We start from the raw sequence: 57,671 nt of genomic DNA on the forward strand, positions 1-57,671 counted from the left end.
CAACGCTTCGCCACCGTCGAACCCGTGTTTGGGAACTTGCGCGGCAACAAACGCCTGCACCGCTTCACCTTGCGCAGCAAAGCCAAAGTGGACGGGCAATGGAAACTGTTTTGCCTGATGCACAACCTCGAAAAGCTGGCACATTACGGGTATGTCGCATGAAGGGGGAAATGATGCTGCCAAACACGCAAAAATGCACCGTATTGAGCGTATCAGGTGGCATTCAGGGCGTTATGGGGAAGCAGGAAGTCGGCAACGCTGAAAAAAACGCCCGGTCGTTTGGGATGTTCAAAAAAATGACTGCCCGATCTGGATGGGATGATCAGATTCGGGTTTTTCTACACCCTCGTTAAACCGGATTTGCCCTTGATCCCACCTGCCGCTGAAATGCACCTGCGGCGAATGCTGGCAGACAGTCATTTGCACCCCCTGCTGCATGGCTGGCTGGAACGTGTCGCAGCCAAAAGTTTGCGCGTACCAACAACCTTCATTCCTGCCCTGATGGAGCAAGCCCAACAAAGCCGCGCCATTCGCCCGGCCATCAGCGCGGTGATCGGGCAACGTGGGCACTGGCTTTGCAACCAGCATCCCGACTGGCAACGCCTGCTGACACTGACGCTAGAAACTGCCGACCACGACGTCAGTATTTGGGAAGAAGGTAACCCCGCACAACGTGCCGAATACCTGCGCCAATTGCGCCCCCATCAGCCAGCGGAAGCCCGTGAGCTATTGCAAGCGGTGTGGAAACAGGAAGCTGCGCCAGTAAGGCAAGAATTGCTACAAGCACTGCAAACCAATCTCGGCATGGCAGATGAAGCATGGCTAGAAACCTGTCTCGATGACCGCAGCAAAGGCGTGCGCCAATTAGCCGCCGAATTACTGGGCGCATTACCGGATTCCGCCTTCAGCCAGCGAATGCAAACCCGGCTCGTCCATTGGCTGGCAATACAAACCAAAACCGGCTTGCTCAATAAACTGGGGGGCAAAAAAACCTTGCAGGTCAATCTGCCGGAAACATGGGACAAAAGCTGGTTACGCGACGGCATTGAAGAAAAACCACCGCAAGGCAAAGGTGCGAAGGCATGGTGGCTGGAACAGGCATTGTCTTACGTTCCGCCCGTTGCATGGACGCAACGCTGGCAACTTACCCCTCACGACCTGCTGATACTGGCACAAGGTAACGAATGGAAAGATGCATTATTGGCAGGCTGGCAGCAGGCACTGGCACGTTATCCCGATACGGCATGGGCAGAAATCTGGCTAACCCATAATGATGCAAGCGATTCATCCCTCTGGCAACGGCTGGAACCCGCGCAAGCCGAACGCATCGCACTCACCTTGTTAGCCCAACACAACACAGTAACCATGCTGAATATACTGACCTACTTGCCGCACCCGTGGGATCAGGCATTTTCGCGTCAGGTACTGGCGATACTGCCACAATACACACAGCATCATGCTTATATCATGGACAACATATTACGCCACAGTACCACCCACCTAGACCCTGCCTGTGTCGATGAATTTGTCTCTACCCTACGGGAACCCTTACAAGCCGAAGACCACCCGCTGCATCGCCTTCTGAACCAAACCCTGTTCACCCTGCGCTTTCGAGCCGACATGCTCGCCGCGCTGGAAAATGCTTAACACCAAGGATAAAAACATGAGCGACAACACCCTCAAAGCCGTTCTGCGCCAACATGCTGAAAACGAATTTGCCCATGAACTCGCCGCCCTGCGCGAAGCCGATACCCATGCCCGCCCACCCAATTGGGTGTTGTCACCGTGGGCGGTGCGTACTTATTTGCTTGGCGGCAAACTCGATGGCGGCATTGAGATCAGCCCCAAATACATCGGCAATGCCCGTTTGATGGAAATTGCGATTTCCACGTTGGCGACTGACCGGGCGCTGCTGTTGTACGGCCTGCCGGGAACCGCCAAATCGTGGGTATCGGAACACCTCGCCGCTGCCATTTCCGGGCGTTCCACCCTGATCGTGCAAGGCACGGCAGGTACGGGCGAAGAAACCATGCGTTACAACTGGAACTACGCACAACTGATCGCCAAAGGCCCCTCGCATGACGCGCTGATTGCCAGCCCCATCATGCACGCGATGCAGCACGGCCTGATTGCACGGGTGGAAGAACTGACCCGTATTCCGGCGGATGTGCAGGATACGTTGATCACCATCCTCTCGGAAAAAATGCTGCCGATCCCCGAACTCAATACCGAATGCCAAGCGCAAAAAGGCTTCAACCTGATTGCCACCGCCAACAACCGCGACAAGGGCGTGAACGAGCTATCGAGTGCGCTGAAACGCCGTTTCAATACCGTGATTTTACCGATCCCCGACACGCTGGATGAGGAAGCCGCCATCGTCGACCGCCGCGTTGCCAGCCTTGGGCGAGCGCTGGAATTGCCTGCGGAAAAACCCGCACTGGCTGAAATCCGCCGCATTGTGACCATATTCCGCGAATTGCGCAGTGGCGTAACCGCTGATGGTAAAACCAAGCTCAAAATACCCACCGGCACACTGAGTACCGCCGAAGCGATTTCTGTCGTTGGCAGCGGCATGGCGCTAGCTGCCCACTTTGGTGACGGCAGCCTGACCGCGCGGGATATAGCTTCCGGCATCATCGGCGCGGTCATCAAAGACCCGGTGCAAGACAGCGTGGTGTGGAAGGAATACCTCGAAACAGTGGTGAAAGAGCGTTCGGACTGGAAAGATTTGTACCGGGCTTGCCGCGAAGCATTGTGAGGTAAAACCCATGCCACATCACGTTTTCGGCATCCGCCACCACGGCCCCGGCTCCGCTCGCAGCCTTGTGCAGGCATTAAGCGCCTTGCAGCCGGACTGCATTCTGATCGAAGGCCCGCCCGAAGCCGACAGCATTCTGCCGCTGGCGGCGCACGAGCAAATGCAGCCGCCGGTTGCCCTGCTGCTGTACGCACCGGATGAGCCGCAACGCGCCGTGTACTACCCTTTCGCCGACTATTCCCCGGAATGGCAGGCAATCCGCTACGCATTGGCACAGCAGATTCCCGTGCGCTTTATGGATTTGCCCGTGGGGAACAGCTTCGCCCGCGACAAAGCCGCCGAGTCTGTTGAAGCCGCCGATGAGCCAAACGCTTCCGCCGTTATTCGTCGTGACCCGCTGGCCTTGCTGGCAGAGGCGGCAGGTTACGCCGACAGCGAGCGTTGGTGGGAACACATGGTCGAGGAACGCCAGGATTCCAGCCAACTGTTCCAAGCCATCCTTGAGGCAATGACTGCCCTGCGCAATGAAGTCGATACCGATTGCCCGCGTGACACTGCCGAATACGAGCGCGAACAACTGCGCGAAGCCCACATGCGTAAAACCATCCGTCAGGCCAACAAAGACGGATTCCAGACCATTGCCGTGGTGTGTGGCGCATGGCACGCCCCCGTACTGCAAACCTTACCCTCTGCCAAAGCCGATGACGCCTTGCTCAAAGGCTTACCCAAGCTCAAAACAACGGCGACTTGGGTTCCGTGGACGCACGAACGCCTCAGTTCAGCCAGCGGCTACGGTGCGGGCGTGGATGCCCCCGGTTGGTACGCACATCTCTGGAAATGCAGTGAAGCGGGCGTATGCCATTCGCCCCTACAAACCCGCTGGTTGACGCGGGTAGCGCACACTTTCCGCGCTCAAGGACTCGACATTTCTTCCGCCCACATTATTGAAACCGTGCGTTTGGCGGAAACCGTCGCCGCGATGCGCAACCGCCCGCGCCCCGGTCTGGCAGAACTGAACGAAGCGGTGCAAAGCGTCATGCTCTTCGGCGATGCTACCCCCATGCAACTGCTGCACCGCAAGTTACTGGTCGGCGAAGCCTTGGGTAGCGTACCCGATGAAACCCCGCAAACCCCGCTGCAACAGGATTTGACACAGGAACAAAAACGCCTGCGCCTCAAACCTTCTGCCAGTGACGCCGACTTGCTGCTCGACCTGCGTAAATCCACCGATCTCGAACGCAGTTACTTGCTACGTCGCCTCCAGCTTCTCGGCATCGACTGGGGTAAAGGTGGCAAGCGCGCCAACGGCAAAGGTACCTTCAAGGAAAGCTGGCGCACCTTGTGGCAACCCGAATTCGCCATCCGCCTGATCGAAGCCGGATTCTGGGGCAATACCCTTGCGGAAGCGGCCACCCACAAGCTGATCAAACAGGCACAAGACACGCATTCGCTGGAACAGCTCGCCAGCATGGCGCATGAATCCCTCTACGCCAACCTGCCCAACGCGGTGGATGTCCTGATGCAACGCCTGCAAGCCGAAGCCGCGATCAGCAGCGACATCGTACACCTGATGCAAGCCTTGCCAGAGCTGGCTCGCCTGTTACGTTACGGCGATGTACGCAAAACCTCGGTCGAACAGGTCAGCCACGTTGTCACCGGCATGGTGACGCGCATCTGCATTGGCCTGCCCAATGCGTGCAGTGCGCTCAATGAAGAAGCTGCCGAAGCCATGTTCAAACACATCCAATCAGTGCAGGAAGCGGTTAACTTGCTGGATGACGACAGCTTCAGCCAGCAATGGACACAAACCTTGCAAGCCCTACTCGACCAACACGGCTTGCACACCTTGCTGGCTGGGCGTTGTTGCCGTCTACTGCTGCAATCCGGTGCGGTGGCGGAAGATGAAAGCGCACGCCGTTTCGGGTTGGCACTGTCGACCGCCAATGACCCCGCGCAAGCCGCCGCTTGGATCGACGGCTTCCTGCGTGACAGTGGGCAATTGCTCATCTACGACGAAACCTTGTGGAACCTGATTGACCGCTGGATCAGCACGTTGGGCGATGAGACTTTCCAGCAATTGCTGCCGGTATTACGCCGCACCTTTGCCACTTTTACCGCACCGGAACGTCGGCAAATGGGCGAACGGGTCAAACAAGGGCAAGCGGCCTTGCCTGTCACAAGCGCAACCAATGACATGGATGCAAGCCGCGCCGAGGCAGCCTTGCCATTGGTCGCGATGATTCTGGGACTGGAGGTAATACATGCAAGCTGAAACCCGCCAAAAACGCTGGCGCTTAATTCTCGGTGGTGGCGAAGCCGACGGCATCGGCTGCACCCTCAGCAGCATGGAGCAAGGCATGGATCAGTGCCTCGCCGCCGTCTACGGTGATGGTGCAAACACGGGCGGACGCTGTGGCAGTTTGGGTGCTTCCGCCCCCAACGTCACCCGCTGGCTGGGCGACATCCGCCAGTATTTCCCCGCCACGGTGGTGCGCGTCATCCAGCAGGATGCCATCGAACGCCTCGGTTTGCGCCAGTTGCTGCTGGAGCCGGAAGTCTTGCAGGCGGTTGAAGCCGACATCCATCTGGTCGCCACCCTGATTTCACTCAAAAACGTGATCCCCGGCAAAACCAAGGACACCGCCCGCCAAGTCGTCGCCAAAGTGGTAGAGGAATTACTAAGCCGTCTGCAACAGCCGATGCAGCAAGCCGTCAAGGGCGCACTCAACCGCGCCGTGCGTAACCGCCGCCCACGTTTGCAGGAAATCGACTGGAACCGCACCATCCGCGCCAATATCAAAAACTACCTGCCGGAATACAACACCATCGTGCCGGACAAGCTGATCGGCTACGGGCGCAAGCGTTCAGCCCTCAAGGAAGTGGTGCTGTGTATCGACCAAAGCGGTTCGATGGCTCCGTCGGTGGTGTATTCGAGTATTTTCGCAGCGGTAATGGCATCCATGCCCGCACTGAGTACCAAAATGGTGGTATTCGATACGGCTATCGTCGATTTGACCGATGAATTGCATGATGATCCGGTGGATTTGCTGTTCGGCTTGCAACTCGGCGGCGGCACCGACATCAACCGTGCGGTGGGTTACTGTCAGGGCTTGATTTCACGCCCGGACGATACCGTATTCATCCTGATCAGCGACTTGTACGAAGGCGGGAATGCCAAGGAAATGCTCAAACGGGTGGCAACACTGGTGGCGTCTGGCGTACAGGTGATTTCCCTGCTGGCGTTGAGTGACGAAGGTGCACCGTTCTACGATCATGACATGGCGGCGAAATTTGCGGCGTTGGGGATTCCGACCTTTGCCTGCACGCCTGACCAGTTCCCGGCACTGATGGCCAATGCGCTGGGCAAGCAGGATTTAGGGGTATGGGCAGCGAAGGAAGGAATTGTGACACAACAAGGGCAACGCTAAGGTTGCCCTCTACATCTGGCTGGAACCAGCTTACGCGACGCCTGCTTTCGGCTTATTAGGGCGACGGCGACGCGGCTTGCTGGCAGCACCTTCGGCTTTTTTCACCGGCGGCAAGCCAGCCGCTTTGCGGACATCACTCTTCTGCGAGCTGCTACGGCGATTCGCAGGACGATGCTGGGCAGGGCGCGGACGATCAGCTTCCGCATCCTTGGCAATCTCGGCGGCGGTCAATTGACGGGTCGGCGCAACACTGATGGTCGGCAATGTTTCACGCGGTAATTGCTGCTTGATGAGTTTTTCGATGCCTTTCAGGAAACCGTATTCTTCCGGTTCAACCAAGGAAATCGCTTCACCCGTTGCACCTGCACGCCCGGTACGCCCAATGCGGTGTACGTAGTCTTCCGAGACATTCGGCAGCTCGAAGTTGATAACGTGCGGCAACTGTTCAATGTCCAGACCACGTGCAGCGATGTCGGTTGCCACCAATACACGGATATTGCCTTGCTTGAAATCGGCCAGTGCTTTGGTTCGCGCCCCTTGGCTTTTGTTGCCGTGGATAGCGGCGGCGGTAACACCATCACGCTCAAGCTTTTCAGCCAAACGGTTCGCGCCGTGCTTGGTACGCGAGAAGACCAGCACCTGTTCCCACTGATTCTCACGAATCAAATGACTCAATAAGGACGTTTTACGGGCTTTATCAATCAGGTAAACCGACTGTGTAACCGTCTTGGCTGCTGCATTGCGCGGGCTGACCGAGATTTGTACCGGGTTATTCAACAAGCCCTTGGTCAGTGCCACGATGTCATCGGAAAACGTGGCAGAGAACAGCAGGGTTTGACGACGCTTCGGCAGTAAAGCCAGAATCTTGCGGATGTCGCGGATGAAGCCCATGTCCAACATGCGGTCAGCTTCGTCCAGCACCAGCATTTCCACTTGGGAAAACCTCACGGCATTCTGGTCGTACAAGTCCAGCAAACGCCCCGGTGTTGCCACCAGTACATCCAGCCCACGGCGCAAGGCCATCATTTGCGGGTTGGCACTCACGCCACCAAACACCACGGTAGAGCTGATCGGCAGATGCTTGCCGTAGTCACGCACGCTTTCGCCAACCTGTGCCGCGAGTTCGCGGGTTGGGGTCAGCACGAGGGCGCGGATATGATTGGATTTAGGCTGGTTGCCGTTAGCCGAAAGCAAGTGCAGCATCGGTAAGGTGAAACCAGCAGTTTTGCCCGTACCGGTTTGGGCAGCGGCCATAATGTCGCGCCCGGAGAGCACCGCAGGGATACCTTGTGCTTGAATGGGAGTTGGGGTGTCATAACCCTGTTCGCTGATGGCACGCAACAGCGGCTCGGACAAGCCGAGTTCAGAAAATAGCATTGTTTAATTAACCTCGTTCCTCAGCCAACCATTGGCTGTAGGGATATTGGGTAAGACGGACGTTGTAATAGCGTTTCAAATGTGAAACTTCCCTACCTGCCCAAGTGGGCATGGGAATTACGTCGTCCGGCGCATCGAGTTCGACTTCCGCGACAATTAAGCCTGCGTTGTCACCGTGGAATTCATCGATTTCCCACAGTTTGCCGCCAAACTCGACGAAATGGCGGGTCTTTTCAATCAGCGGGCGGGTGCACAGCTGATCCAGTAATTCCGTCGCATCAGCCAACGGAATGTCGTATTCGTATTCAGGGCGTTGTACGCCAAGCGTCATGCCCTTGATATTGAGCGTTGCGGTGTCATCGGCAATGCGTACCCGCACTGAAGCGTGTTTGCTACTGCTCAAATAGCCTTGCCGGAAAGTCTCTGAACGGCTGATCAAAGCCCGCCATGCATCCGACACCAATAAAAATTTACGTTCGATTTCAGTTGCCATTAGAACTTCACTAAGGCAGAACCCCAAGTAAAGCCGCCGCCGAAGGCTTCCAGCAAGACGATTTCACCGCGTTTAATGCGTCCGTCACGCACGGCAGTATCCAAAGCCAGTGGCACGGAAGCAGATGAAGTATTGCCGTGTGACTCGACCGTCACTACCACGTGATCCATCGGCATATCCAGTTTTTTCGCGGTGGCTTGAATAATGCGGATATTGGCTTGATGTGGTACTAACCAGTCCACATCGGCTTTGGTCATACCGTTAGCTTCAAGGGTTTCATCCACAATGCGCCCTAAGGTATTGACGGCTACTTTAAATACTTCGTTGCCGCGCATTTGCAATTGCGGGCCATCGCGTTGCAGTACGTCTAAATCCCGCGAAATACCACCATTCACATTCAATAATTGGTCGTAAGCGCCATCGGCGTGAACGTGCGTAGACAGGATGCCCGGTTCTTCACTCGCCTCGATAACGATAGCACCTGCGCCATCGCCAAACAAAATGCATGTACCGCGATCTTCCCAGTTCATGATCTTCGACATGGCTTCTGCACCCACCACAAGAGCGCATTTGCTCGTGCCAGTGCGCACAAACTTGTCAGCAATACTCAAGGCAAAGACAAAGCCAGCACAGGCCGCATTGACATCAAACGCCGCCGCACCGTTGCGAATGCCGAGCTTGCTTTGCAGCAAACAAGCGGTACTCGGAAACACTAAGTCGGGGGTGGATGTGCCGACAATAATCAGGTCAACATCTTCAGGACGTTTACCCGCCATTTCCAAGGCACGGCGAGCGGCGTGTTCTGCTAAATCAGAGGCACTTTCCGTTTCTACAACATGACGCTCACGGATACCAGTACGCTCAAAAATCCACTCATCAGTGGTATCGACCATTTTTTCGAGGTCTTTATTGGTCAGGATTTTTTCCGGCAAGTAACTGCCAGTACCCGTAATACGCGAATACATCATGCTTTCTGCCTCTGTGCGAGCAACTGTTCTAACTGCTTGTGAATACGCTGCGGGACTTTTTCGATAACTTCGGTGCGGGCAATACCAATGGCGTTGGCAAAAGCCACACTATCAGCACCACCGTGACTCTTGACCACGATACCCTGCAATCCCAACAAACTTGCCCCATTATAACCTCTGGGATCAAATTTGCTGCGAAATGATTTGAGCACGGGCATCGAAATAAGACCCGCCAATTTGGTGAACAAGTTAGCTTTAAAACCTTGCTTGAGATGAGCAGAAATCATTTTCGCCAAACCTTCGCTGGTTTTGAGGGCAACATTACCGACAAAACCATCACACACCACCACATCGACATTGCCGTGGTAGATGTCATCCCCTTCCACATAGCCGATGTAATTCAATGGGCTACCTTGCAACAAGGCATTAGCTGCTTTGACTTGCTCGTTACCTTTGATGGCCTCTTGCCCGATATTAAGCAAGCCGACTCGGGGGTTAGGGTTGTTGTCGATGGCTTTGGTAAGTTCTGAACCCATCAAGGCAAATTGGTAGAGGTGCTCTGCTTCCGAGTCGACATTCGCCCCTAAATCCAGCATATGGGTATGACCTTTCATCGACGGCAGGATGCTGCAAATCGCCGGACGATCGATACCGGGCAAGGTTTTCAAGACAAAACGCCCCGTTGCCATGAGTGCACCAGTATTACCTGCACTGACAGCTGCATCAGCTTCACCAGCTTTTACCAAATTAATGGCGACGCGCATTGAGGAATCTTTTTTATTTTTTAGGGCAGTAGCCGGTGCTTCATCCATCTGCACCACTTGAGAAGCGTGGTGTATGGTGAGATTGTCCATCGAAATGGTATTGTGCTGACTCAACGCTGCCTTGATTTGAGTTTCATCACCCACCAAAATCAGCGCGATGTCATTGTATTGTTTCAGGGCTTCCAATGCGGCTGGAACCACCACCGATAACCCATGATCTCCGCCCATCGCATCCAGCGCGATGCGATACCGTTCAGCCATGCTATCCCCTCTCCTGAAAAAAAATCGCGGGTCAAGCCCGCGATTTTGTACGATTTCTACAACTTGCCACTTAGGCTTCGTCGTCCACTTCAACCGCTGTTTTGATGATCTGACGACCACGGTAGAAACCGTCTTTAGTCATGTGGTGACGCAGGTGAGTTTCACCAGACGTTGCATCAACTGACAAGGTAGGGTTCTTCAGTGCATCGTGTGAGCGACGCATACCGCGTTTTGAACGAGTCATTCGAGCTTGACCGACTGCCATCGTCTGTTACTCCGTTTTTTTCCAATCTTTTAAAACTGCAAAGGGATTTTTTTTGGCATTTGCCGCAACATCATCCACTTGCTCACTTTCTGTGACAGGCTCATCCGACGGCAAAGCTTCAATCAGCTTGCGTAACGGTTCACACTGCTCGTGCTTTGCCACTAAGGGCAAGGCCAGAAGAATTTCATCTTCAACGAAATCCTGTATAAACAGCCGTTCATCCTCGATCAGCCAAGCTTCTAAGCCTTCCTGTTCGGGACGTTCATCCGACTCAAACGTTGTCAGTGCTACTTGTAGGGGCGCATCAAGGGCAATGGTTACCGGCTGCATACAGCGTTGGCATTCCAACACGATATTACCACGGATATGACCCTTGATCATGGGACGTTTCCCAACACTGCGGGTAAAGTCCAATGTCACCTCGACATCTTCTGTGCCATCCAAGGCAATCTCTGCCAAACGCGGCAATTTTTGCAACGGCATAACACCGGCTAAGCATCTTTCTTGCTCAACCAGTTTAAAAGGATTAACGTCTACGGGTAGTCTATTCAACATAAGCGCGGGATTATATGAATCCAGCCTATGATGTGTAAAGAAATTTCTGTTTTTTTATTGGGATACTCTTCAACGATGACGATAACGCGAACCTTAGTCCTTGGCTCCACTTCCCCTTACCGGCGCGAATTAATGCAGCGCCTGCATACCCCCTTCGAGACCGCCGCCCCGGATATTGATGAAACCCGGCTGCCAGACGAAAGCGCCCGTAACATGGTATTGCGCCTTTCCTTGCAAAAAGCCCAAGCGGTAGCCGCGCAACACCCTGATGCCCTGATCATTGGCTCTGACCAATGCGCGGTCTTGCACGAGCAAATCATCGGCAAGCCCGGCAGCCATGAAAATGCCGTCAAACAATTACAGAATGCTTCGGGGGAAACCGTCGCATTCCTCACCGGCTTGTGCCTGTATGACAGCCGTGATGGCAGTTACCAACTGGATGTCGTGCCGTTTTCAGTGGATTTTCGCGAATTGACGGGTGCTGAAATTGACGCTTACTTACGCAAAGATCAGCCGTATAACTGTGCAGGCAGTTTCCGCTCGGAAAGTTTGGGGATTACCTTATTCAAGCGCATGTACGGCGACGACCCCAGCGCATTGATGGGGCTGCCGCTGATTCGTCTGAGCGAAATGCTCAAACAGGCAGGTATCAACTTATTGGCGGCTTAACTCTTCCCGCAGTTGCGCCAAGACCGGGGCGGTTGACGGGCGAACACCACGCCAGATAAAAAATGCTTCGGCGGCTTGTTCCACCAGCATCCCCAAACCATCCAGCGATTGGGCAGCGCCTTGCGCCCTGCCCCATGCCACGAATGCGGTGGGTTTCGCGCTGTACATCATGTCGTAAGTACACCCATCCGCAGCCAAACAGCCAGCAGGCAGTGGCGGCAACTCACCCTGCAAGCTGGCGGCCGTGCCATTAATAATCAGGTCAAACTGACCGTCAATATCCGCAAAACCACCACCGGACACCTTGCCGAACTCAGCGAAATCCTGTGCCAGTTCCAGCGCTTTGCTGGCAGTGCGGTTGGCGATGAACAGGCTGGCAGGCTGTGCTTCCAACAAAGGCTGCAAAACACCACGCACCGCGCCACCTGCGCCCAACAGCAGGATACGTTTGCCTTGCAGGGCAATACCGTGGTTCTGCTGAAGGTCACGCACAATCCCGATGCCATCCGTGTTATAGCCAACCATCGTACCATCTTCACTAAATGCCAGCGTGTTGACGGCTTTGGCGCGGGCTGCGTAGTCGGAAAGCTCATCCGCCAGTTCCCACGCTTCCTGCTTATAGGGCACGGTGACGTTGCAGCCTTTGCCCCCTGCCACGAGGAACATCATCACATCCTGCGCGAATTCTTCCGGCTCGGAACAGATCGCGCCGTATTCAACCGCACCGCCGGTTTGCTCACCAAACAGGGTGTGGATACGTGGGGATTTGCTGTGGGCAATGGGGTTGCCGAAGACCGCGTAGTTATCAACCATGTTTCAACCACTCAGCAACCTGCTTAGCGTAATACGTCAAAATACCATCCGCCCCCGCCCGCTTCATGCCCAACAAGGCTTCCAGCACACAAGCCTTTTCGTTGATCCAGCCATTCATGCCTGCCGCTTTCAGCATCGCGTATTCGCCGCTGACGTGGTAGACGTAAGTCGGGGCTTTGAACTCTTCTTTAATGCGGCGCACGATGTCGAGATACGGCATTCCCGGCTTGATCATCACCATATCCGCGCCTTCCTGCAAGTCGAGGGCGACTTCCCACAAGGCTTCGTCGGAATTGGCAGGATCCATCTGGTAGCTGTATTTATTGCCACCCTTCAAGTTGGCCGCCGAACCCACCGCATCGCGAAATGGCCCATAAAAACTGGAGGCATACTTCGCGGAATAAGCCAGAATGCGCGTATTCAAATGCCCGTGCTGTTCCAGCACATCGCGGATTTCACCGATACGCCCGTCCATCATGTCGGAAGGTGCGACCACATCCGCGCCCGCTTCTGCGTGAGACAGCGCTTGCTTGGTCAACGCCGACACGGTTTCATCGTTGAGGATATAGCCGTTCTCATCCATCAAACCATCTTGCCCGTGGGAGGTGAACGGGTCGAGCGCCACATCCGTAATCACGCCCAGTGCTGGCACGGCGGCCTTGACCGCCCTTACCGCACGTTGCGCCAACCCATCCGGGTTCCACGCTTCCTCGGCTTTATCGGTTTTGGCTTCCTGCGGCGTGACCGGGAAAATCGCTATCGCCGGAATACCCAGATCAAAAGCTTCCCGCGCTTCTTTTACCAACAGATCAATACTGATGCGCTCCACACCCGGCATCGAGGCAATCGCTTCACGCTGATTCTCGCCTTCCATCACAAAGACCGGCCAAATCAGATCATTCGCGGTCAGTACATTTTCGCGCATCAAACGGCGGGAAAAATCATCACGGCGCATCCTGCGCATACGGGTATAAGGGAACATTCCGGGGTAAATTGCCATTACAAGCCCTGTAGGTGGGTGAAAGATCGCTTATTTTGCCCGTTTGTCGGGGGAATGCCAACTATTCGGCATGATCACCACTGGGTGCTTCCGCTATACTTGGCCTGTATTCCCGAAAGGTACGGCAAAAATGAAAAAACTCCCCATTGGCATCAGCACCCTCAGCAGCATCCTCAACGATGATTGCGTCTACGTGGACAAAACCGCGCTGATTCACCAACTGGTCAACAGCGGCACGTATTACTTTCTCTCCCGCCCGCGCCGCTTCGGTAAATCCTTGCTGGTCGACACCCTCAAAGAACTGTTCGAGGGCAATGAACCACTGTTTCAAGGATTAGCGATTCACCCGTTATGGGACTGGACGAAAAAACACCCCGTCATCCACATCACCTTCAACGACGGCGTACATACCGACCGGGCGCAACTGGACACATTCATAGTAGGGCAACTCAAAAAGAATGCCGAACGGCTAGGGATCAAACTACCAGAAGGACTGATTTCACAACAATTTGTGCAGTTGATTGAAGACAGTGTACAAGCCTACTCACAGCCCGCCGTGGTACTGATCGACGAATACGACAAGCCCATCCTCGACCAAATCAATAACCCTGCCCGTGCCGCCGAACTGCGGGATAGCTTGAAAAACCTCTATTCGGTGCTGAAAGGGCGCGACAAGCTACTGAACTTCGTGCTGCTAACGGGCGTGTCCAAATTCTCCCAAGTCTCTCTCTTCAGCGGACTAAACAACCTCAACGATATTACGCTGGATGCCCGTTACAGCGCCCTGTGCGGCTACACCCAACGCGAACTGGAACATAACTTCCGTGAACACCTAGCCGGGGCAGATATGCCGCGAGTACGTGAGTGGTATAACGGTTACAACTGGTTAGGTGAATCGGTCTACAACCCGTTCGACATCCTGCTATTCATTGACAAAGGCCAGCAATTCCGCAGTTATTGGTTTGAAACAGCCACGCCCAGTTTCCTGCTGAAACTGTTAAAAAGCGGACGCTATTACCTGCCAGAACTGGAACGTTTCAAGGTACATGAAACCCAACTAGGCAGTTTTGACGTGGATAAGATGACAGCCGAGGTATTGCTGTTTCAAACAGGCTACTTAACCATCCACAAAACGCTTCAGATGGGCAACCAACTTGGCTTTGAATTGGGCTATCCTAACATTGAAGTAAAGCTCAGCCTCAACACGCATTTACTGAGCGAACTCACTCCTACATCCAGTCATGCCGCCCAAGTAGGCTTCAAAATCTACCAAGCCTTAGCAGATGGCGAACTGGAAGCCTTACACCACATTTTGAACGCCTTTTTCGCCAGCATTCCTTATCAGTGGTATACCAATAATGCGCTTGACCAATACGAAGGCTATTACGCCAGCGTGTTCTACAGTCACATGGTCGCGTGCGGAGCACAAACCATCGCCGAAGACAGCACGCATTTCGGGCGCATCGACCTAACCGTAATAGTGGAAAACAAAGTATTTATTTTCGAGTTCAAAGTGCTGAATAGCGAACAGAGCGACGGAAGTGCAATGGCACAAATCAAAGCCAAACACTACGCCGACAAATACCGTGACGGGCGCGAGTTATACTTGGTAGGCATCGAATTCAGCAAACAAACCCGCAATATCGTCGGGTTTGAATGGGAGAAAATCTAACTCACACCGACGATTCACCGTATGCCGCTGCATCCACCAGCACACAAGCATCGGCACGTACCGCCACCGCAATCGGCAAGTGCTCACCGTTACGCCATTGCGCCATTGCCTCAGCCTTGCCCTGCCCCGTTACCAGCACCAATTGCTGCCGACAGTTTTGCAAAGCCTCCACCGTCAAACTTACCCGATCAGGCGGCGGCTTCGGCGCATTGTGTACCGCAGTCGTTAAGCCAGCAGCAACCGCGAACCCCGGAAACAAACTCGCGGTATGCCCGTCTTCACCCATGCCCAACATCACCATATCAAACGGCAACTTGTCGTGGATGGTCTGCGCATAAGCCGCCGCCGCTGCTTCCGCCCCCAATTCTGCTGGAATCGGGAAACGGTGCGGGGTAGGCAAGCTCATCTGCGAATTGCGTTCCAGATGATCAACCGGCAAGCAACGCTCATCGCCCCAGAAAATTTCCCACTTATCCCAATCCTGCGCGGTTGCCGCCAGCAAAGTATACGCCCGCTGCGGCGTGCCGCCCCCCGCCATCACCAACCGGAACACACCACGCTCGTGAATCGCCGCCTGCGCCGCTGCTGCAATTTCAGCACACGCTTGTTGTGCCACTGCTTCCGCATCCACCAATACTTGAGTATCCACCGATAACATTATTTGCTTCCTTTACCATTGCACGACAGCGACTGCCGCCATGCTCTATCCGAATCACCAAAAATCTTTTCTGCCGCTTTGGGCCCCCAGCCACCTGCCGGGTATTGTAGCGGCAGTTGCTCGTCTTCCGCCCAACGTTGCATCACCGGGTCAACCACTGTCCACGCCGCCTTTACTTCATCGTAGCGCAGGAATAGCGAACGGTCGCCCTTGATCACATCCAGCAACAATTCCTCGTAGGCTTCCGCCTTGCGCTCACCCGGCGTACTGACCGAGGCATCCATCACGATCTGGCGGGTATGCATTTCCAGCCCCGGCACTTTCGCGGAAATTTCCATGCGCACCGCGTCTTCCGGCTGGATACCAATCAGCAACCAATTGGGATGCGGCTGATAAATGCCGCTGCCCTGAAACAGTTGCATCGGCGGCTGCTTGAAACGCACCGCCACCATGGAACGGCGTTCCTGCAAACGCTTGCCGGTACGCAGGTAAAACGGCACATCCTTCCAGCGCCAGTTGTCGATGTAGAGCTTCATGGCCGCGTAGGATTCGGTATGACTCCCCGCCGCGACGCCCTCTTCCTGCAAATAACCGGGAACAGCGACACCTTTAACCTCACCTGCCGCGTATTGCCCGCGTATCGCATGAGTCGCAAGTTGCTCCAAATTCACCGGGCGGATGGATTGCAGCACCTTAACCTTTTCATTGCGCAAGGCTTCAGCCTCCATCGACACCGGCGGTTCCATTGCCAGCAAGGCCATGACTTGCAGCAAATGGCTCTGGATCATGTCGCGTACCGCGCCACCGCTATTGTCGTAATAGCTGGCACGCCCATCCACCCCCACCGTTTCGGCATGGGTAATCTGGATGTGGTCGATGTGGTAACGGTTCCACAAGGGTTCGAGGATCAGGTTGGCGAAACGCAGCACCAGCAAGTTTTGCACGGCCTCTTTGCCGACGTAATGGTCGATACGGTAAATCTGCTCTTCCTTGAGCTGGTCGCTGAGGCTGTGCTGCAATTCGCGGGCGGATTCCAAATCGTGACCGAAAGGCTTTTCGATCACCATGCGTCGCCAGCCGTGGGATTCTTCCAGCAATTGCGCTGCTGCCAAGCCTTCCGTGACCGTCACGTACAACTCCGGGCTGACTGACAAATAGAAAATCACGTTATTGGCACATTCGCCGTCGTTGCCGATCCATTCACCCAGCGACTGATAGAACGCCGCTTCTTTCAAGCTACCCGACAAATAATCCAGACGCTGAATGAAGCTGTCGAGTGAGGCATCTTCCGCGATGCCACTCTCAACAAACTGCTTGCGCACCTCTATCTGCCAGGTTTCCTGCGTAAACGGGGTGCGCCCACAGCCGAGGATTTCCACATCCTCCGCCATGTGCCCCATGCAATGCAGTTGGTACAGCGCTGGCAACAGCTTGTTTGCCGCCAGATTGCCGGTTGCGCCGAAAATGACGTAGGCGTGGGAAATACCACCACAACTCATGACATTTGCTCCTCGGAACCATCGCCGTTCCAATGTGTATGGAAAGCCAGCGCCGGGTCACGGTCAGTACGCTGATAGGTATGCGCCCCGAAATAGTCGCGTTGCGCCTGCAAAATATTGGCGGAACCCGCTGCACAGCGATAACCGTCATAGAAAGATAATGCAGCAGACAATGCCGGAGCAGGCACACCCTGCATCACCGCCAGCGCCACGGTTTTACGCCAACCCGCTTCCGCGCGTTTCAGCTCTCCGACAAAAAATGGGTCTTGCAGCAAGCTTTGCGGCACAGGCTCACGCGCAAAACTGGCCTTGATGTCACCCAGGAAACGGCTGCGGATAATGCACCCGGCACGCCACAACAAAGCAATATCACCGTAGGCCAGATTCCAGCCGTATTCTTGCGCGGCAGTTTGCATCAGCATGAAACCTTGTGCGTAAGACACCAGCTTGGCAGCGTAAAGCGCATCGTGGATAGCCTCCAGATACGCCTGATGCTGCTCGGCGGGAACAGGTTCCGCCAAGCCACCCAGTAATTTAGCGGCGACGACGCGCTCATCCTTACGCGCAGAGAGCATCCGCGCATGGACAGCTTCCGTCACCAAAGTAAGCGGAACGGCATGTTCCAGCGCATCTTGTGCCGTCCACAGACCCGTGCCTTTTTGCCCGGCGCGGTCGAGGATTTTGGTCACCAACGCACTACCGTCAACATCTTTGTGGCGCAAAATTTCGCTGGTAATTTCGATCAGGTAGGATTCGAGCTTGCCCTTGTTCCATGCCGCGAACGTGTCCGCCATTGCGTCGAAATCCATCCCCAGTGCGTGTTGCATCAGGTGGCAGGCTTCCGCGATCAGTTGCATATCGCCGTATTCGATGCCGTTGTGCACCATCTTGACGTAGTGACCGGAACCACCTTCGCCCAGCCATTGGCAGCAGGCTTCGCCATCCACTTGCGCGGCGGCTTTCTGGAAAATGTTGCGAATCTCAGGCCAAGCCTCAACAGCACCGCCGGGCATCATCGAAGGGCCGTGACGTGCACCCTCTTCTCCGCCAGAAATGCCCATACCAACGAAAAGGATGCCTTCTTTTTCAGTGAGTTCTTTCCAGCGGCGGTTCGTGTCTTTGTAGTTGGAATTGCCGCCGTCGATAATGATGTCATTGGGGTTAAGCAGCGGCAGCAGTTGCTCGATCACTGCATCCACCCCGTGGCCTGCGGTAATCATCAGCAGTACAATACGCGGGCTATCGAGCTGGTTGACGAATTCGGACAGCGTTTCAGCGGAACGAATGGTGCGACCTTGCGCATGTTCCTGCATGAATTGTTCGGTGAGGGAATAGGTGCGATTGTAAACGCTCAGGGAATAGCCTTTGTCGTTCAGGTTCAGCGCCAGGTTGGAACCCATGACGCCAAGGCCAATCAAGCCGAGATTGCTAGTGGTGGTGTCCATATTTACCTCTTTTTTAATGTATTGTGATGTATTGAATCATCCTTAATGGCGCGACTTCAGCGCCAAACTCAGCAATTTCGCAGTAATATCGACCACGGGAATAACCCGTTCATACGGCATCCGCTTCGGGCCAATCACGCCGAGCACGCCTAACTGTTCGCCATCCACCTCATAGGGTGCAGTCACGAGGCTGCATTCGTCAAATACCGCCTGCCCGGATTCGCGCCCGATGAAGATTTTAACCCCATCGGCCTGCAAACACTTGTCCAGCAAACCCAGAATATCGCGCTTGCGGGTAAAAGCAGCAAACAACTCGCGCAGCTTGGTAATATCCGACAGGTCGTCGTAGCCCATCAAGTTGGTTTCGCCCGCAATCACGCAATCTTCATCCTGCTTATCCTCGCCCAGATCAGCGACGGTTTTTTCACCCAAGGCAATCGCGGAAAGCATCATCAGGTTCATGTCTTCGCGGTGCTGACGCATTTCTTCCAATAAGGCTGCACGGGCTTGCTGCAAATCCTTGCCGATCAGACGTTCGTTGAGGAAATTGGCGGCTTGCTGCAACTCTGAGGAGCTGACATCGGTATCGAGTTGGATAATGCGGTTTTGCACTTCATTGCGGTTCATCACCAGAATCGCCAGCACCTGACGACTGGACAGGCTCAGGAACTCAATCTGGCGGATGGAGGAAGGGTTGCGCCGGGGCAAACTCACCACCCCCGTCAACTGGGTAATACCCGATAACAGGCTGGATGCGGACTGGATCAAGGCTGCCGGGTCACGCTCGGCTTTCAACTGGCCTTGCAGAATATGGAAAGCTTGCTCTTCCAGCGGCCGGATATTGACCAGCGCATCCACAAACAGGCGATACCCCTGCGAGGTGGGAATCCGCCCTGCTGACGTATGCGGGGCGCGGATATAGCCCATCTCTTCGAGATCAGCCATGACATTGCGGATGGTGGCAGCGCTCAAATCCAACCCACTGCTACGGGCAAGGTTGCGGGAACCGACGGGCTGCCCGTCTTGGATATAGCTTTCCACCAACACTTTGAGGATGTGGCGGGCGCGTTCGTTCAATTCTGGATGCGGTGTCGTTATCATGACTACAGTTATAGGGGCAAAGTGGGGCAGATACAAGCCTGTTTAACTTGCAATTTATGCGCAGCTTTGCCAGCCTTGCAGCTTTAATCAGACAAGCAATGGTTATGACCCCCTTTTCCCACATCGGCCTGTTTACCAAACCCAACGATACTCGCGTCGATAAAACGCTGCATCAGTTGCACGAATTCCTGATCCAGCGCGGCTTGCACGTACATTGTGACCGCAACGCTGGTATTATTCTGGGCTTACCGACCATGCCTACTGACGTGCTGGCGCAGCACATTGACCTTGCCATCGTGGTCGGCGGTGATGGTACATTGTTAGGTGCCGGACGCTTACTCGCGGATCATGAAGTGCCCATTATCGGCATCAACTTGGGGCGTTTGGGCTTTTTGGTGGATATTTCCCCCGATGAAGCACTCACGCAACTGGAGGAAATCCTCAACGGGCAGTACAAGGAAGAACCCCGTTTTGTACTTCACGCCGATGTCATTCGCGAAGATGCCATCATTGGCAGCGGCGACGCACTCAATGATGTGGTTCTGCATGTGCGCAATGAAGTCCGCATGATCGAATTCACCACACGGGTAGATGGGCATTTCGTCAACACCCAGAGAGCCGATGGTTTGGTCATTACCACACCGACAGGCTCGACCGCTTACGCACTGTCCAGCGGTGGGCCGATCATGCACCCCTCCCTGCAAGCCATTGCACTCGTGCCTATTTGCCCGCACACGCTCAGTGATCGCCCCTTGGTGATCAACAACCAAAGTCTAATCGAAGTTCATCTGTGTGAAGACCGTGATATTCCCGCTCGCTTATCCTTTGATGGGCAGAACAATATCGAGCTGGAATCGGGCGACTTGTTACGCATCCATACCCGCCCGGAAAAAGTGCGTTTGTTGCACCCACAAAGCTACGATTACTTCCATATTCTGCGTGAAAAACTGCACTGGGGAGTACAGCTATAAACCATGCTGACACACATTCACATCCGCGATTTTGCGATTATTGATGCCCTCGAACTGGAATTGCACCCCGGTATGACCGCTTTAACGGGCGAAACGGGCGCGGGCAAATCCATCCTACTCGATGCGATTGGCCTGGTGCTGGGCGACAAAGCCGACAGCAGCACGGTACGCCACGGCGCTGACAAAGCCGAAATCACCCTGAGCGTCGACATTACCCAAACGCCCTCCGCCCGTGTGTGGCTGGATGCGCAAGGCATGGAAGGGGCAGATGATACCTGTATCCTACGGCGCATTATTTCCGCGCAAGGCAAATCGCGGGCGTGGATCAATGGCTCCCCCGCCAACCTCACCCAATTGCGCGAACTTGGCGAACAACTGGTCGATATTCACGGGCAGCACGAACACCAGTCATTGATGAAAAAAGATGCCCAGCGCGACATGCTGGACGCTTTCGCCGACAATGATGCCTTGCTGGCTAGTACTCGTGAAGCGTGGAAACACTGGAAAAAGCTACACGAGCGCATCACCCTGCTCAGCAGCCAAAACCAGCAGCATCAGGAACGCATCGACCTGTTACGTTTTCAGGCGCAAGAACTGGAAACCCTCGCCCTGCAAGCCAACGAACCGGCACAGCTTGACGAAGAGCTTAACCGCCTCGCCAATGCCGAACAGCTTCGTGCTACCGCTGCTCAAGGCTATGACGAACTTTATGACAGCGAACCCTCGCTGCATTCCGCGCTGGGGCGTTTGATCCATGACATTGCCCTGCAAGCGCGAGTGGATGCGCAACTGGAACCGCCGCTCGAATTGCTCACCAGCGCCCAAATCCAGATACAGGAAGCCGCTGCGCAATTACGTGATTACGCGGAAGGTCTCGACATTGACCCGGCACGCCTGCAATGGGTGGAAAACCGCATCGCCGACATCCGCAACCTTGCCCGCAAATACCGCACTGACCCGTTAGAGCTTCCCGCACGCCTTAGCAACATTCAAGCTGAACTTGAGCAACTTGGCGGCGGCGATTACGACCTCGATGCATTGGAGCAGCAGTTACAAACAGCCGCAAACACCTACCGCCAGCACGCCACAGCCCTCAGTCAAGCACGCCAACACGCAGCACAACAGCTTTCTGCTGGTGTCACCCAAGCGATGCAACAACTGGGGATGCAAGGGGGGCAGTTTGCGATTCAAGTTGCATCCGATGCTAACAGCCACTTTCAAGCGCTGGGCATGGATAGCATCAACTTTACCGTCAGTGCCAACCCCGGCCAGCCGTTGAAACCACTGATGAAAGTAGCGTCCGGCGGCGAACTGTCACGTATTAGCCTAGCGATCCAAATGATGGCAGCGCAAAGAATCACCTTACCCGCGCTGATTTTCGACGAAGTAGATACGGGCATTGGCGGCGGCATCGCCGAAGTGGTCGGCAAACAGCTTCGCGCCCTTGGCACTAACCGCCAAGTGCTCTGCGTGACGCATTTGCCACAGGTAGCTTCCCAAGCGCACCAACATTACAAAGTGACCAAGCTCAAAGGCAAGGAATACACCAGCACCGGCATCGACCACCTAACACGCCCCGAGCGCGTGGAAGAAATCGCACGGATGATAGGCGGGGTAGAAATCACCCAGGCAACACGGGCACTGGCGGAAGAAATGCTGAGGTGATTGATGAAATTATTGATAAGGTTGAATATTCATGAAGTACTTTTTCTCTTTACCTGTCTTGCTGTTGTGCCTGAACGCCCATGCTGACAGCTGGACAGGCGTCGATAAAAGCAAACACTTTGCCGTTTCTGGCATACTCGGCGGAGCCGCCTATGCCTACACCCATAACCGCACGCAAGCCTTTGGGCTGGCTTTGCTTCCCGGCATTCTCAAAGAAGTAGCTGACAGTCAAAGCGATAATAAGACTTTCAACGAAAAAGATTTGGTATGGGATGCGTTAGGTGCAGCCGTCGGTGTGCAAGCAGGGCATTGGATCATTGACCCTGAGCGCATCACCTACTCTGCCCATTTTTAAAAAGCCATATCACCACATTCATAACTGGTTCCTGAGCATCAATTCCCCCGGATGCGGGTTCAGGTAATGCTGACGATCAATATACGGTTGTGGATGCCGCCGAAAATGGTGTTTGAGCAAGGTGATCGGCACAATCAAGGGCACATAACCATTGCGGTACTGATGGATGGTTTCCAGCATTTCCTGCCGGTCTTCGGCATCAATATCATTTTTCAGATGCCCCATCATATGCATCAACACGTTGGCATGTTGCCCGCGTGACACCCGTTTTTCCAGCGTTGCCATCAGTAACGTGAGATAAGCCTTTACCAGTGCCGGAAAGTCTGCCGACGCCCCCGCTTGCGCCACCATTTGCCCCAGTTCACGCGCCATATCCTGATCGTGTGCCATCAGGATGTATTTATGATCAGCCTGAAATCCCACTAGGTCAGCAGGCGTGAGGCCAGCGGCTTGCAACTGCTGCCAACGGTGGTACACAAACACCCGCTGAATGAAGTTTTCCCGCAACACCGGGTCACACAAGCGGCCTTCTTCCTCAAGCGGTAACAAGGGGAATGCCTCCCGCAAGCCACGCGCAAAAATACCCACCCCATCACGATCGGGCGGCACATTGCGCTTTTCAAACGGGTAAACCTTGACGCGCTCCATCCCGCAACTGGGGGAATTCTTTTTCAGGATATAGCCACACACGTCTGATAACTGCGGTATAGCACTTCCTAGATAGCTCTCTAACACATCCGTATGGTCAATGCTGGAGTCTTGCACATTGACTGCCCGCAATGTTCCATCCTTGCGCACCAAGCGTATGGTTGGGCGCGGAATGCCCAAGCCTGCACCAGCTTCCGGGCACAGCGGCACGAAATCAAAGTACAACCCCAGCGTGCCAGTAATGTAACCATCCCGCTTGTGGCCACCGTCAAAACGGACTTGCTGCCCCAGCAAACAAGCGCTAATACCAATTTTTATTTTGTTGTACGGCTGCATTAGGGTAAGTTCGCTTCAATCAATTTCACCAGCTTGTCACTTTGCGGGGTTACAAAGCTCGAAAAGCTACCGATCAACTCGCCCTTAGGATTGAAAACGTACTTGTGGAAATTCCACGCCGGGTATTCACCCGCCATGTCGCCCACGGTTTTATAAATCGGTGAAGCTTTATCCTTGAGTACTTCAGTTTTCTCGAACATGGGGAATTTCACCCCGTAGGTCAGCTCGCAGAAGTCCTTGATTTCCTTTTCTGTGCCGGGGTCTTGGCCTGCAAAGTCGTTGGAGGGGAAACCCAGCACCACTAAACCACGATCCTTGTAATCGCTGTACAGCTTTTCCAGCCCTTCAAACTGCGGGGTGAAACCACATTTGCTGGCCGTGTTCACCATGATGACTACCTTGCCCTTGTATTCCTTGCACAGATTAACCTCCTTGTCAGACCCTAACGCCCGTAAAGTAAAATTCAACGCTGCCGGACAACCATTGTCAGTAGCAGGCCCCGCCACAGGTTCAGCCATCACGTTGGAAGCGGCAAAAAAGCTCAATGCCAGCCCGAAAAATTGCTTAATCATGAGGTTTACGATCCTTTGGTGTAGTTAATGCAAGTATTGTCTCACTTTTGTAGCGCTTTGGGTAAATAGCTACAGGCAAATAAGGGGAAAACAACTTCACGAATAATATTCGCCCTCGGCAAAGCAGCTTTGTATAATCGCCGCTTTGTTATCTGATGTGACCAGCCTGATGGAAAACCGTGAATTTCTCGCCGAATGGCATTCGCAATGGGGCGTTTTGCTTGCCTGGCCCCACCCCGATACCGACTGGGCAGACAATATGGACGCCGCCGAAACCTGTTACGCTGAAATCGTCAGCGCCATCAGCCAGCGCGAAAACGTCTTACTGCTCTGCCACGATGCACAACATCAGGCACACATCGAAAGCGTATTGAGCACCAAACACCCAGTGTCGGTGCATATCCATTTCGTGCAAATGCCCTATAACGACACCTGGGCGCGGGATTTTGGCTTTATTACCGTCAGGCGCGATGGCAAGCCTTTGCTGTTGGATTTCACCTTCAACGCTTGGGGCGGGAAATTCGGCGCGGAACTGGATAACGCCGTCAACACACAACTGGCACAACACCCGCTACTCGCAGGCAATACGCTGGAAACCCGCACGCTGGTTATGGAAGGCGGCAGCCTCGAAACCGATGGGCAAGGCACGTTATTGACCACCGAAATCTGCCTGCTCAACCCCAACCGCAACCCGACACTTGAGCGTGCCACGATTGAAACCGAGTTGCGTACAGCGTTGGGTGTGGAACGCATCCTTTGGCTAGCACAGGGGCATCTGGAAGGCGACGACACCGATGCACACATCGACACGCTGGCACGTTTCGCCGACCCGCACAGCATTGTGTACATGAGCTGCAACGACGACACCGACTCGCATTACAAAGCACTCCAAGCCATGGAAGCGGAACTTAAAGCCTTGCGTCAGAGCAATGGCGAACCCTACCGCTTGCTCCCGATTCCGCTACCTGCTGCCATTTGCGAGGACGGGCGACGCTTGCCCGCCAGTTACGTGAATTTTCTGATCATTAACGGTGCGGTACTGCTGCCGGTGTATGCCGATGAATGTTTTGACCCGGTGGCGATTGAGCAAATGCAAGCCGCGTTCCCACGCCATGACATTATCCCGATTGATTGCCGCGCCTTGATTGCCCAGAACGGCAGTCTCCATTGCGTTACCATGCAAATTCCCTACGAGGTTGTCACCGTATGAGCCGTCACTTGAAAGTTGCTGTTGTCCAGCATAGCAATACAGCGGATTACGCCGCTAATCTCGCCCTCAGCATCGCCGGTATTCGCCGTGCCGCCGCCCAAGGCGCACAACTGGTGATGTTGCAGGAACTGCATACCGGCCTGTATTTTTGCCAGATCGAAGACACCGATTTCTTTGACCTTGCCGAAACCATCCCCGGTGCCAGCACTGATACCTTGGGCAAACTCGCCGCCGAACTAGGTATCGTGATTGTTTGTTCCCTGTTTGAAAAACGCGCTACCGGGCTGTATCACAATACTGCTGTGGTACTGGATACTGATGGCAGTATCGCCGGTAAATACCGCAAAATGCACATCCCCGACGACCCAGGCTATTACGAAAAGTTTTACTTCACCCCCGGCGACCTCGGTTTCACCCCGATCAAAACTAGCTTAGCAACCCTCGGCGTGCTGGTGTGTTGGGATCAGTGGTATCCCGAAGCGGCACGGCTGATGGCGTTGGCAGGTGCTGAATTACTGCTATACCCCACCGCGATTGGCTGGAACCCGCAGGATACGCCGGAAGAACAAGCCCGCCAGCGTGAAGCGTGGATCACCATCCAACGTTCCCACGCGGTTGCCAATAACATTCCGGTATTGAGCGCTAACCGCATCGGTTTTGAAGGCGACCCCAGCGAGCAAACCGCCGGAAGCCAGTTTTGGGGTTCCAGCATGATCGTGGGCTGGCAAGGCGAATTACTCGCACAAGCCGATACCAGCAGCAGCACCGAACTGGTCGTGGAACTGGATTTGGATCGCACCGAACAAGTACGGCGCTGGTGGCCTTACCTGCGCGACCGCCGTATTGATGCCTATGAAGATTTGGTAAAACGCTACCGCGATTAGGCATTTATCAAATTTCTTTGATAAAAAATAAGTTTTCTCTTGAAAATGTGAACCTGCTCACAGTATAGATACACTAATGCGCACAATAATAAGATCTATGATATTTGAGCAGATTCCAACAATAAATCAAGAGGGAAATACTTATGTTGCGTCAAACACAGAGAGCGGGCTTATTACTCATCATCCTTTCGCTGATGGCTAACCCTGTTAATGCCCAATGGAAACACCAGCCAATGGCCTATGCAGGTAGCTCATTTAAAGGGCAGTCGGATATTCAGAACCTTGAAAAAGGATTGCCCGCACCTTACGCACAAATACAGTACCTACTCGGTCATAGGCTCTACGGCTACTTACTAAAAAATGATGAATTTATCGTACTTCAAGATTTGGTCATCACCCATCTAGAAAAGCATTACCCTGTCTATTCTACGAAATGAAGAGGACGTGCATGAACACGCCCTCCTCATACCTGCTTTAGACTGAGGCTATCCGCCCCAACGCATTTTCGAGATTTGCCATGCTGGTGGCGAAAGAAATGCGGATGTGACCTTCCAGACCAAACGCAGAGCCAGGTACCACGGCCACTCCGGTTTTGTCCAGCAGGTAGCTAGCAAGCGCTGCGTCATTTTCCAGACCCAGACGCTTGATCATGCCTTCCACATTCGGGAAGCTGTAGAACGTACCATCGGCGGGCAAACATTCCACACCCTCCATCGCGTTGAAGGCATCCAGCACAAAGGCATGGCGCTGTTCAAATGCACTCACCATCGTCTGGATAAAGCTTTGATCGCCATCCAACGCTATGGCTGCTGCGTATTGCGAGATAGACGTTGGGTTGGAAGTGCTTTGCGACTGAATGATATTCATCGCCTGAATCAGCTTTTCTGGGCCGCCCGCGTAACCAATCCGCCACCCTGTCATGGAGTAGGCTTTGGAAACACCGTTCAATACAATGGTGCGCTCATACAAATCCGGGCAAGCATCCAGAATATTGACGAACTTGCGCCCCTCAAACAAGACGTGCTCGTACATGTCATCGGTGGCAATCAAGACCTGCGGGTAGCGGCGCAAGACTTCACCCAATGCAACCAACTCTTCCAGTGTGTAAGCCACACCGGTCGGGTTGGACGGGCTATTGATGACAAACAAACGGGTTTTTGAGGTAATCGCCGCTTCCAGCTTGGCAGGAGACAATTTGAAATGCTCCGCTTGGCCAGCGGCCACAATCACGGGTACGCCATCTGCCAGCAGCACCATGTCTGGGTAAGATACCCAGTAGGGTGCGGGAATAATCACTTCATCGCCTGCATCCAGCAATGCTTGACACAGGTTATAAAAACTCTGTTTGCCACCACATGACACCAGAATCTGTTTCGGCGTGAAATCCAAGCCGTTGTCACGCTTAAACTTACGGATGATGGCCTGTTTGAGTGCCGGTGTGCCGTCTACTGCCGTGTAGCGGGTTTCACCTTTTTGGATAGCTTCGATACCGGCCTGTTTAATGTAATCAGGGGTATCAAAATCGGGTTCACCCGCGCCTAAACCAATGATGTCGCGGCCTGATGCTTTAAGTTGAGCTGCCAATGCCGTGATGGCAAGCGTAGGCGAAGGCTTGACGCGCCCAACGCGCTGTGAAAGTTGTATATTCACTGAAACCAACCGTGTTTTTACGTATTATCCATAAACCCGGCAAGCCTTCTTGGTTGCCGTACCTGTGCACCTTTTTTAGGGTGAGTAATGTTACTGCATTATAAACGTGCCAGCAATTCAGGATCTGGATAACCATCCACAGGCAAACCCAGTTTTTGCTGCACTTGCCGGACTGCTTGACGGGTTTCTTCACCAATAATCCCATCAACCTTGGAAATACCTAAACCCTGCACTTGTAGCTTACTCTGTAATTGCTTGGTTTGTTCCACTGACAGCACAGGTACTGGCGCATTACCTTTGCGCATTGCACCAGCACCCGCTAGGCGGGTAGCAAAATAGGCAGCGGTGGCGGAGTAGACGGTGGAGTCATTCCATTGCAGGAACACATCAAAATTTGGATAGGTGAGGAATGCAGGGCCATTTCTGCCCATCGGCAACAATAAGGCCGCCGAGCCATTGCCACTGAGCGGGCTACCGTCGGCATCGCGAACACCTTGGCTTGCCCATTCTTCCACTGCTAATTTGTTGCCGGGGCGAGCCTGTGACCAGTCCATCTTCGCGGGCACTTTGACTTCTTGCAGCCACGGTTCGCCTGAACGCCAACCACTGGATTTCAGCATGTTCGCACCGGAAGCCAACGCATCAGCACTGGAATGGATTAATTCACGATGTCCATTTCCGTCAAAATCCACCGCGTAACGGTCGTAACTGGAGGCCATAAATTGTAACTGCCCGATTTCACCTGCCCATGCTCCCCGCATTTTGGCAGGTTTCAAGTCACCTTTTTGTACCAATTGCAGCGCCCCCAGCAGTTCCGGGCGGAATTGTTCCGGGCGGCGGCAGTCATGTGCCAACGTCACCAAGGAACGTAGTGTTGAAAAGTCGCCGGTTACAGCACCAAAGTCGGTTTCCAGCCCCCACAATGCGGTTAGGACAGGTGCTGGCACACCGTAGCTTTCCTCAATTCGCTTGAAGAGAGCAGCCTGATTTTTTAATTTTGCTTTGCCGAGTGCCAGCCGATTACCACTGACTTTCTTATTGGCAAAACTCATGAAGTCTTGTGCGAATACTTGCTGGGAACGGTCACGTTTAATCACGGCTGGATCAGGCGTCAAGCCAGCTAGGGTGCTATCCCACACATTCGGTTTGATACCAGCAGCAATAGCCTCGGTTTTGAGCTCTTGTAACCAGTCACTAAAATTGGGAGACGTACACTCCGCTTGCGCGAGTGAACCAGAGAGCAGGCTTACACCTAAAAAAACCACTTTCAGATAATGCATAATGCTGTTTATTTCCCGTTAAATCTGATTAGGCCAAATATTATAACGTTTTTACGCTAATTGTATTAAACAAGTACTGGAAGGACTCCGCAGAGTTGTGTAAGATTGCACCCCTACCCGCTCCCTCCCTGCCCGGATGGCGAAATTGGTAGACGCAAGGGACTTAAAATCCCTCGGTGGCGACACCGTGCCGGTTCGATTCCGGCTCCGGGCACCAATAAAATCAATAGCTTATCCTTACGACCCGTCCTTAGAATCCTGGATTTTAGGAAAAAGAATCGGGGGTTTAGGAAAATGATGGTGGCTAACGCACCTAAAACGACGCCGCCATGCAGGCTCAGACTTCCCATATCAACGCTGTAACCGACCTTACTGATGATCATCATTTCATCAAAATAGACGCTGTTCTATACCGTCACTGAAGAAATCAGGCAGCCATCATGATTAAATATCAAACACATCATCATTACTCTGTTTAAGCACGCTAGCCGCTCAGATCGCGCTTGTTCATCTACACAGAATGACTGGCTGATTTCTTGCCCCCTTATTGACTCTTGCCAACAAACTCCTAGACTGGACAATAAGTCTGACTTTCCAACTTTCAAACGTTTAGGTGATACCCATGACTTATGTTCAGGTGAAACACAAATATCAGGTGACAATTCCCGCCGCCCTGCGTAAACGCCTTAACCTGCACGAAGGCGATATGTTGGAAGTACGGGAACAGGATGGCTTGCTAGTGTTAGTTCCTCAAACGGTGAGTCAACGCCCGGCGGTGCAACCCCGCAGCCCCTTGTTGGCAATGATTGGGGCGAACAAGGGTAGCAACCTGTACCAATCCGCACAGGATGCCGATAATTTTATCCGCAAGTTGAGGGATGAATGGAACTGAGCAGCATCGGCAAGGGCATTTTTTATCTGGATGCCAATGCGTTTATTTACGCGCTGGAAGCACACCCCGAATTTGTCGGGCAGGTGACAGCGTTGTTTGAAGTGATTGCAGCGACAGGCAGTACCAGTGTCACCAGTGAGCTGACTTTAGCAGAGTGTTTGGTCAAACCGTTCGAGAAGCAGGATGTCGGGTCACAGATGCAATATGAACGGCACATCAGCCCGTCTGAGGCTTTGCTGGTCATTCCGGTTTCACGCCAAATCCTCAAAGATGCGGCGCAACTGCGGGCGTTTTTCAAAAACAAGTGCCGGATACCATCCATCTGATCACTGCACTCAGCAACGGCTGCACCCATTTCGTTACCAATGACGAGCGCATCAAATTCCCGCCACACATCACACCGATTATTATCAGCAAGCTAATCCCTTAAAGAAGCCGTTCGAGCCTTGCCTGCACGGTATCGCGTATGGCGTCTTGACCAGACACCCTGTTTATCCGCTCCCTGATCAGATTGGCATCCACAATACCGCTACGAATGGCTGTCGCCACAAAGTCCATGTCTTTTTCCCGCCCAGCATAAAGTTTGCTGACCATCAGATCATGTGGCTCCAGAAACAAGCCGACAACATTATTGGTATTCGTGTTAGCAATCCTGATCAGACGGCTTTCCCAGCCTTCGGGGAGTATGGCTGTGGTCTTGTCAACACCGTCAGCGTAGTACCCAAATGTTTCGTCGAAGGGAGACAATTCACCCAACACACCGTCAATCAGGTCGGCACGCTCAGGGTACTGGACGGGGATCAAATCTGCTTCGCGTGATTGCAAAAGGGCATCTGGGGCTTCTGGGTAGCTACCAAGGATCGACTGGCTACCAATGACAATGATTTCATTGCTCTGTGTGATTGCACCCGCTGCTCTGATCAAGTGTTCGATTTCATAACGTTTCATGGGTGTTCTTGAATTCGCGTAGGATTTCCCAGCGTTCGTGGGCAGAAAGGCATCCAGCAAAAGGAGAATTCGAGCGTGCCAGCACTGCGCTTTCGTCGTGGGAATCCAGAATGTTGATGATGTCTGTCACTGGTAAAGAAAGCTTTTGCTCCCAATCGGTGTAAGCCTGCCAATTACCATTGTTGGCGCGGTAACGCTGCAAATTGGCGCGGGCGATCCCCACCACCTGCTCTGGGTCAGCTTGCAATTTTTCGATGACCCGCTGATGAAGCTGGTAAATGCGTTGTTCGATAAGGGTTTGCTTGTTCATTTGGCACAGAACGACAGGCTGAAAACATCAAAATACAGCGAAGGACAACAACTTGCAAGCCTCCATATTCCGAAGCATCCTCTCAGCCCCAACCTCAAGACGATACTCTTCTAAATCAGGCTACCGCTTAAACAATAGAGCTTTGCATAACGTGAAACAAGAGTATCGTCTTGAGGTCAACAAAAAATTCATAGGAATTTTTTATTGACCCCGCTATATTGAAGACCCTACATTGCAGGCGAAAACACCTGTTGGTTCTTCAACACGCCAAAGCAAATATGCACCAGCTTACGCATGGCAGCCGTCATTGCTGCCCGTTGATGCTTCTTTTGATCCAGTAGTTTTTTGTAGAATTTCTGGATAACCGGGTTATGGGTAATCGCTGCCACCACGGGCATGAACAGTTTGCCCCGCAGTTTGGGGTCGCCCCGGCGTGAAAGGCGTGGGCGCTTGCGGACTGTAGTCCCAGAGGTATGTTCCACGGGTATCAGACCCACAAAAGCCGCCACTTCGGAGGCTTTATGGAAGTCCCGACTGCGAATAAGTGCGATCATCCGTTGGGCGCTGAGCGAGCCGATACCGGGGATCGTTTCCAGCAGTTTCTGGTCGTTTTTAAGCCCAGGGTAACGCCCGATATGGTCGTCGATCTGCTGCCGGAGTTGCTTGATAGACTCTTCCAGATAGGCAATAGAGGCTTCTAGGGATTTCTTGACAGTGACTGAATACTGCGTCTGCATCTGCAAGGTGTCCAGCCGGTTCTTTTCTTGCTGCAAGCTATCCTGCAACGTATCAAGACGCCCTAACAGGGCGTGTAAGTGACGGATTTCCAAAGGGGCGGGTTGCCAAACCCGTGGATTCCTCTCCCACCCGTAACGCGCCAGCATCACGCTATCCTTGCAGTCGTTTTTCGACAAGCTGCCAAGGCTTGCCGCAAAGTCATTCATCTGTTTCGGGTTTACTAGGCAAACCTGACAGCCGTGCTCATGCAAGTACAACGCAACACCTTCGTGATAGACATTGGTTGGCTCCAGCGTAATCCGCAACTTCCCAGCCGTCACACCCGTATTTTTCAGCAGCCAATCCAGCAGTTCCTCATGCCCTTTGGGGGTGTTCGGCAGGCTCTTGGGTTTCACTTGCAAGGGCTGCAACTGGCGCAACCAAGCAATTTGCAGCTTGTCTTTCGCCACATCTATGCCGATGGATACAACAGTGTCTGTCATGGGACTACTCCTTGTGGTTGACGCTATCCTGATCAAAAAGCGGTTTGCTCATGCAATCTTATTGTGCAATCTTTCAGCGGCTTCCCTTGTAGAATACAGCCTCAACCCGTGCTATTTTTAGCGATGGGTGGACTCAAGTATCGTCCAGCCTGATCTCCTGAAAAATGGAAGGTCGGTTCCTCTTCTCACAGGCTCGAAGCCTCGGATTAAGACCAACTCTGACCTTCCGACTGCGCAACTTCTTCCGCTCTTTAACAGTTTAGCTTATCGGAAATTCTATGCTTTAAAGATACAAGGCGTTAAGACAGAATCTTAGTATGTTTTTACTTGATCCTCCCCAGTTTGAATGGCAGCCTGATTTAGAAGGCGTTAAAACGTTTCATAATTCCGATCTGCAAAAACACTGCCAGTTTGAATGGCAGCCTGATTTAGAAGGCGTTAAAACGGTATGAACTGAGCTATACCCTCGGCAGTAGATGTTTGAATAGCAGCCTGTTTGAGAAGGCGTTAAAACGTGGGGGTTTTGAGCGGAGGCGATCACAAGCACAATCGCGTTATCAGTTCAAGTTTTTGCCACCACACCGTGTTAAGTGCGAACGCTCAAACGTGCTTGACGGTTAGCCCTTGGCTATCATGCTGCGGTTATCCTGAACCCGGAATACAGCCGCAACGTGACCATCACTGACATTAACGCCCCATCCACCATCGCCGGGTTTCATGGGTAAGGTCATGTTGTCCCGCCTGTCTGGGTTGTTTCGTAGCCATCCACCACCGGCTGAACAACCCGCCATCCCAGCCTTGCCCGCTGGCATTTGGCCTGTGCTCCCTGCCGCGCAATTACTGCAACCCCATGCCCAACGGCTGGCACGCATCCGCGCTTTAGCGGCTGTTTCCGACGACTACTGGCACAATCTCTACCAACCCCTACTCGACAACTTCGCCGCCTTCGTCCAGCAAACCCCGGCTTCCGAAGCCCACCACCATTGCTGCCAAGGCGGGATGCTCACCCACAGCCTGCAAGTGATGAAACTGGCGCTGGAATCCCGCAAGGGCAAAATGCTGCCCCCCGGTGCGGCTGCCGAAGACGTAAACCAACAACAACACGCCTGGACGTATGCCATCGCCAGCGCCGCCTTGCTGCACGACGTGGGCAAGCCATGCAGTGACCAAAAGCTGCGCCTATACAACGCCGCAGGCCAAGACTGCCTCACCTACTGGCAACCCCTCCACGGTGCATTACAGTCTGGCTATTACCGTGTCGAATTTGTGCGTGAGCGCCAATACCGTACCCACGAACTGCTACCGCCACTTTTGGCACGCCAACTGACCCCAGCGGCGGCACTGTCATGGCTGCAACAGGATTTCCCCGGCGTGTTCAAGGCATGGCTGGGCTACCTCTCCGGGCAGGACGAAGTCGCCGGTATCGTGGGGCAAATGGTCACGGAAGCCGACAGGCAATCGGTGGCCGATGACCTTTCCGGCGGGCAACCCATCCACACCCAACAGATACCCGCCGCCAAAGCCAAACCCCTGTCGCAGCGTCTGCTCACTGGCCTACGCTTTCTGCTGGACGAACAGCAATTGCCTCTCAACCGCAAAGGCGCTGCCGGGTTCTTCGACGGCGAAGCCCTATGGCTGGTCAGCAAACGGGTACTGGATGAATTGCGCAATCATCTGGAAAAGGAAGGTCAAACCGGTATCCCCACCCGCAATGATCGGCTGATGGACGAGCTGCAACAGCACAATATCCTCACCCCCACCGCTGCCGGGCAAGCCATCTGGAATGCCGAAATCCGCATCGGCGACTGGGTGCAAAGCCTCACCCTGCTACAGATTCCGGCTGTGCTGTTGTGGGCGGATGCCAGCCATTACCCCGAACGGTTGGTGGGTAGCATTACCCCGGCTGGGCAGAGGGTAGAAGAAACCCCTCCTAACCTCCCCTTGTCAGGGGAGGGACAAGAAGAAGATACCATTGCCATCCCTCTTGACTCCTCCCCTGACAAGGGGAGGCCGGGAGGGGTTTCTTCCTACCCGGAAACCGTAGCACCAGCGCCACCCTCCCCCACACCAGACACCGACGATGCAGGGCAACACTTCCTGCATTGGCTCACCACCGGCCTGCGCACTGGCAAACACAAACTCAACACCGCCGATGCCCGCCTGCATGTGGTGCGCGAAGGCTTGCTGCTGGTCAGCCCCGCCATCTTCAAGGACTACGATTTGGGCAACTGGGAATACGTGCAAAAACGTTTCAGCAAACTCGGCCTGCACCGCAAACAGGGCAACACCAATATCTGGCGCTATCAGGTCAGCGGGCAAAAGAAACGCGGCGTGGTGCAGGGCATGTTACTGCCCGACCCGATCAACGTATTGGGGCTGGGCTACCTGCCCTCCCCCAACAAGGCGTTGTCATTGCCAGAAACGGAAAATAGCCGTAACACGGGGGATTCATGAGCAAGCGCATCTTCGACAACCGCCTGCGCCCGGCACTGGAACTGTGGGTGGCGGTCATCCTGCTGGTACTCGCAAGTGTCCTGATTCTGTACGCCCCACGCTTGTCGCCGTTGCTGCCGGAACTCGCCATCTGGTCGGCATTGCTCCTTATCCCACTGGCACTGTACCGCTTCTATCAGGGCTGGCACATCCTGCAATACCGCAGCAACCTCAAACGCCTGCCCACTTACGGGCTGGATGCGGACGCCATCCCCCTGTCACGCCACAAGCTATTTCTGGGCAAAGGTTTCCAGTGGACGCAAACCCACAGCCAGCGGCTGGTGGAAGCCCGTTCGCCAGATGGGCGTGTCTGGATACAACCCGGCAAGCTGTACCAATGGGCGCGGGAACTCGAAATCCGCCACGAACACAACCCCGGTATGCAGTGGCTGCTCAACCTGACCCGCTCCCCAGCCGGGTGGAATGTACTCAAACCCCTGCCCCCGGTGGGTGGCGACCCTGCCTTGCACGGTGTCGGCGTGGAAGACGAACGCGACATCTGGATCGACCTCGGCGACCGTGTGGCACACACACTGGTATTGGGAACCACCCGCGTAGGCAAAACCCGCCTCGCAGAATTGCTGGTGACACAAGACATCCGCCGGGGTGAAATCGTGGTGGTATTCGACCCCAAGGGCGACACCGAACTGCTGGCGCGGATGTGGGCGGAATGCAAACGTGCAGGGCGGCTGGAACAATTCCACATCTTCCACCTCGGCTTCCCCGACATTTCCGAACGCTACAACCCGGTGGGCAGTTTCGGGCGGATTACCGAAGTCGCCTCACGGATTGCCGGGCAACTCCCCGGTTCCGGCAACTCTGCCACCTTCAAGGAATTCGCCTGGCGTTTCACCAATATCGTCTCTAACGCGCTGGTGGCACTGGGACGGCGACCGGATTACACCGCCATTGCCCGCTATGTCACCAATATCGAGCCGCTGATGATGGAGTATTACGCCTTCTGGTTTGACCGCGAAGGCATTGAAAACTGGCGCGAACAGGTCAATACCATCGCCCAGAATATTGACCCTAAAACCCTGACGATGGCGCTCAAAAGCCGCGACTTCAAAGCCATTGCCTACACCCAGTTGGCCAAAAGCCGCGACCTGTATGACCCGGTGGCGGATGGGCTGCGGTCAGCCTTCGAGTACGACAAGACCTATTTCGACAAGCTCACCGCCTCACTGTTACCTTTGCTGGAAAAGCTCACCTCCGGCAAGTCTGGTGAACTGCTCGCCCCGGATTATGCTGACCGCCATGACCCACGCCCGATCCTCGACTGGATGGAAGTGATCCGCGCAAAAGGCGTGGTCTACGTCGGGCTGGATGCGCTCTCGGATGCGGAAGTCGCCGGTGCAGTGGGCAATTCCATGTTCGCTGACCTCACCTCCATTGCGGGGCAGCTCTACAAACACGGCGATAACCTGGGTTTACCGGAAATGCCGGGGCATCGGCGGGCGAAAATCGCCATCCATGCCGACGAATTCAACGAACTGGTGGGCAATGAGTTTATCCCGTTGCTCAACAAGGCGGGGGGTTCTGGGGTACAGGTCACGGCTTATACCCAGACGGCTTCTGACATCGAAGCGGGAATTGGTGAAAAACCCAAAGCGGGGCAAATCGTCGGCAACCTCAATACCCTGATCATGCTGCGGGTGAAAAACGAAGAAACCGCTACGGTGCTGACTGATCAGTTGGCAAAGGTGCGCATCTACACCAAGACCGCGCAATCCGCCGCTACGGACAATAACGACCCAGATTCCAGCGTGGATTTCACTGCCAGCAATTCCGACCGCATCACCGAAGCCGAGGCCGACATCCTTACCCCGGCGGATTTAGTACAGCTCCCCAAGGGGCAAGCCTTTGCCTTGCTGGATGGTGGCAAGCTGTTCAAGCTGCGCTTGCCGTTGGCGGGTGCTGACCCGCTGTTGCCCAAGGATATGCAAGCCATTATCCGCTGGGTTAAGGAAACCCGTGGGGAGGACGCCTGATGGAAAAGGTCACGGGGACGCTGTGGTACGTGAAATGGTTTGCGATAGTCTTCCTGCTGGCCTTGGCGGTGGACATGGTGTATGTGTTCTGGCCTTGGCCTGCGGTACGGGGAGTGGCGGTGTTCCAGCATAATCTAGCGGTGGAAAGCCAGCTCATTGCCGAGTTGTCGAATCCACCGGGGCTGGCCTTCATCAAGACGGTGCAGGCATGGGTGTACCAACCCACTTTCGTCTGGTCAGGCTTGCATGATTTTCTGGTGTTGGGTGCAGAGCCAACAGCGACGGTGATTACTGGGAGTGACCGCGATTTGGGGCAAGGGTTGGCACACGGTTTCTGGCAACAGCTACAAACGGCTTATATCGGCGTATTGCTGTTTGCCCAACGGCTGGCGGTGCTGGCACTGTCTGCACCGCTGTTTGGGGTGGTGATGTTGGCGGCGGCGACCGATGGCTTGCTGGGCTGGTATAAGCGCCGTACCAGTGTTGGGCGCGAATCCGGGCTGATTTACCATATTGCCAAACACGGTTTCAATAACACCTTGCGCGGCGTTTGGGTGCTGTACCTGTTGCCGCCCATCGTGATTGATCCGCGTTGGGTGATCCCCCCTGCCCTGTTATTGGTGGCACTGGCAACCCGCTTGACAGTCGGCTATTTCAAAAAGTACCTGTAGATGAAGCACTATCTGGGGAAGTCTGAATACCACTTGCGCCAAAAGCAGCAGGATTACCCGGTCCACTACGAGCCGGACAAGCTGATCAATGCGCATTTGCTGGTCTGCGGCATGAGCGGCACGGGTAAATCCTTCCAGTCCAGCCGCCTGTTGGGCAGTGCCGCACAGGCTGGCATTGAGGTGGATGTGTTTGATGTACATGACGAGTTGGAACGCATCCCCGGCGCCACCGCTTGCCGTTATTCGCAAGCCACCGGCTACGGCTATAACCCGCTGGAACTGGATACCGACCCACACACGGGCGGGGTCAACCGCCAAACCGACTATCTGGTGGGCTTGCTGCGGGAGGCGTCCCCGCAACTGGGGGTGAGGCAGGAAATGGTGCTGCGCAACCTGTTGCTGGACACTTATGCTCTGGCGGGCATTTACCCCGACAACCCGAATACGTGGCAGCGGGACAGCATCACCGAAGCCCAACGCAAACAACTCACCGATGCCCGTAACTGGCAAGCCCTGAAGCAGTATTACCCGACTTTGGATGACCTCAAAAGCTACGGGCGACGCAAACTCACCGCACTGAGTATTGGTGGTGATAACCCGTGCATCAGTGCGCTGGAACAGCTTACCCGCCAGTACAAACGCCTCACTACCTTGCAAGGCAAATACGCCAAAGCCAGCAGTGACGAGGAACTGGACAAGCTGGAGAAACAGGTCAATACCAGCAAAGAACATTGCACCAGCAGCTATGCCGAGTTCATTGCCGCCATGCAGACCGGGCGGGAGCTGGAGGATATGCTCAAATATGATTCGGCGGATACCTTAGCCAGCGTGTTGCAACGGCTGGAACTGCTCAATTCGGCGGGGATATTCCGCGCCAACCCGCCACCGTTTGGCAACGCCCCAGCACGGGTACACCAGATCAAGTCATTGACCACGGAACAGCAAATCCTGTTTGTGAAGTTGCGGCTGCGTGCCATCTTTGAGCGCCACAAACAAGCCGGGGCAACCCGCAGTGGCACGGAATTGCGCCACGTCATTTTTCTGGATGAGGCACACAAGTTTTTCAGCAAGGATGACGATGACATCATCAATGTGATTGCGCGGGAAGCGCGTAAATTTGGGATTGGCTTGTGGTGTGCCAGCCAAAGCCCGACGGATTTCCCGGATAGTTTTCTGACCAACGTGGGGGCTACGCTGATTCTGGGGTTGCATGGTAGCCATTGGCAGCGGGCTACTTCCAAGTTGCGCATCAGTGTGGAGACGCTGAAGCATATCAGGCCGAAGCAGGTGGTGGCGGTGCAGTTGAGGAAGGATGGGATGGCTGATCCACCATTTGGGAATGTGATAGTGAGCAATTGAAAGCAGAACTACCGTCGTACAAACGGAATCAGCCTGCCTGAAGAACCCACCCGCATCTCAACAAACTCCCCCTTCTTTTCCGGGCCGTAACTGACATGCACGGGTTTATCGCTGCCGTAAAAATACAGCCGGTCAAACGGGGTGTTCTCCGCTAACCATTCCGCCACTTCCAGCATATCTTCATCGTCAACAATGAAATCGACGGCTGCACCTAAACGAGGGCAAATAGGGTTGCCTAAACGGTTCAATTCATAGGCGGCGTGTTGATCCAATTTTGGAGCAATGCAACCCGGAATTTCCTTTGCCAAGGCAGCAGAGCAGAAACCGTAAGTGAGGCGGATCATGCCGAAGTAATCAATCACTGGCTCAAGGATTTCCGTTACCAAATCATGGAGTGCGGTATAGCTGTCAGGCTGCTGGGGCAGATTGCTCATTCTGGTACGTTGCCAGGTTTCACCACATTCAATCAGAGAGCGATAAGTGAAATGCTGCCCACAGGATTCATCCAGCTCAGGAATCCGGCGACTGCGGATTAATTGCAGCCCGTCAATTTCCCAACGTACCGCTGACAGCTTTTCGCGGAAGATGTGTGGTCTTGGGCCGTAACCGGCAAAGTTGAACAAGCCTAACGCCTGAAGCTTTTCATCAAACTCAAGCTGTTCGGCATAGCCGGGTAAATCTTCATTCAGGTAACGTGACTTCAAATACAAATAGGTCGGTTCATAGTCTTCACCGTAGCTGAAGTAGTCGAAATCCAGCGTCCTGAACTTTATTTTCACGCGCTCCAGTAATCGCGGTATGGCACTCCCGCTAAAATCGTCATAACGCATCAGGCTGAGCTTGCCGCTTTCAATGTGTATTTTGACCAAATCAGCTTGGGAAATATCGCCGTACAAAATAACTGCACAGCCAATGTAAGTACGCAACAAGGGTGACAAGCGTTCAACTTGGTCACTGGGCAAAGATAAGGCGTGTTCCTCATCGTAGTAGCCGATACCCTGTTCGGCAGCCGCTTGGCAATCTGCCTCGATAGCTTTGCTGTTGCCCAATTGGAATAACAACGCCCGGCCTTGCTCCAACGCCTGAAGGTAGTTGCCGAAAAACGCCTTAATATCAAGCTGGAGAGTAGCATCCAGTCGGCTGTAAGGCTTCCGGTGGCTAAAGGTGTACAACGCAAAGTAAACCAGCAGGTCATTCATGCGGTTCTGGCGGGCGCGGGCTAACAAGTCAGCATCCGTCTCGCTGACCACAAAGTGCAATGCCTTGGTCACTGAGCCGAATGAGTGGGTCAGTTCAACCAAATCATCCACTTCGCTCTTGTGGGGTTGACGCCCTAAGAGTAACCAGCGGTTACGTAATGGCTCAATAGCTTCCAGCCTAGCCTGATATTTCTGATCTCGAACTGAAATGCGTGGTTCTGGTGCCGGTCTTTGGGTGAGACGTAATAGGTTAGCCCGACTACGTTGCCGCCCCAACAAGAAACGCTGTTCTGCTTCACTATCCCGGAAAATAAAGAAAATCCCCGGCCCGATAGGGATCGCATCAGCGGACAGTATCTCGTCAAGGAATGCCTTTAATTCACCTTGCGTGTAGTATTTCTGGAAGGTATTGCGGGCAGTCAGTACCCCGTCTTGGTACTGCTGGCCTTTGAAGGAATTCTGGTTATAGAGCATTGCCGAGACGACCAGCAATTCCTCTGCAAGCGCAAATGCACCCGCCAAGGCATCAGCACGTTCCTCAATATTTTCGATGACATTGATCACGAAGCCCAGATTGACAATCGGTGCCGTTTTCTTGGGTTGGTCTGGAGCGAAATGCGGATCCCACCCCGCTACATCAAGCTGATTGGCAAGCAGGTTGCGTACATCGTCACCTTTACCACAGCCGTAATCGAAGATGGACTTCTGCCCATCCAGAAACCCGAAACGGGCAAGTGCCTGCATGGGGGCTGACAGGTTGTAACGGGTTAAGGCGGTGCGATGCCGCATGACAGTTTGTTCGGCTTCGGCGGCAACATCATGATGCCCATCATCAGTATTCGCTTCATTGCCAATGGGCAGGAGCTGATGCCCATCCAGAAAGTAGCCACGCGCCTCAATCAAAGCATTCCATGCCAGCCGAAAACCGATGGTACGGCTGTTTTCAAACAAACCCAGTTGTTCAGCGCTGGTAGTTAATGCTCGATATTCCGGGATGCGCGGATGGTCAGACGGAAGAAATAGCTCTTTGCGATGTAGAATGGGGGGATTGAGCGATTCCGCATAGCTGCGTCGTTTTACGGTTTTCGTGACTAAATCCACTCCCCAGCTCCAGCTTAATGCCGGGAATGGGTCATCGAAAAAACCGGGGTAATGCAGCAATGAGACTGAATCTTCGGTTTGGGCAAACTTGATGATATTGAAGTCTTGCCCCGCCATCACCCCGGCAATGCTCTCTGCCTCAGCCACAAGTTGCTGGACAGAGGGTGGTTGCGAAGCCGTCAAGGAATAATGCCAATAGGTATGGATACCAACCTGTTTACCCACTATAGCCTGACGTGACTGGCTTTCCGCATCAGGCATCCTGCTGCTCCATCAGGCGTTGCGAAAGCAGTAGGACTAATTTGCGTTGTGATTTCACGGGAAGCCTCTCAATACGTGCAATGATTTCCTCCATCCCCATCTGATCAAGATGTGCGGTCAGTTGAGTTTCAATAGGCTGCAATACGGACAATTCATCTGGCTTGGCATCATCCGGTGGGTTACGTAACGATTTTAACCACCGCTCAGTTTCAGGTCTGGACAAAGACTCAATATTTTGCAAATTCAGAAACTGTGCAAGCCAAACCTTTACCTGCTTGCTGCGGACATCCTCTTCCAGTTCAGTGCGACGTTGGCTAACCAAATGGAGTATTTCGTCGACTTTTTCCTGATCTTTTTCCGCTAAGTAACCTGGCGTGGCTTGAAGCTCCCTTTCAAGGTTAGCACAATGGTTTCTATCCAGATCGGCAACCTGCGCTAATAAATCCAGCCGGGGGGCAAGCCAATCTGCTGAACGCTTGCGTGCAATCTCAATACGTTCGGTAGCAAGAGCCTGATACAGTGCTGCCATCTCCCATGCTGGCTCAATTTCTTGTTCTTGCAGGTAAGCATCAAGTTCTGCCAATTGCCCCTGTGTCTGGTGCTGTAGTAATGCTTCCAGACGCTCCACACTGACATCCTGAGATTCCCAAGCAGATACATCGGCACGAATACGTTCCAGTTGCGCTTTCAGGTCTTGTACTTCCTGTGCATCCGGCGTTCCCACAAAGATGTTCTGCAAACGCTTCACCCGAACCAGTGTTTCTTCTAATTCAGACTGACTGGTGATGGATTGCGCAAAGATTTTCCCAAAGGCATCAGTATGTCGGCGTACTGCTTCCCGTAGTCGTGCTTGACGGTCTTGGATTGCTGTCACTCGCGAATTGATTTCATCTTGTTTGAGGAGTGGATAGGTTTGGCGAATACCTTCAATCAATGCCTCACCCGTCGCTATGTCATCACGTAATGTGCGTACTGGTGTTGAGTCGGTTGGGTCTGGTTGGAGAGGATAATCATTGCTCCGATCAAGGATAGCCCGGTGTTTCTCCCGCTCTTCGATTTGGGCAACACTTTCCCGTGCCAAGTTTTCGAGTTTTTGAGATTCGGCAGCAAAACCCAGTTTTTTAAGGCTTGCCACAGCCTTTTCCATGTGTTGATTGTATTCACCAACCTGCATAATGCTGTTGCAGCCTTGCCGTGGAAGCCAAGTGGCAATCCGTTGGGCGACAAATTCTTTCACTAATGCCAACAGTGTCTGACTATCCTCATGCATTTTGGTAGGCCAACAGCCTTCTTCCACAAAAATAGCTTGTTGCCGTAGTAACTGGGAACCAACCTTTAATAAGTGCCCCACATTAGCTTGTCTTTCTGCGCGTTCGATGTCGCGTTCCCACTGATCCAGTTTTTTCTGTACATCGTGTACTTTTTCCAACACCTTATCTGCCCGATCAAGCAGAACACGGTAAAGTCCCTCCATTGATTCAGGCAAAGGTTCAACTTTTCGGGTTTTCTCGACTTCATCCATCAAATGAATGATGGCCTCATATTGCTGCTCTGCTTCCCATTGGTTCAACAGTTGCCGCCAACGCCCTGCTGCATCTGCTGAGAGGAAACGTACCGCACTTTTTCCGAGTACAGTCTGATCAAGGAAATGCTTACCTTTTTGGGCAGGAAATGCATCACTCAACCAATCACCCGCTGCCACCATCTGATGGTTGTATTCAATCCTGCGAGGCGGTGTTTCCAACCCTAGGAACAAGCCGAGCAACAATCCGGCAGAAGCGGCGTTCATGCCATAGGGAGGTGCAAGCAGTATCTGGAATGACTGCAATAAGGTTTGGCTGGGATTATCCTGGTGCAGCTTCACTAGGTGTTCATAAGCAACTTTGGCCTGTGGATTGGAGGGTTCTGCTAGTTGCCCCGATGTTCGCAAGCTACCCCAGCCTTGGTTAAGCAGTGTTGTTACTCTATTTTGCAACTTTTTGGGTTGTGCCTGTATCCATGCACCATTTACCTGTCGGGAAACCAGACTACGGGTCAATTGGGCACAATCCGTAGCGCCTGCACCGGCTGAACTCCCAAATCCATCAAACGGAAACGGCACTGTTTGTGGATAGACTGCCTCAAACACCGCTTCACCCACATGCTTCAAACGACCAGCGGGGATATTGGGAAATCCCGCAATCCAGAACAAACGCTGTTTGATGACATCCTGAACAGCTTCTTTAAGCGCCCGATCACTACGGTCTTTTTCTTCAGGGACAAAACGGCGGAAGCGTTCCTTGTCTGCCTCAGTAATTTTTTCATCAAACAAATAGAGTCGCCCGATGTGTTCCGCCAAACTCGCTGACGTATCACTCAACCCGATGATCCAAACCGGGGCTTTGCTTGAGGCGGCGTTTTTCAGTTCCTTTTGCAAAACGGCATTTACCTTGGCATCCAGTGCAGCCACATCCTCGTTAGGCTGAATGTAAAGATAAACAACATTGCCCTTCGGGTCTGTCGGCAACGATGCTTTTTTCCAATCTTGGAAAGCTCCCGCTACCACTTTATCTATATTTTGGCTGTGGGCAAGATGTGGTTTGAACTGCCAATCGGGTGTGGAAATCTGCTTGTGTTGTGCAAAATCAGGGACGGAAAGAATCATTTCCAAACTCATATCCAATGCACCACGCCGCATGAACAAATCGCGAATAATATCGCTATTAAGCTTGGCCTGTTGTTGCCGCAACCATTGTTGGAATTGCCCGCGTGTCGAAGCATCCGCAATCAGCTCATACTGCCCCAGATCACGGTTCCACTCGATAGCCCCCAACTCTTGGCTTAAACTGAGCAAAGCACGGTCAAGCTGTTGCAATGGCAGCGCACATGCTTCAGCTAATAGCCGGTTCATACGTTCCTGATCCAGCTTGCCGACACGCATCCTTTCCAGAATAGCCACCCCAGCCAATGCCAGGCGCTGGTCAGCCGTCAAATGTGCTTGAAACTTTTCCAGCAGCAATTGCAGTGTTTCTGCAACGACGCCACCTGTTTCACGCTCTGCGGCAATCATTTCCGGCAACATGCTTTGCAGCACCAGCTCAGCCGCACTGACCTGACGCAAGCGTCCTGCTGTCACTGCGTCTTCAGGTGCAATGCGTTCGACCATTTCCTTAATGAAGGTCAACGCCGAACGGGATTGCACGACATCCCGTTGACGGGTCAGGAACCATGTCGTCAATGGATGCAAAGGCCAGCAGCCTTGTGCAATCACACGGGAGAATTTTTCCGGGTCTGTCCAAACAGGAAAGCGTCCATAGCCAGGTAAGGCATGGCTCATTAGCTGCCTAGCCGTTTCATTGCTGCCTTGGGAGGCGGTATCCTGCCAAACCTCATCCAATACAGCCTGTTTTTTGCCAATCATGTGCGCAAACAGGGTTTCCAGATTGGTAGACAGATACCATTTCTGGGCAGAATCAAACCGGGTGATATAACGTTGCAATTGCCGCAAATCGGCACTGCCAAAGCGTTTCAAGTAGGCTTTCAGTTCATACTGAATAAAGCCGACAAAGCGAATCTTGTTGCTATTGTCCTGCACGCCCTGGAAGACTTGCTGTAAGGCTGCATCCCCAGCCAGCAAGGGCTTTTCTGCTGCATATTCCAGATAACGTCCAAACTCATCGAACATAATCACGACATTGGAAAAAGCACCTTCCGAGCCGCAGTACACTTCACACAAGGTATTCAACAATTCTTGGGCAGATTCCTGACCGACAACGGGTATATGTGAACCATTGGTCTCGCTGTACAGTTCATCAACGGCGGTGTAAACATCTTCATTATTATTGCGTAAATGGGCGTAAATGTCCTCTACACTCATTCCCGGCAAGCGTTCTGCAAAGCGGTTGGTACGGAAGGCGTAGTTGCGTTCGACAAACTGTTCCGCCAGTTGGAAGCGGGGTGATAACGCCAGAATCGCGCCGGTATCCACTCCATGCCGTTGTAGCTGGGCAAGGGTTGCCTGTGTGAGGGCATTGCCAAGATGAAAACCTGACATGCCATCCAGCGTGATGACTAAAGCCGGGCGATCCAAAGCATCAACAGCTTGCTGGACTTTCAGACCAAGCCCCTCATCTGCCTTGGTAATGTTGGCAATGACATGCTGTGCAGTAACTGAGGTTGGTTCAGCCAGCAAGGTTGCACAGGTCAACGCAAGGTGAGATTTACCAGAACCATAGCCCGCGACCACCAGCCAGTAAGGGTTATGTTCTTCTCCACGCAAGCCACCCTGAATGGAGCTAAGCAGCTCATGCACGAAACTGGCACTGTCTTTTAACCTGTAGCCACCTGCAATACCATCCGTTTCTGCATCGGCAGCACCATGATAACGCGGGCCATGAAACACGAAGGCGTTGGCAGCCTGTTTTGCCTGTTCAGGCCGATCACTAACCCAACGTAGTTGTACTGCGCCTTCAAAAAAGTTTTCGCTATGAAAACTAACCAAGTCCCCAATTTTCATGTCCCTGCCCCTGTTCAATCCTGTTTAAATAAGTTCGCTGTAGATATTGCTCACGACCTGCGCTGTCATCCCCAAACGCAGCAGCATTGCCGTGCCGGTATACCGATCCAGTTGTATCAAGCCCTTGTCGACCATCCATTCCAACCAACGGTTGATGGCTACATCGTCCCAGCCCATTAGCACGAAACAGCGGCTTTCCTCCGCCAATCGGTCTAGTTCTATCTGATTTTCATCCGCAAACAACTCATCCCAAACCAGATAAAGATAAGCCGCATAAACGGGGTAATAACTCCGCTCAGAGGGTGCGGAACAACGCTCAATAATGGCATCATCCCCGCTGCCTTGCTGACGCAAGGCAGTGATCATCCCCAGACAACTTTCTTCTAGATAAGTCCGTATCGCCACGCCCACCAGTGATTTCGTGTAGCTTTTCTCACCGTGTCGTTCAATCAGGAAAGCGAGAAAGTCCTGTTGACTAAAATTCGTGCCAAGCCGGAAATGACTTTCTGCAAACAAGGTGAACCAAGCATCTGCTACGCCAGCCGGAGGGGAAACCAAGCCCAGAGGACGACACAGCATCAAATGCAGCAACCACAGTGTATGGGATTCACCGAGATAACGGTCTTCCTGAAATACTACCCGCCCCAACGCGGTCAAACCCAGTTGCCATTCCCCAGACTCCCGATTCGCAGTCACCAAACCCATGCCTTGGCAGTAGTAAATCATCGGCTCAACTTTGCCAGTATCCTTCCCCGTAGGGATACCTGTTTGTTCACCAATGGCAGTCTTCTCACCGCGCCCATTCTCAACAGCAAATGCCAAGAGCTTTGCCAGTAAACGCCGTTCTGGCAGGAAGGTTTGCGGGAAATTCAGCGGGATAGGTTTACGCTCTAGCATCTGCATGTTGCCTCTCACTTTCCAAACCCACGCTGTTCCAGCGCCGTCACCGACACCAACACCGCCATCACCCGCAATGTGCCAGTAGAAGTCAACACCGGCCCCAATGAGTAACACTGCCCCTTTGCCAGCTTGGAAAGCCGTTCTGCCCACTCGGCTTCTGAACCATTACGCGAAGTCACACTGAGTATCTTGGCAAATGACTTGATTTCGGTATCCGCTGGTTTGAAGAACAGCTTGTGTCCTGCCTGAAACAAGCGGTCACGTTGTTCCTGATCAAAGTTACTGGTAGTTTGTGTCGCCAACATTAATGACAGGCCAAACTTACGGCCTTCGCGCAGCATCTTGTCGATAGGGGAATCACTGCCATGATTCAAGTTCTGAATTTCATCCAGCACTATCGGAATAGGGCGGTTTTTACTACCTGTATTACACGCATAATCATACAAATCCCACAAAGCAAACTCGGTCACGATTCGGAAAATATCGCGCGAAAGCCCTTTTAATTGCAGTACGTTCACCCAATGACCGGCAGAACCCAGAATGCCATCCCAAGCTGAGCTATCACTATCACGAAACGGTTGGGAGCGCACGAAAGGTTCCAACTTATTTGCCAGCGTTTCTCCTGTTGTCCCTTCATCCCGTAACATAGGCAACAGGTCATCTAACGTAAACGGTCGACCACTCCCAATACCCGCTTCTAACACGCGCGTTAATGTTGGCGCTTGTTGATCTCCCATCTTGAATACTGAGGTAAAAATACTGGTAATACGGGATGCCACATCAAACGAACTTTCTTCTATCGCGGGCATATCAGGATCAATTACCTGCATTTGCCGCCGGAACGGGTTCAAAGGTAATTTATCAATACGTACATAGTGATTTTTCGGTTGTGCAATATCTGCAAATCGCTGCTCGACTTGGTTCGGCAAAAATCCATCTGTGTAATCAATAATCGCGGAATGCAGGTGTTGGGCAGCCATTTCCGCCAATAAACATTGGATACCATAGGTTTTACCAGAGCCAGATGAGCCGAATAGCAGCAAATGGCGATTGGCTAAGCCGGGGTGTCCGTAATGCCAATAGACAGGTTCACCATTAGCTACGTTTGTACCAATCAACAACTGTTCCGGCACACTAGGCAGCACCCGGTTAATTACTACGGGTTCAATCATAGGCGGCGGCACAACCGGCGATATAACGGGGACAACTACTGGCGACGGCTCAACAACTGGCGCAATTGCCACAACTGGCTTAACCATTGGAGCAACAACGGCTTCCACTACGGGTGCTATGGGTTCATATACTGGGGTAAGTGTCACGCTTACTGGCTCAACAATCGACGGCTGTTCCACTGCAAAGGTAGGTGGCGGTAGCATCTCCGACACACCCTCCGATGTCGGGGAAATACGAATTGCCTCACCCTTAGCCACGATATTTTTTAAGGCGGCATGATCAAACAAGCCCAACAAGCCCTTATAGCCCATCACCCAATGGTTAAGCACAAAGCCTGCGGGACGCTGGAACGGTGGCTTAAGCGCATAAGGTGATAACGAGTATTCCTGCAACACCGGCTCAGCGTCAGGCACATCCGTCCAGAACGTGAAAAGGGTGCTTTGCCAAGCCATTTCATAACAGCCTTCTGCCACTTTCTCTAAGGCCGCATTGAGCTTTTTATGCCCATCATCCGGCAGTGTCACAACCGTGCGCGAGGTTAATGCCCGTTGCAATTGCGCCCACCAATAGCGGCGGTCAAAATAGGTTCGCTGAATATCCTGACGGAATGGCGCAAACAATTGCGTCAAATGGCTTAAACCGTCCTGCACCTGTTCAACCGCTTTTTCCACATGCCGTTCGGATTGTTTAGCCAGTTTGCATTCGATCACGGTTGCTTCAATCAGCGGTATATCATTGCCGCGCAAAGTCAACGAAAGCTGGAGCAAGTCCGGGCGGCGCATGTCGGGATCAGTGCCGGTAAACCAATGTAAAAAGGCATCAAGGGGTAAGAGTTGCGTCATCACGGCTTGCTGCGGTACTGCTAACATTCGGTGTATTGCAGCAAAGCCCACTACTTCGCGGATTTTCTCGCCCTTACCGACCACAGCACGTAATGACGATAACCCGATAATCTCTTCCGCTTCTTGCACAATTTGGCTGGCACTTGTATCTGACACTTGCCCATTCTGGATGGGTAACAACGCATTCAAATGCTTTCTCACCAACTGCGTCAGGTGTGTTAGCGTATCTTGTTCGGTGGAGATAGAAAGATTCAGCTCACCATAAGCCCCCAAGCCCGAGGTGAAACCCACAATTTTACGCTGACTGTCATGCCCCCGTTTACCCAACAAACGTTTATCAATAAAAGGATCAACACACGCCACCCAATGGGCTTTGTGGTGCAAGGTTTCCACCACTGCTTGCCAAGGCTCATAGTTGACCGAACCAAACATCAAATGTTCAGCACCTTGGTCTTCAGGGTGACGCAACCGTGCTGACAAATCAGCGTGCCAGGTTTGTATCCGCAAGCGACGATTACTTAACAGACTTTGCCGTTTTAAATCATCGCCCTGTTTGATTGGGCGCGGATACTCACTGATAGGGAATTTACCCAAGGCGCTGAAATCCAATGCAAATGGTTCGGCAGTTTCCACATTCCCCGTCATATCCTCACCGAGGAAACGGAACAGGAATGCGATGTCATACAAGCGCTCCTCTTTATTGAGCAACATGATAATGTCTTCGCGCTTGGGCGCAAAACGATGCCCCACTGATAAATTCAGCCGACGCCCCTTTTCGCGGAATTTCTCCACCATATCATCGCGCCACAAAGTGAGCTTTTTCTCGACGGAAATCGGCGATGAAGAGGTCGAATACACCATTAACTCACAGAAAAAAGCAGGCTGATTAAAGCCGGTTTTCTCTTCCAAGTATTGACGCAGGAATAGATCAATCCCCGACAAAATCAGCGGAACATTCTCCACATGCACAGCAAGAATACGCAAACCATCAGCCGCAAAAGCGTAGAGGCTTTGATAGTCCTTCAACACCTTGGCAATAATTTTTCCGTCTTCTGAAGCGTGTTTGATCTCGCTTAGATCATCCTCATTGTCATCGTCTTCGCGCAACAAGGTTTGCACGGCAAGGCTTTTCTCCCCGCAAGGTTGTTCGCCTAAATAATGTAATAAGTTGAAACTTTTCACCTTGGCAGACAGCTTGAGATTGTCATCCACCACCAAACCGGCCAAGGGGCGCTGAATCGTGACCAGATTCAACAACCGTTCAAAAGCTTGCTTGGCTTTAGGGGCTTTGATGTCTTGCTCACGTACATATTCCGCGATGATTTCATCAAAGTGATCACGCAAAAACAGTTCTCGCGCCCATGTCAGCTCCAGCACAGCGGGTGAAGTCCCCAAGGCAACCGCCGACTGCATAAAGTTAGCGTTTGGCTGCACGGTCGGGTCAAGCAACAAGAATGCCTTATAAAACCGTCGCAACAGTTCTGCACTGCCTTGCTTGCTCTTATTCAAAACACCTGTGGCTAATGCAGCGTAAGCTTCTTGAAGCTTCGGATAATGGTCATTAGTCGCGCTGAAATAACCTTTATCGACATAAGCCATCAACCAAGCGCGGTAGATTTGCGACAAAGCTCTCGCTTGTTCATTCAGTTCAGCGTCAAGGTATTGCGGATTTTGCCGTTCCAGCCCTGCCATCAAATCAATGACTTTCACCATACCTAGCGCATTATTGACTAGACGATTGGCTTCCTCTTCATCGGCGGCAAAATACAGCGCCGTCATTTCCTCTGTTCTGAGCTGCAAGGCGGGCAAGATGAACGGCGACAAGGTATCAGGCTTCCAATTTACCAAAATCGCTTGGGCACATTGGAAACGCACCCGCTCGGCATGAGTCGATTCCAATGCCCATTCGTAGCGACTGGCGTATTCAACGCCATCCTCACCTTCATGATTGAGAAGACTCACCTTGAAACGTAAATGCGGGCGTTTGCGGCTAACGCGGTAATCGTCCGGCACTAAATTGCATACCAGGTTGATTGGACGTGTCCATTCTTTGGGGGGGGAAGCGGCTTGCTCCTCATCCACGGGTAAACGCAACTCGATTTGCTGCAACAATTCAGCTAAACCACCCAAACAACCCTGCAACAATGCTTTTGCCAGCTCACTGCCAGCAATGCCACCATCGGTATCTGTGTCTAAATCATGATTAAATTGTTCGGCTACCATATGGATTTCAGTGACATGATCTGTCCATATTTCCCCCTCATCTTTGCAATCTTTCGCAAACTGCTGAATGGTTTCCCAAATAGCCAGCAAAAATGCTTCCATGCTGGAACCACGTAAACGGGTGCTTTTTTCGCGGACAACCTTAGGGCTTTTTTCACGGATTTTGAACCGCTTAACCAGCGTCAACATATCCGTGTGTAATAGCCGCTCTCTGGCATTAGCATCACCACTGAAAATAAAGCTTTCCAATGCTGCACTATAGTCTTTGACATCTTCATAAACAGTGGCATCAGCAAACGTTGTCGGTACGGCAAAACCATCCTCTTCGAGCAATTTCTCGACTTTCTTCCAGGCTTTTTGCTGGTCGCTTTTACTTTTCAGCTTTTGGTGTGAAATCAGTGCATCGGCAGATTTGATCATGCCCTTGGTCTCACTGACTTTTTTTACCTGTTCGACAGAGAAACATAATGGCGGGATACCCCAGAACGGTAAATGCTCATAGAAAGAAGCCAAGACTTCGTTCAGATTATCGACATACTTGTTTGCCGGGATAATTTCCGTTTCAAGGAATTCTGCCAGTCGCAGCAAACGGCGCGGCTTGATAGCAAACAATTCCTGTAAGGCGTTATCAAAGCGCGTAATGTCAGCATCAAGGTGATCAGCAAGCCCCACGCGCTGGCTGAGTTTGATTAGCCATGGTTGATAACTTTGCCCCATTTGATTCCAGACGCGATCTGCGTTAATCAAATGGAAATCCGCCAAACCACCTTGGTCAGAGGTATGGTTCAAACCAATCAACACCACAATCAGGCTGTCTTTATCGGCTGGCTTGGTGAGATTGCGATACCACGTTAGGCGGTCGTCTTCGTCAATCCAGCGTAAGTTCACGCTTTCGCCAATGGTGTCAACACCGCCAAGGCTTTGCATTTTTTGGATTAGGCTTTCGCGTGATTCACCGGAATGGGTTTGCCAATAATCCCATAAGCCTTTGGCTACCTTGAAATGGCATTCCAAACGCGAGACTTGTGCAACACGAAAGCGGTGTTCTTCCAACTGCTGCAACAGCGCGAAGGTGTTATCAGGTGATAAGCTTTCGACAATAAAACGGGCTTCTTGTGTGCCGCCTTGGGTCTTTTGGATGCTTGTCCATTCACCAATCAGGTAAGCCGCCAAATCTTCAACAAACAGGTTCATGCGTTTTACTCCAGAATTAACATGACTCAATCAAGCGGTGAGTCAATTGCAGAAAGTAGTCTGTTGACCAGATATTCAGTACCTTGGCATCAGGTATGAAGCCCACGACATCCTGCTTGGCATTATTAAAATCTACCGCCATGATGCGTTCCTGTAAGAGCGTTTGTAACTCTGCTTTGGATACCGCATCTTGGCGAATCGCACCGCTTTCATAAGCACGTCTCGCGAAATGCGCTAAATTCGGTGTCACGTTATGGCGTACATACCATTCAAAATCGAACCAATCACGCCCCTTGACGCGATTTTTCCATTGACGGAAGAGCAGCGCATGTAACTTTCCGGCAAACAGATCCGGCAAAGCAAAGCACTTAACGTAAAAAGAAAAAGGCTGAAGCAATAGCTTCTCTTCCGTAGCAAAGCCCAAGGGCGGCAAGGTATCCACCTCAAATTTGATCTTGACCTTACGAGTGCTACTCAGGTTCAGGCTGAACACTTGCGTATTACTTTTCAAAAAAGCCGATTCGATTTGGCTGGTGGCGGTCTTCTGTTTAACCGCAATCTCAACCTCTAAGCCCAAGGCATGGAATTCCGCGACAACGGCTTTGAAATACGGCTGTAGGGAGAAATCCGCATTCGGTTGCAGTAACGAAAAATCCAAATCTTCGGAAAAACGTGGTAAATCATGAAAAATGCGCAGGCAAGTACCACCATAAAAAGCCGCTTGCTCAAAGAAACCCGCACGATTGAGACCTGCTAACGCTATCTCTTGCATCACTTCCCTGAGAGTTTGATCTTGTTGCTCCGCCAAACTTAAGGGATGGCGAGCCAACATTTGTTCCAATACGGTCATTGCCATTGTTTGATCGCCTCATGCAGGTGTGTTAATAGTTCGGTTTTATGTCCAGATTGTTGGTAGGCAGCAATCACACCTAAGTCGATGAGGTTGGCTTCATCCGCATCCAAACGCATGTCATCCAGCAAAAACTGCTGCATGGATTTGACAGAATGTACCCGTAGCTGGCGCGTCAAAATCAATCGGTCACATAAGGCTTTGGCGGGTGTCGCCAACAGGCAATAGCCACCGCCTGCCACTGCCACGGACTCCATGCCGATAGGGTATAAAGCATCGGGTAAATGTTGGTAGGAAAAGCGCCCAACGCCCGTTTCTAGCGTTTGGCTACGACGGGTAGTTACAGAGGTCACTTGCACCACTTTTTCGGGAATTAACCCGTGATGCCATAAGGCGTAGTCCAGCGATACACACGATGGGCCATACAATAGGTTTGCTACCAGTAGGCGTTCCACGGGTTTGCCGCTCAGTTCGGGGGAAACCACATACATGCCGCGTTTCACAGGCAAAAGCACGCCGTCATCCAACCAGCGGGAAATCTTGTTGTTGGGAGTCTTATAGCCTTTGAGTACCGATAGCACCGTTTGGTGCATGAGCGGAATATTGCCAAAAGACTTAAGTTGTAACTCTGGGCTTCGCATGACTTTTCCGTTAAAAATGCTTTGTTAGTCTTATTTAATCAAACTAACTATGAATAATCAACGCAATCTCCTGTATGTTGAATGCTCACTCTTCGCCCGGATTTGTGACCATCGACACGGCGTCCGACAATTCCACGAGGAATCCTCCTTGCTTCAGGGCTTCTTCTACCCATGTGCTGCTGGAGGCAACGGCGTAGGTATCGCTATCCGCTTCCTTGCCGATCCATTGCAGGGCGACTTTCAACTGGTCGCCGCCAATCGCAATACCGTAATGGGCGAAAATACGTTGGTAGAATTGATTTAGGCGGATGCGTTCACCGGGGCAAATCAATGCGGCAACCAAGAAGCGTAATAAGCCTTGATGCAAGACAAAGCGCGTTCCCTGACCTTGACGCGGAACGACTAAACCAATTTCTTTCGCAAACTTAGTGAAATGACGGAAAGCATTATCATCGCCATTTTTAAAATCTTGCTCAGAGAAAACAACACCATTTGTAATAAGCGCAGGGTTTCTTAGAACCCTATACAACATGGATTCGATGACAGTAAATGAGTTTTGTGCCATTTTGCGTGTAATCCCTGTTGTTGCCTCATTCGGATTAGCAACTATCCAAACATAATTACCAACAAAACCTTCTGTTACTACCATAGATTCATCTATTCTTCTCGCTTGAAAACACAGCGTTCTCATCACCTGCATACAACAGAGTGTTTGTAGAAAATCGAGTTTATCTAAAGTACCAATACTTGAATTACAGATGTTTTCTATTTCCGAAGCAAACAGCAACGCCTCTGTTCTGGATGATTTTGAAACCCAGCCTAATGAAGATGATTTTTTTGAATCATGAATTCTATAGTCGCTCAACGTACCTTCAATAATATTAACTATACTTTCAATATTACTTGAAGAGTCATCAATTAGAGATTTAACATTTCTTTCAGTTTTTGATTTAAGATTGTTTAATCTCGATTTCAAATGAGAGTAAACTGGCAAAACTAATAAATCATCAAATTGATGCTGTTCTAACTCTTCAAAAAGATTTACTAACTGAAGAAAAAGCAATTCTCCACCACGACTCATGAAGTTTCTTAGATTATCAGAGAAATATTCCAAGGATGAATCCCAGTTCTTCACTTCGCCTTTTTTTCCACGACCAGCTTTAACATGCTCCCAGTTCACTTCTCTCGATAACAAAGCAGCAGACGCGGGCAAAAAGCAGTTAGTTACCCACGTTCTATTGCTGGATACACCCACAAACCCATTAAGCAAGCTTTGCAGAAGTTGAACAGCCTCTTGCTTTTCACCATCATTATAGAAGACAGATTCAACCTTCTTCAATGAATCCATATAAGCGGCACGATGAACAACGTGACGAGTTTCCAGCTTTGAAGTGGGGAAAAATGAAAATAATTTAAGAGCAACTCTATCCTCTGGGTAATAACAAGGTTCTGACTTGCCATCTTCAAGAGGAATAGAAAACTGAAATGAACCATCACCATTTTTCAGTTTTGGTGATGAAAAAGCCAGTAAAAACTCTGCAAGGTATTCTGTTGGCGTTTGATCCTTGTAAAATCTCCGGCCATAAAGACGGATAGCCGGATTAGCCTTATCAGCCTTGAGTGTTCCACCTACATCTGCATTTTCGGGGAAGCGTTGAAATACTAAGTGTTTATCGTTCATAGCCCAGTCTCCAGTCCTTATGCAAATTCCAGTCTGTTTTTGTCTCTATCAATGTAGAACTTATTGGTTTTCACCGTTCCATCGACACCGGCGCTAAGTACGATAAATTCGTCATTATTGGAGGTTTCCTGCTCCGCGACTTTCAACAGCCTTGAGCGAAACCATTCGAGTTGTGCCAAATGAATCGGCACAAGCTGATTGCCAAGGCTGCCAATGCTGCATGTTTGGATGTAATCCAATAGCGGCAAACTCAACATCAACTTAGCATCCCGATAACGCAAGAATGGCTGTTGTTGATCCTTGTCATAACCCACCGAAAAGTCATTGGTGTTAAAGCTGGCAATAACCATTTGTGTCGGTTGCACCACAGCTTTATCCGGTCGGCGCAACGTCAGATACAAGCGGTTATTGGAATCTTTGAACTGCCCTGCACTAAACCCCGAATAGACTTCCAATAACACATTCAGAATATTGGCTTTGAATGCCCGTTGCTCTGAATGTGATAACTCCAAAGCCCCATTACGTTGCCAGTCATCAAACTGGCGTAGTTTAGGCGCTTGCAGGAAATTATCTAAAAACGCATGAAAGCCCTTTTGTTCACTTTGTTCTACGGGCTGCTGCCCATAAAGATAAGCCATGCGCCGCAAGGCAAAACGCCAACGTACCCCCGCTGCTTCACGGGAATAGTTCCTCCACCGTTTCACAACAGGTGCTAAAGCGGGCGGCAATCCAACCCAAGCGGTATCATCATCGGCAATCAATTTACGCTCGAAATCCACCGCAAACGGGCTACCAAACTCTAAACGGCGGATCAGTTCAATGGCCTTCAAAGCGCCCGCCTTTTCATCCACCTCACCACTTTTGTAACCAAAAAAGCTTTCACTGAATAAATGGTTTTCCAACCCAGTATTCACTTCACCGTTACTGGTTTGCGTGTCATAGGCATAGTGGCGAGCTTTGGTACAATCCAACCCACCCGTCACCGAATAGGCTAAGTGGGCAACAATATGGCGCAAGGTCAGGCGTTGCTCATAAGCGGTAAGCCGTTGATAAACCCAGCGCACCCGCTCAACCACATCGCGTTGTTGCAACGCTTGGCGATTCTTGCGAAGTGGGCAGCTCTCTTCCACATCACACCCTCGGCACTCTGACCAACCGGGATGCAGCAGCATTTTCTCCAACACCTTTGCACCTGAATCCACATTGTTCAGGCGCGTCATATTGAGAATAACCAAGGGCTTGGTGGTATCGCCTAAGCGCAAAGTATGCGTCGTAAGCTCAGCTTCTTTATAGGGTGTATCCAGCTTTTTCAGGACTTCATTCTCAACCCAAGCAACATCTGCGATACCGTGATTTTTGACGAACTCAGACAAACTATCTAGCAGTGGCCCCGTGTTGCTGATAATCAAGCAACTCCCCGGTTTACCAAAAGCCTCATCTAACCACTTTAAGCGATCTTGAGCGCTCAACTCGCTCATGTCTTTGATGATAGAAATCTCACGATCACCAGAACGCACCACTTCCCGTTCTTTCAGCTTGTGCCGAAGCGGTTGATCGGGTGCGTAACCGTGCAAATGCTTGAAGACATCCAAGGCGACTGTGGACTTACCATCACCGGCATGACCTGTCAGGATAATCACCTTATCCTCACCGGAGGTTAGCGCGTCTTTTACCGTGTCGGCTAAGGGGAAGGCGACATACAAATCAGTAAAATAAGAACTCAATGCTTGCGACTCTGCCAAGGCATTAGAGCCATCGGCAGAAAGGTTATGCAATGAATTCAGATAACCAATGAAACCGTTTTGGTGATCCTTATTTTTTGGTTTTAACACGGCAATCATGTCAAATAGGTTTAAGTTAACACCCATCCGGTTGCCATCATTAATTCTGTCATTTTCTTTCGCCATCACTGGCTCTGGTAAATCAGATA

Annotated in this window: 48 protein-coding genes and 1 tRNA gene (1 of these 49 running past the window's edge); 22 read left to right on the forward strand and 27 right to left on the reverse strand. The window is 52.4% G+C overall.

What is annotated here, in order from left to right:
• From Q394_RS23030 to Q394_RS0100025, 6 genes are all read left to right on the forward strand, one after another.
• Nucleotides 1-162: transposase (locus Q394_RS23030; protein WP_038139966.1), on the forward strand; the 162-nt coding region annotated here is incomplete at its 5' end.
• 8 nt (nucleotides 163-170) lie between these two features.
• Nucleotides 171-353, forward strand: coding sequence for a hypothetical protein (locus Q394_RS18495; protein WP_156946700.1), 183 nt, complete (start codon nucleotides 171-173; stop codon nucleotides 351-353).
• Between the two features lie 13 nt (nucleotides 354-366).
• The gene (locus tag Q394_RS18500) at nucleotides 367-1,647 is read left to right on the forward strand and encodes a DUF5691 domain-containing protein (RefSeq protein ID WP_051542534.1); all 1,281 of its coding nucleotides are present in this window, start codon (nucleotides 367-369) and stop codon (nucleotides 1,645-1,647) included.
• Between the two features lie 16 nt (nucleotides 1,648-1,663).
• Nucleotides 1,664-2,758, forward strand: coding sequence for an ATP-binding protein (locus Q394_RS0100015; protein ID WP_028487467.1), 1,095 nt, complete (start codon nucleotides 1,664-1,666; stop codon nucleotides 2,756-2,758).
• 10 nt (nucleotides 2,759-2,768) lie between these two features.
• Nucleotides 2,769-5,030 carry a DUF5682 family protein gene (locus tag Q394_RS0100020; RefSeq protein WP_028487468.1) on the forward strand — a complete coding sequence of 754 codons (2,262 nt, stop codon included), beginning with the start codon at nucleotides 2,769-2,771 and terminating at the stop codon, nucleotides 5,028-5,030.
• Nucleotides 5,020-6,186: a VWA domain-containing protein gene (locus tag Q394_RS0100025; RefSeq protein ID WP_028487469.1), complete on the forward strand. Its 1,167-nt coding sequence runs from the start codon at nucleotides 5,020-5,022 to the stop codon at nucleotides 6,184-6,186. Before Q394_RS0100020 ends, Q394_RS0100025 begins: the two co-directional genes overlap by 11 nt.
• Before the next feature lie 30 nt (nucleotides 6,187-6,216).
• On the opposite strand, the gene Q394_RS0100030 is transcribed toward Q394_RS0100025, so the two are convergent.
• The 6 genes from Q394_RS0100030 to Q394_RS0100055 all read right to left on the reverse strand — a co-directional run bounded on the left by Q394_RS0100030 (nucleotide 6,217) and on the right by Q394_RS0100055 (nucleotide 10,797).
• Nucleotides 6,217-7,563, reverse strand: coding sequence for a DEAD/DEAH box helicase (locus tag Q394_RS0100030; protein ID WP_028487470.1), 1,347 nt, complete (start codon nucleotides 7,561-7,563; stop codon nucleotides 6,217-6,219).
• A gap of 7 nt (nucleotides 7,564-7,570) precedes the next feature.
• Nucleotides 7,571-8,056 carry a CYTH domain-containing protein gene (locus Q394_RS0100035; RefSeq protein WP_028487471.1) on the reverse strand — a complete coding sequence of 162 codons (486 nt, stop codon included), beginning with the start codon at nucleotides 8,054-8,056 and terminating at the stop codon, nucleotides 7,571-7,573.
• Nucleotides 8,056-9,024: a beta-ketoacyl-ACP synthase III gene (locus Q394_RS0100040; RefSeq protein ID WP_028487472.1), complete on the reverse strand. Its 969-nt coding sequence runs from the start codon at nucleotides 9,022-9,024 to the stop codon at nucleotides 8,056-8,058. The genes Q394_RS0100035 and Q394_RS0100040 overlap by 1 nt, the downstream gene beginning before the upstream one ends.
• On the reverse strand, nucleotides 9,021-10,049 hold the full coding sequence (plsX, locus tag Q394_RS0100045) for a phosphate acyltransferase PlsX (RefSeq protein WP_028487473.1): 1,029 nt from the start codon (nucleotides 10,047-10,049) through the stop codon (nucleotides 9,021-9,023). Before plsX ends, Q394_RS0100040 begins: the two co-directional genes overlap by 4 nt.
• Nucleotides 10,050-10,119: 70 nt before the next feature.
• Nucleotides 10,120-10,314: a 50S ribosomal protein L32 gene (rpmF, locus tag Q394_RS0100050; protein ID WP_028487474.1), complete on the reverse strand. Its 195-nt coding sequence runs from the start codon at nucleotides 10,312-10,314 to the stop codon at nucleotides 10,120-10,122.
• A gap of 6 nt (nucleotides 10,315-10,320) precedes the next feature.
• Nucleotides 10,321-10,797 (reverse strand): YceD family protein, encoded by a 477-nt coding sequence (locus Q394_RS0100055; protein WP_245606706.1) that lies wholly within the window; start codon nucleotides 10,795-10,797, stop codon nucleotides 10,321-10,323.
• A 147-nt stretch (nucleotides 10,798-10,944) separates the two neighbouring features.
• On the opposite strand from Q394_RS0100055, the gene Q394_RS0100060 reads away from it, so the two are divergent.
• A complete protein-coding gene (locus Q394_RS0100060; RefSeq protein WP_028487476.1) occupies nucleotides 10,945-11,538 on the forward strand; it encodes a Maf family protein in 594 nt (197 codons plus the stop codon).
• Here Q394_RS0100060 and aroE read toward each other — a convergent pair.
• Together aroE and hemB are read right to left on the reverse strand one after the other, a co-directional pair.
• Nucleotides 11,524-12,351, reverse strand: a complete 828-nt coding sequence (gene aroE / locus Q394_RS0100065; protein ID WP_028487477.1) for a shikimate dehydrogenase — start codon at nucleotides 12,349-12,351, stop codon at nucleotides 11,524-11,526. The genes Q394_RS0100060 and aroE overlap by 15 nt on opposite strands.
• A complete protein-coding gene (gene hemB / locus Q394_RS0100070) occupies nucleotides 12,344-13,351 on the reverse strand; it encodes a porphobilinogen synthase (RefSeq protein WP_028487478.1) in 1,008 nt (335 codons plus the stop codon). The genes aroE and hemB overlap by 8 nt, the downstream gene beginning before the upstream one ends.
• 130 nt (nucleotides 13,352-13,481) lie before the next feature.
• Between hemB and Q394_RS0100075 the strand changes: the two genes are divergently transcribed.
• Entirely contained in the window at nucleotides 13,482-15,023 is a 1,542-nt protein-coding gene (locus Q394_RS0100075; RefSeq protein WP_028487479.1) for an ATP-binding protein, read from the forward strand.
• Nucleotide 15,024: 1 nt separating this feature from the next.
• Here the strand turns inward: Q394_RS0100075 and pgl are convergent, their stop codons facing one another.
• Genes pgl through hrcA form a run of 4 tightly spaced genes read right to left on the reverse strand, consistent with a single transcriptional unit; the run spans nucleotide 15,025 to nucleotide 19,726 of the window.
• On the reverse strand, nucleotides 15,025-15,681 hold the full coding sequence (gene pgl / locus Q394_RS0100080) for a 6-phosphogluconolactonase (RefSeq protein ID WP_028487480.1): 657 nt from the start codon (nucleotides 15,679-15,681) through the stop codon (nucleotides 15,025-15,027).
• On the reverse strand, nucleotides 15,681-17,180 hold the full coding sequence (zwf, locus tag Q394_RS0100085) for a glucose-6-phosphate dehydrogenase (protein WP_028487481.1): 1,500 nt from the start codon (nucleotides 17,178-17,180) through the stop codon (nucleotides 15,681-15,683). Before zwf ends, pgl begins: the two co-directional genes overlap by 1 nt.
• Nucleotides 17,177-18,625, reverse strand: a complete 1,449-nt coding sequence (gene gnd / locus Q394_RS0100090) for a decarboxylating NADP(+)-dependent phosphogluconate dehydrogenase (RefSeq protein ID WP_028487482.1) — start codon at nucleotides 18,623-18,625, stop codon at nucleotides 17,177-17,179. Before gnd ends, zwf begins: the two co-directional genes overlap by 4 nt.
• A gap of 42 nt (nucleotides 18,626-18,667) precedes the next feature.
• Nucleotides 18,668-19,726 (reverse strand): heat-inducible transcriptional repressor HrcA, encoded by a 1,059-nt coding sequence (gene hrcA / locus Q394_RS0100095; protein ID WP_028487483.1) that lies wholly within the window; start codon nucleotides 19,724-19,726, stop codon nucleotides 18,668-18,670.
• Between the two features lie 104 nt (nucleotides 19,727-19,830).
• Between hrcA and Q394_RS0100100 the strand changes: the two genes are divergently transcribed.
• From Q394_RS0100100 to Q394_RS18505, 3 genes are read left to right on the forward strand one after another with little or no spacing between them, the layout of a single operon-like run.
• A complete protein-coding gene (locus Q394_RS0100100) occupies nucleotides 19,831-20,697 on the forward strand; it encodes an NAD(+) kinase (protein ID WP_028487484.1) in 867 nt (288 codons plus the stop codon).
• 3 nt (nucleotides 20,698-20,700) lie between these two features.
• Nucleotides 20,701-22,362, forward strand: coding sequence for a DNA repair protein RecN (recN, locus tag Q394_RS0100105; protein ID WP_028487485.1), 1,662 nt, complete (start codon nucleotides 20,701-20,703; stop codon nucleotides 22,360-22,362).
• Nucleotides 22,363-22,393: 31 nt separating this feature from the next.
• Nucleotides 22,394-22,717 carry a YfiM family lipoprotein gene (locus Q394_RS18505; protein WP_051542536.1) on the forward strand — a complete coding sequence of 108 codons (324 nt, stop codon included), beginning with the start codon at nucleotides 22,394-22,396 and terminating at the stop codon, nucleotides 22,715-22,717.
• 18 nt (nucleotides 22,718-22,735) lie between these two features.
• Here Q394_RS18505 and Q394_RS0100115 read toward each other — a convergent pair whose 3' ends face one another.
• Both Q394_RS0100115 and Q394_RS0100120 read right to left on the reverse strand, forming a co-directional pair.
• Nucleotides 22,736-23,701, reverse strand: a complete 966-nt coding sequence (locus tag Q394_RS0100115; protein WP_028487486.1) for a YbgA family protein — start codon at nucleotides 23,699-23,701, stop codon at nucleotides 22,736-22,738.
• Nucleotides 23,701-24,273 (reverse strand): glutathione peroxidase, encoded by a 573-nt coding sequence (locus Q394_RS0100120; RefSeq protein ID WP_028487487.1) that lies wholly within the window; start codon nucleotides 24,271-24,273, stop codon nucleotides 23,701-23,703. The genes Q394_RS0100115 and Q394_RS0100120 overlap by 1 nt, the downstream gene beginning before the upstream one ends.
• 169 nt (nucleotides 24,274-24,442) lie before the next feature.
• Here Q394_RS0100120 and Q394_RS0100125 point away from each other — a divergent pair, with 169 nt between their 5' ends.
• The 3 genes from Q394_RS0100125 to Q394_RS0100135 all read left to right on the forward strand — a co-directional run bounded on the left by Q394_RS0100125 (nucleotide 24,443) and on the right by Q394_RS0100135 (nucleotide 26,804).
• On the forward strand, nucleotides 24,443-25,483 hold the full coding sequence (locus tag Q394_RS0100125; RefSeq protein ID WP_028487488.1) for an agmatine deiminase family protein: 1,041 nt from the start codon (nucleotides 24,443-24,445) through the stop codon (nucleotides 25,481-25,483).
• Nucleotides 25,480-26,367, forward strand: a complete 888-nt coding sequence (locus tag Q394_RS0100130) for a carbon-nitrogen hydrolase (protein ID WP_028487489.1) — start codon at nucleotides 25,480-25,482, stop codon at nucleotides 26,365-26,367. Before Q394_RS0100125 ends, Q394_RS0100130 begins: the two co-directional genes overlap by 4 nt.
• A 143-nt stretch (nucleotides 26,368-26,510) precedes the next feature.
• Entirely contained in the window at nucleotides 26,511-26,804 is a 294-nt protein-coding gene (locus Q394_RS0100135) for a hypothetical protein (protein ID WP_028487490.1), read from the forward strand.
• A 37-nt stretch (nucleotides 26,805-26,841) separates the two neighbouring features.
• On the opposite strand, the gene Q394_RS0100140 is transcribed toward Q394_RS0100135, so the two are convergent.
• The gene (locus tag Q394_RS0100140) at nucleotides 26,842-28,017 is read right to left on the reverse strand and encodes a pyridoxal phosphate-dependent aminotransferase (protein WP_028487491.1); all 1,176 of its coding nucleotides are present in this window, start codon (nucleotides 28,015-28,017) and stop codon (nucleotides 26,842-26,844) included.
• Between the two features lie 98 nt (nucleotides 28,018-28,115).
• Nucleotides 28,116-29,297 (reverse strand): lytic murein transglycosylase, encoded by a 1,182-nt coding sequence (locus Q394_RS0100145; protein WP_038139975.1) that lies wholly within the window; start codon nucleotides 29,295-29,297, stop codon nucleotides 28,116-28,118.
• A gap of 130 nt (nucleotides 29,298-29,427) precedes the next feature.
• On the opposite strand from Q394_RS0100145, the gene Q394_RS0100150 reads away from it, so the two are divergent.
• The 3 genes from Q394_RS0100150 to Q394_RS0100160 all read left to right on the forward strand — a co-directional run bounded on the left by Q394_RS0100150 (nucleotide 29,428) and on the right by Q394_RS0100160 (nucleotide 30,515).
• A tRNA-Leu gene (locus Q394_RS0100150) sits at nucleotides 29,428-29,514 on the forward strand.
• 405 nt (nucleotides 29,515-29,919) lie between these two features.
• Entirely contained in the window at nucleotides 29,920-30,189 is a 270-nt protein-coding gene (locus tag Q394_RS18510) for an AbrB/MazE/SpoVT family DNA-binding domain-containing protein (protein ID WP_038139976.1), read from the forward strand.
• Nucleotides 30,180-30,515, forward strand: a complete 336-nt coding sequence (locus tag Q394_RS0100160) for a type II toxin-antitoxin system VapC family toxin (protein WP_028487493.1) — start codon at nucleotides 30,180-30,182, stop codon at nucleotides 30,513-30,515. The genes Q394_RS18510 and Q394_RS0100160 overlap by 10 nt, the downstream gene beginning before the upstream one ends.
• A 100-nt stretch (nucleotides 30,516-30,615) precedes the next feature.
• Here the strand turns inward: Q394_RS0100160 and Q394_RS0100165 are convergent, their stop codons facing one another.
• The 3 genes from Q394_RS0100165 to Q394_RS0100175 all read right to left on the reverse strand — a co-directional run bounded on the left by Q394_RS0100165 (nucleotide 30,616) and on the right by Q394_RS0100175 (nucleotide 32,667).
• Nucleotides 30,616-31,137 carry a DUF6036 family nucleotidyltransferase gene (locus tag Q394_RS0100165; RefSeq protein WP_028487494.1) on the reverse strand — a complete coding sequence of 174 codons (522 nt, stop codon included), beginning with the start codon at nucleotides 31,135-31,137 and terminating at the stop codon, nucleotides 30,616-30,618.
• On the reverse strand, nucleotides 31,124-31,447 hold the full coding sequence (locus Q394_RS0100170) for a hypothetical protein (protein WP_028487495.1): 324 nt from the start codon (nucleotides 31,445-31,447) through the stop codon (nucleotides 31,124-31,126). Before Q394_RS0100170 ends, Q394_RS0100165 begins: the two co-directional genes overlap by 14 nt.
• A 227-nt stretch (nucleotides 31,448-31,674) precedes the next feature.
• The gene (locus Q394_RS0100175) at nucleotides 31,675-32,667 is read right to left on the reverse strand and encodes an IS110 family RNA-guided transposase (RefSeq protein WP_028487496.1); all 993 of its coding nucleotides are present in this window, start codon (nucleotides 32,665-32,667) and stop codon (nucleotides 31,675-31,677) included.
• A gap of 317 nt (nucleotides 32,668-32,984) precedes the next feature.
• Here Q394_RS0100175 and Q394_RS22940 point away from each other — a divergent pair, with 317 nt between their 5' ends.
• The 5 genes from Q394_RS22940 to Q394_RS0100205 all read left to right on the forward strand — a co-directional run bounded on the left by Q394_RS22940 (nucleotide 32,985) and on the right by Q394_RS0100205 (nucleotide 39,181).
• Entirely contained in the window at nucleotides 32,985-33,119 is a 135-nt protein-coding gene (locus Q394_RS22940) for a hypothetical protein (protein ID WP_281169618.1), read from the forward strand.
• Between the two features lie 277 nt (nucleotides 33,120-33,396).
• Complete coding sequence (gene mobH / locus Q394_RS0100190) at nucleotides 33,397-35,121, forward strand: MobH family relaxase (protein WP_028487497.1); 1,725 nt, start codon at nucleotides 33,397-33,399, stop codon at nucleotides 35,119-35,121.
• Complete coding sequence (gene traD, locus Q394_RS18515; RefSeq protein WP_038139977.1) at nucleotides 35,118-37,151, forward strand: type IV conjugative transfer system coupling protein TraD; 2,034 nt, start codon at nucleotides 35,118-35,120, stop codon at nucleotides 37,149-37,151. Before mobH ends, traD begins: the two co-directional genes overlap by 4 nt.
• On the forward strand, nucleotides 37,151-37,822 hold the full coding sequence (locus Q394_RS21160; RefSeq protein WP_051542538.1) for an IncC plasmid conjugative DNA transfer DtrJ family protein: 672 nt from the start codon (nucleotides 37,151-37,153) through the stop codon (nucleotides 37,820-37,822). Before traD ends, Q394_RS21160 begins: the two co-directional genes overlap by 1 nt.
• A complete protein-coding gene (locus Q394_RS0100205) occupies nucleotides 37,823-39,181 on the forward strand; it encodes an ATP-binding protein (protein ID WP_028487498.1) in 1,359 nt (452 codons plus the stop codon).
• Nucleotides 39,182-39,189: 8 nt separating this feature from the next.
• Here Q394_RS0100205 and Q394_RS0100210 read toward each other — a convergent pair whose 3' ends face one another.
• The 8 genes from Q394_RS0100210 to Q394_RS0100245 form a co-directional block, all read right to left on the reverse strand.
• Nucleotides 39,190-41,742, reverse strand: coding sequence for a DNA phosphorothioation-associated putative methyltransferase (locus Q394_RS0100210; RefSeq protein WP_038139978.1), 2,553 nt, complete (start codon nucleotides 41,740-41,742; stop codon nucleotides 39,190-39,192).
• Nucleotides 41,735-46,237, reverse strand: coding sequence for a hypothetical protein (locus Q394_RS0100215; RefSeq protein ID WP_028487500.1), 4,503 nt, complete (start codon nucleotides 46,235-46,237; stop codon nucleotides 41,735-41,737). The genes Q394_RS0100210 and Q394_RS0100215 overlap by 8 nt, the downstream gene beginning before the upstream one ends.
• Nucleotides 46,238-46,261: 24 nt before the next feature.
• Complete coding sequence (locus Q394_RS0100220) at nucleotides 46,262-47,251, reverse strand: DUF4007 family protein (RefSeq protein WP_211248767.1); 990 nt, start codon at nucleotides 47,249-47,251, stop codon at nucleotides 46,262-46,264.
• On the reverse strand, nucleotides 47,149-52,569 hold the full coding sequence (locus Q394_RS0100225) for an ATP-binding protein (RefSeq protein ID WP_028487502.1): 5,421 nt from the start codon (nucleotides 52,567-52,569) through the stop codon (nucleotides 47,149-47,151). The genes Q394_RS0100220 and Q394_RS0100225 overlap by 103 nt, the downstream gene beginning before the upstream one ends.
• A gap of 16 nt (nucleotides 52,570-52,585) precedes the next feature.
• Nucleotides 52,586-53,425: a nucleotidyl transferase AbiEii/AbiGii toxin family protein gene (locus tag Q394_RS0100230; RefSeq protein ID WP_028487503.1), complete on the reverse strand. Its 840-nt coding sequence runs from the start codon at nucleotides 53,423-53,425 to the stop codon at nucleotides 52,586-52,588.
• Nucleotides 53,416-54,060 carry a type IV toxin-antitoxin system AbiEi family antitoxin domain-containing protein gene (locus Q394_RS18525; protein ID WP_051542540.1) on the reverse strand — a complete coding sequence of 215 codons (645 nt, stop codon included), beginning with the start codon at nucleotides 54,058-54,060 and terminating at the stop codon, nucleotides 53,416-53,418. Before Q394_RS18525 ends, Q394_RS0100230 begins: the two co-directional genes overlap by 10 nt.
• A gap of 85 nt (nucleotides 54,061-54,145) precedes the next feature.
• On the reverse strand, nucleotides 54,146-55,741 hold the full coding sequence (locus Q394_RS0100240) for a hypothetical protein (protein WP_028487504.1): 1,596 nt from the start codon (nucleotides 55,739-55,741) through the stop codon (nucleotides 54,146-54,148).
• Nucleotides 55,742-55,758: 17 nt separating this feature from the next.
• Nucleotides 55,759-57,671 carry the 3' portion of a phosphorothioated DNA-binding restriction endonuclease family protein gene (locus Q394_RS0100245; RefSeq protein ID WP_156946702.1) on the reverse strand. Its footprint extends 502 nt past the window's final position, so 1,913 of the gene's 2,415 nt are visible here — the last part of the coding sequence; its start codon lies off the right edge, out of view; the stop codon is at nucleotides 55,759-55,761.

This window comes from Thiothrix lacustris DSM 21227 (assembly GCF_000621325.1).
Classification (GTDB): Bacteria; Pseudomonadota; Gammaproteobacteria; order Thiotrichales; family Thiotrichaceae; genus Thiothrix; species Thiothrix lacustris.

What these genes read in the sequence shown, in the direction of transcription:
- traD (WP_038139977.1), top strand. Translation starts at nt 35,118, where the DNA reads ATGAGCAAGCGCATCTTCGACAACCGCCTGCGCCCGGCACTGGAACTG.
- Q394_RS0100230 (WP_028487503.1), bottom strand. Translation starts at nt 53,425, where the DNA reads ATGGCAATGACCGTATTGGAACAAATGTTGGCTCGCCATCCCTTAAGT.
- Q394_RS18525 (WP_051542540.1), bottom strand. Translation starts at nt 54,060, where the DNA reads ATGCGAAGCCCAGAGTTACAACTTAAGTCTTTTGGCAATATTCCGCTC.
- rpmF (WP_028487474.1), bottom strand. Translation starts at nt 10,314, where the DNA reads ATGGCAGTCGGTCAAGCTCGAATGACTCGTTCAAAACGCGGTATGCGT.
- Q394_RS0100125 (WP_028487488.1), top strand. Translation starts at nt 24,443, where the DNA reads ATGGAAAACCGTGAATTTCTCGCCGAATGGCATTCGCAATGGGGCGTT.
- Q394_RS0100225 (WP_028487502.1), bottom strand. Translation starts at nt 52,569, where the DNA reads ATGAACCTGTTTGTTGAAGATTTGGCGGCTTACCTGATTGGTGAATGG.
- Q394_RS0100020 (WP_028487468.1), top strand. Translation starts at nt 2,769, where the DNA reads ATGCCACATCACGTTTTCGGCATCCGCCACCACGGCCCCGGCTCCGCT.
- Q394_RS0100160 (WP_028487493.1), top strand. Translation starts at nt 30,180, where the DNA reads ATGGAACTGAGCAGCATCGGCAAGGGCATTTTTTATCTGGATGCCAAT.
- pgl (WP_028487480.1), bottom strand. Translation starts at nt 15,681, where the DNA reads ATGTTATCGGTGGATACTCAAGTATTGGTGGATGCGGAAGCAGTGGCA.
- Q394_RS0100240 (WP_028487504.1), bottom strand. Translation starts at nt 55,741, where the DNA reads ATGAACGATAAACACTTAGTATTTCAACGCTTCCCCGAAAATGCAGAT.
- Q394_RS0100030 (WP_028487470.1), bottom strand. Translation starts at nt 7,563, where the DNA reads ATGCTATTTTCTGAACTCGGCTTGTCCGAGCCGCTGTTGCGTGCCATC.
- Q394_RS0100120 (WP_028487487.1), bottom strand. Translation starts at nt 24,273, where the DNA reads ATGATTAAGCAATTTTTCGGGCTGGCATTGAGCTTTTTTGCCGCTTCC.
- hrcA (WP_028487483.1), bottom strand. Translation starts at nt 19,726, where the DNA reads ATGATAACGACACCGCATCCAGAATTGAACGAACGCGCCCGCCACATC.
- Q394_RS0100015 (WP_028487467.1), top strand. Translation starts at nt 1,664, where the DNA reads ATGAGCGACAACACCCTCAAAGCCGTTCTGCGCCAACATGCTGAAAAC.
- gnd (WP_028487482.1), bottom strand. Translation starts at nt 18,625, where the DNA reads ATGGACACCACCACTAGCAATCTCGGCTTGATTGGCCTTGGCGTCATG.
- mobH (WP_028487497.1), top strand. Translation starts at nt 33,397, where the DNA reads ATGTTGTCCCGCCTGTCTGGGTTGTTTCGTAGCCATCCACCACCGGCT.
- Q394_RS18495 (WP_156946700.1), top strand. Translation starts at nt 171, where the DNA reads ATGATGCTGCCAAACACGCAAAAATGCACCGTATTGAGCGTATCAGGT.
- Q394_RS0100170 (WP_028487495.1), bottom strand. Translation starts at nt 31,447, where the DNA reads ATGAACAAGCAAACCCTTATCGAACAACGCATTTACCAGCTTCATCAG.
- plsX (WP_028487473.1), bottom strand. Translation starts at nt 10,049, where the DNA reads ATGGCTGAACGGTATCGCATCGCGCTGGATGCGATGGGCGGAGATCAT.
- Q394_RS0100210 (WP_038139978.1), bottom strand. Translation starts at nt 41,742, where the DNA reads ATGCCTGATGCGGAAAGCCAGTCACGTCAGGCTATAGTGGGTAAACAG.
- Q394_RS0100100 (WP_028487484.1), top strand. Translation starts at nt 19,831, where the DNA reads ATGACCCCCTTTTCCCACATCGGCCTGTTTACCAAACCCAACGATACT.
- recN (WP_028487485.1), top strand. Translation starts at nt 20,701, where the DNA reads ATGCTGACACACATTCACATCCGCGATTTTGCGATTATTGATGCCCTC.
- Q394_RS0100205 (WP_028487498.1), top strand. Translation starts at nt 37,823, where the DNA reads ATGAAGCACTATCTGGGGAAGTCTGAATACCACTTGCGCCAAAAGCAG.
- Q394_RS0100055 (WP_245606706.1), bottom strand. Translation starts at nt 10,797, where the DNA reads ATGCCGTTGCAAAAATTGCCGCGTTTGGCAGAGATTGCCTTGGATGGC.
- Q394_RS0100040 (WP_028487472.1), bottom strand. Translation starts at nt 9,024, where the DNA reads ATGATGTATTCGCGTATTACGGGTACTGGCAGTTACTTGCCGGAAAAA.
- Q394_RS0100025 (WP_028487469.1), top strand. Translation starts at nt 5,020, where the DNA reads ATGCAAGCTGAAACCCGCCAAAAACGCTGGCGCTTAATTCTCGGTGGT.
- Q394_RS18505 (WP_051542536.1), top strand. Translation starts at nt 22,394, where the DNA reads ATGAAGTACTTTTTCTCTTTACCTGTCTTGCTGTTGTGCCTGAACGCC.
- Q394_RS0100115 (WP_028487486.1), bottom strand. Translation starts at nt 23,701, where the DNA reads ATGCAGCCGTACAACAAAATAAAAATTGGTATTAGCGCTTGTTTGCTG.
- Q394_RS0100075 (WP_028487479.1), top strand. Translation starts at nt 13,482, where the DNA reads ATGAAAAAACTCCCCATTGGCATCAGCACCCTCAGCAGCATCCTCAAC.
- Q394_RS18510 (WP_038139976.1), top strand. Translation starts at nt 29,920, where the DNA reads ATGACTTATGTTCAGGTGAAACACAAATATCAGGTGACAATTCCCGCC.
- Q394_RS0100215 (WP_028487500.1), bottom strand. Translation starts at nt 46,237, where the DNA reads ATGAAAATTGGGGACTTGGTTAGTTTTCATAGCGAAAACTTTTTTGAA.
- Q394_RS0100130 (WP_028487489.1), top strand. Translation starts at nt 25,480, where the DNA reads ATGAGCCGTCACTTGAAAGTTGCTGTTGTCCAGCATAGCAATACAGCG.
- Q394_RS0100165 (WP_028487494.1), bottom strand. Translation starts at nt 31,137, where the DNA reads ATGAAACGTTATGAAATCGAACACTTGATCAGAGCAGCGGGTGCAATC.
- hemB (WP_028487478.1), bottom strand. Translation starts at nt 13,351, where the DNA reads ATGGCAATTTACCCCGGAATGTTCCCTTATACCCGTATGCGCAGGATG.
- Q394_RS0100060 (WP_028487476.1), top strand. Translation starts at nt 10,945, where the DNA reads ATGACGATAACGCGAACCTTAGTCCTTGGCTCCACTTCCCCTTACCGG.
- Q394_RS21160 (WP_051542538.1), top strand. Translation starts at nt 37,151, where the DNA reads ATGGAAAAGGTCACGGGGACGCTGTGGTACGTGAAATGGTTTGCGATA.
- zwf (WP_028487481.1), bottom strand. Translation starts at nt 17,180, where the DNA reads ATGAGTTGTGGTGGTATTTCCCACGCCTACGTCATTTTCGGCGCAACC.
- aroE (WP_028487477.1), bottom strand. Translation starts at nt 12,351, where the DNA reads ATGGTTGATAACTACGCGGTCTTCGGCAACCCCATTGCCCACAGCAAA.
- Q394_RS0100135 (WP_028487490.1), top strand. Translation starts at nt 26,511, where the DNA reads ATGTTGCGTCAAACACAGAGAGCGGGCTTATTACTCATCATCCTTTCG.
- Q394_RS0100145 (WP_038139975.1), bottom strand. Translation starts at nt 29,297, where the DNA reads ATGCATTATCTGAAAGTGGTTTTTTTAGGTGTAAGCCTGCTCTCTGGT.
- Q394_RS0100035 (WP_028487471.1), bottom strand. Translation starts at nt 8,056, where the DNA reads ATGGCAACTGAAATCGAACGTAAATTTTTATTGGTGTCGGATGCATGG.
- Q394_RS22940 (WP_281169618.1), top strand. Translation starts at nt 32,985, where the DNA reads ATGTTTTTACTTGATCCTCCCCAGTTTGAATGGCAGCCTGATTTAGAA.
- Q394_RS0100175 (WP_028487496.1), bottom strand. Translation starts at nt 32,667, where the DNA reads ATGACAGACACTGTTGTATCCATCGGCATAGATGTGGCGAAAGACAAG.